Origin of the sequence: Neisseria sp. HMSC058F07 (assembly GCF_001810035.1) — a bacterium.
Taxonomy (GTDB): domain Bacteria; phylum Pseudomonadota; class Gammaproteobacteria; order Burkholderiales; family Neisseriaceae; genus Neisseria; species Neisseria perflava.
Genome location: NZ_KV799674.1, coordinates 62,627 through 120,297, shown reverse-complemented (window position 1 = coordinate 120,297; position 57,671 = coordinate 62,627). Strand labels below are relative to the sequence as shown.

The following is a 57,671-nucleotide window of genomic DNA, read 5'->3' as shown; positions in this document are numbered from 1 at the left end:
TTACGCCCCAACAGCCTTGTTTTCTAACCGATATTTAACATCAAACAAAATAAAGGCCGTCTGAAAATCTTTCAGACGACCTTTATTGTTTCAAGCAACTACATCAACTCGGCCTTTTGGCTTAATTTATTTACCAACTGACCCAAACTGAAATCTCCCTATCATTTTCAATCGAAATCTAATCTTAATAACTCAAAAGCTCACAGTTGTACTCTTGGTAATTAAAGTTAACTTGCCCTCGACATCTACCATCACTATCGGAAACCTTCTCTCTAAAGTAATGAAGTTCGCAAGGTAGATCCAATATAACAACCTGCCTTCCCATGCAAATTTTCACATTTAGTTTGCAAAATTTGTATAAAAACTGTATTACGTTATAATTGGTTTTATTCGAATACGTTATTTAATTCACCTGAAAACAAACAGATAAATGCAAATTAACTGGAGAATATCTATGAACAAATTACTCATCCTATGCTCAGCATTAGCGCTTTCTGCCTGTGTTGTACCACATCCCTATACTTCAACCGAATATCAAAAATATAAACAAAGTGATTTGAAAGTACCAAATCAACCTTATCCTATACGTTTAGAGGGAGAGTTCGAGCGTAATGGTAAATCTTTCCCTAAAGTAAATCCGGCTCTAACAAAAGCTGCCAAAATTGCACTAAACGGAACAAAGATTGTAACAGTAGACCCGCAAGCCCAAAACAGCCTGAAAATCCATGCCAACAATATCGCCAATATTGGTGGTGCAGTAGGTAACGGTATAAAAACAGGTCTGACTTTCGGATTAGCAGGCAGTACAGTTCAGGATTACTATCAATTCTACTGTAGCTACTCAGATGGCAAAAAAGAATTAAACCGTTCCGAATTTAATCACGCTATTGTGACTACTATTGGTTTAACCTCCACACCCAAAGAGCTGACTCCCCATAGTAATCTGGATCAGGCATTTATCTCTGTAACTAAAGATATTGTTGTTAATTGCTTAGGTGACTTGCAAAACAAAGGTTTCTTGTTACCAGAAACAGCCAATACCCATACCGGCAGTAACTGAAATTTCTGAAGATGTTGCCAAAGCTGCCATTATGAAACTGAATATGGCAACTCCAGGTCAATGTTCCAAAGCTCATCCCTAAAACAATCCTTACTTGATATAAAAAGGCCGTCTGAAAATCTTTCAGACGGCCTTTTCCTAATTCAAATCCTACTCTCTATTTCTCTCATTCCAAAAGTAACGCCATACAAAGCATGGGAAAGCAAAAATCAGGTAGAGGCAGACAACGGTCGCGTAAAACTCCCAATCTTGGGCATGTACGGCACCAGCTCGCGATTCGAGGATATAGGCGAGGATCGCGGTAAGAAGGAAACCTGCCAGCAATTCGATCAAGTGATGGCCGATATGTTTGCGTTTCAGGGCGACGATGCCGAAGAATTTGGTGGTAATAAATGGTGCGTTGGCAAAGATAAGTGCCAACAACAAAAGAATGTACATGGATGCGGTCATGATGGTCTTTCTGTTTTCAGACGGCCTGTGTGTGATTTTAACATGTTAAATGGGCATTCTTGCCCATTATTATCCGTGGAATATTCAATATCTTGATGATGCCCGCTTGATGATTGCTCAAAGGCTTGAGGCCGTCTGAACTTTGGGTATATTTCATCCGAATGCGAATCCTAACAAAAACGGCGGCTTTGGAACAGCCGCCGTTGGTTTTGTTTGAAGCTTACAGGGTATTTATCAATGCTTTGGCACACCAGTCGATAACGGTTTGCGGCATGATACCCCACAGGAGCAGTAGGAAGGCATTGACCGTCAGGACAAATTTGGCGGCATAGTTGCTGCCGACCGGCTGGTCATGATCAGGTGCATCGAAGTAGATGACTTTGACCACGCGCAGGTAGTAGAACGCACCAATCAGCGACATGATGACGGCAAATACGGACAACCAAACATGGCCTTGTTTCAAGAGAGCCATAATCACGCCGAATTTGGCGTAGAAGCCCATCAGCGGCGGAATACCCGCCATGGAGAACATAGACAGCAACATCAGGAAGGCAAACCATGCATGGCGTTGGTTAAGGCCTGCGAGGTCTTTGATGTTTTCACATTCAATGTCTTTGGTGGACAATACCATCAAAACACCGAAGCTGACTGCCGCCATCAAAGCATAGGTAATGGCGTAATACAAACCTGCAGTAAAGCCGACTGCGCCTGCCATAAACGCCAACAGGATAAAGCCCATGTGCGATACGGTAGAATAGGCAAGCATACGTTTGATATTGGTTTGCATGATGGCGGCAAGGTTACCGACCACCAAAGAAGCAACGGCAAGAATGGCCAACATCGGCGCCCAGTCTGAATGTATGGTACCCATACCGGTAACAAGGATACGGAACGCAAAGACAACGGCGGCGATTTTCGGAGCCGTACCCACAAAGGCGGTAACAGAGGTCGGCGCACCATCGTACACATCGGGTACCCACATATGGAATGGAACCGCACCCAATTTAAATGCAATGGCGACTACGATAAATACCATACCCAATTTCAACAACCATTCATTGGCCTGCTCATTGAAAGCAGAAGCCAAGACGGAAGCAAAATCAAGGGAACCGGTGGCGCCGTAAACCATAGAAATACCATAGAGCAGCAAACCGGAGGCCAACGCGCCCAATACGAAGTATTTCAGCGCGGCCTCGGCAGAGCGGCCGGAGTCGCGGCGCAGGGCAATCATGGCGTACAGCGACAAAGACAACAATTCCAAACCGATATACGCAGTCAAGAAATGTGCCGAGCTGACCATGACGCTCATACCCAACAGGGCAAACAATGACAGGGTGTAAAACTCGCCTTTAAAGATTTGGCGGTCTTGGTTGTACGGTTTACTGTAAATAAACAGACCAAACGTCAGCGCATACAGCACCAGTTTTGCCAAACGGGACATGCCATCTGCAATATACATACCGTGAAAGGCATCGACACTACCCTGCTCCCATACCGCCAATTGGGTGACGGCCACGATGATGACCGTTCCCAAACTCATCAGATGGGTCAGATAGCGGCTTTTATCGCAAATCCACAAGTCTGCCAGCAATACGACACCCAATAGCGCAAGCAGCACGATTTCGGGCATGGCGGGCATTAAATTCAAATCAGACCAGTTCATTTACACACCTCAAATCTTGCTTTGTGCCACATGGGCAATCAAATCGTTTGCCGCTTGATGCACCACTTCGATAAACGCTTGCGGATACAGACCCATGCCCAAAACAGCAACCGCCAAAATCGCCAAAATCGCAAATTCACGGCAATTGATGTCTTTCATTTCGGCAACGTGCGGATTGTGGATTGCACCAAAAATAACGCGTTTGTACATCCACAGGGTATAAGACGCACCGTAAATCAGGGTCATGGCAGCCAACGCACCTACCCAGAAATTCACTTTAACCGCGCCCATAATCACCATAAACTCGCCCACGAAGCCGGAAGTCGCAGGCAGACCGGCATTGGCCATACCGAACAACATCATAAACGCCGCAAACTTAGGCATCACATTGACCACGCCGCCATAATCGGCAATATTGCGGGTATGCAGGCGGTCGTACATCACGCCGATACACATAAACATCGCGGCGGACACAAAACCGTGGGAAATCATTTGAATGATTGCGCCTTTCAATGCCCAGTCATTCAATTGGCCGTTCACAAACAGGAACATGCCCAAAGTGACAAAACCCATATGGCTGATGGAAGAGTATGCCACCAGTTTTTTCATATCGGTTTGCACCAAAGCCACCATACCGATGTAAATCACGGCAATCAGGCTCAATACGATGATTACAGGGGCAAAATAGCGTGCCGCATCCGGCATAATCGGCAGGATAAAGCGCAAGAAACCATACGCACCCAGTTTCAGCGTAATTGCCGCCAACACCATCGAACCGCCGGTCGGCGCTTCAACGTGGGCATCCGGCAACCAAGTGTGCACAGGGAACATCGGCACTTTTACAGCAAATGACAGGAAGAACGCCACAAACAAAAGCTGTTGTACGCCCAACGGAATCTGTTTGATGTTTTGGAAATCGACAATAGAGAAGCTGCCTGTTTGATAGTGCAGGTAAACCATGGCAACCAGCATCAAAAGCGAACCCATCAGCGTATAGAGGAACAGCTTGACCGACGCATAGACGCGGCGCGGACCGCCCCATACACCGATAATCAGGTACAGCGGAATCAGCATACCCTCGAAGAACACATAAAACAGAATCGCATCCTGCGCGGCAAACGCGCCGTTAATCAAACCCGACATCATCAGGAATGCCGCCATATACTGCGCCGGACGTTTCTGAATGACTTCCCAACCGGCCAATACCACCAACAGCGTAATAAACGCATTCAAGATGATAAAGAGCACTGAAATACCATCCACGCCCAATGCGTAGTTGATTTTCAGAAGCGGAATCCACTCGTGGAACTCGGTAAACTGATAGCCGCCGCTCAAACGGTCGAAACCGGTAAACAGGGGCAGCGTTACCAAGAAACCGGCAAGCGCACCCATGAAGGCAAGCACACGCGCCAGCGGCGCACGGCTGTCTTTACCGGTCGCCAAAACCAGCACACCTGCGGCGATGGGTATCCATATTGCCAAGCTGAGTAGGTAGTTGGAAAACATAGTGGTTAACCTGTGGTTAAAATAAAAAATATAGTTGTATGGGTTGGTTTTCAGACACCATTTCAGGAGGCCGTCTGAAAAAGATTGTGTATTTTGTATATGGCAAAATCAAGAAAACGTATATCTACCGTCATTCTTTTATTCCATAACCGCCTAAAACCTTCTTTTCAGACGGCCTCTTCCATATTTTTCTTGCCAAAACCATTATCCGAAGATTTTGACTACGCTCCATCGGTACGGTTGGTGTCCATCTCAAGTTTAATGAACGCATCAATCATGCTGCGCCAAACTGCTTCTGCTACTTCGGGCGACAAACCGGCCTTTTCGGCATAAGCGCGGCACGAGGTAATCACTTGAGCCACCCGTTCAGGCGCGGAAACCGCCCGCACATCGTTTTTAGGTTTCAGACGACCAGCCTGCCGTACCAATTTCTGCCGGCGGGCGAGTAATTCGATTAATCCCTTGTCCAAACCATCAATGGCTTCGCGGACTTCGTCCAGGGTTTGCGGTAATTTGTCTTCAATCATTATTGTTGCTCAAATTTTCTTTTTTAGACGGCCCCTATACACACAAACTATAGACAGGCCGTCTGAAATCCCGCTTTTATCGGAACAATCCCCAGAAGGTCATGCCGAGCAGTACCAATACGCCGAATACCATAGCAGCGGCATAGGTATAGATGAAGCCGGTTTGGACTTTGCGTACCTGCGCGGCAATCGCGCCGACCAGTTTGGCAGAGCCGTTGACGATACCGTTGTCGATAATGGCGGTATCGCCGACTTTCCAGAAGAAAGTACCCAATGCGCGCGTGCCTTTGGCGAAAACATTGAAATACAGGGCGTCGAGGTAGTATTTGTTTTCAAACAAAACGTAAATCGGACGGAACACCTGTGCAATTTTCGCAGGCAGGTGCGGCAGTTTGACGTACAGGAGCCATGCGCTCAAGACACCTGCGATAGCGAGGTAGAGTACAGGCGAATGCAGGCTGTGCGACACCATTGCCAATGCGCCGTGGAACTCTTCCTTCATGATATGCATGGTCGGATGCGCGTCGGCATTAACAAAAATCACGTCTTTGAAGAAATCGCCGTAAAGCATAGGCTCGATGGCAACGTAGCCGATGATGACGGACGGAATGGCAAGCAAAATCAAAGGCAGGGTAACAACCAGCGGGCTTTCGTGCGGATTGTCGTTTTTGCCTAAGCCGTGATGTTCTTCTCCATGATGATCGTCATGATGTTCAGGCAGTCTGCGCCATTTCTCTTCGCCGTGGAACACCATAAAGTATTGGCGGAATGCGTAGAACGCAGTAACAAACACGCTGGCGAGGACGGCAAAATAGGCAAAGCCGCTGCCCGGCAGGGTGCTGTATTTCGCCGCTTCGATAATCGAATCTTTGGAATAGAAGCCGGAGAAGAACGGCGTACCAATCAGCGACAAGTTACCGATCAGCATGGTCAGCCAAGTAATCGGCATGTATTTTTTCAGGTTACCCATGTGGCGCATGTCTTGGTCATGGTGCATACCGATAATCGCGCTACCTGCGGCCAAGAACAATAAGGCTTTAAAGAAAGCGTGAGTCATCACATGGAACATCGCTACGGAATAGGCAGACGCGCCCAGAGCCACGGTCATGTAGCCCAGTTGCGACAGGGTGGAATACGCAACCACACGTTTGATGTCGTTTTGAATCACGCCCAAGAAACCCATAAACAGAGCAGTAATCGCACCGATTACCATGATGACAGACAGCGCAGTGCTGCTCATCTCATAAATAGGCGACATACGCGATACCATGAACAGACCGGCGGTAACCATGGTTGCGGCGTGAATCAATGCAGAAATCGGAGTCGGGCCTTCCATCGAATCAGGCAGCCAGACGTGCAGCGGGAATTGTGCCGATTTACCCATCGCACCGACAAACAACAGTAAACAGGTTACGGTAATCAAAGACCATTCCACACCGGGGAACAGTTGGATAGTGGCCGTCTGAACATTAGGCAGATAAGCGAATACATCTTGATAGCGCAGGCTGCCGCCGAAATAGGCAAGCACCAAGCCGATACCGAGCAAAAAGCCGAAGTCGCCGACACGGTTGATCAAAAAGGCTTTCAGGTTGGCAAATGTTGCGCTTGGACGTTTGAAATAGAAACCGATCAAGAGATACGACACCAAGCCCACAGACTCCCAGCCGAAGAAGAGCTGGATGAAGTTGTTGCTCATAATCAGCATCAACATGCTGAAAGTAAACAAAGAAATATAGCTGAAGAAGCGTTGGTAGCCGACTTTTTCGTCGTGCATATAACCGATGGTGTAGATATGCACCATCAACGACACGCCGGTTACTACGACCATCATCATCGCCGTCATCGTATCGACCAAGAAGCCGACGGAGAAATCCAAACCGCCCATTGTCAGCCAGGTATAGACGTTCTCGTCAAACTTGGCACGGCTACCATTGAGGAATCCCCACAGCACATAAGCCGACAGCACGGCAGACACCGCCACGCCGAGTATCGTAACCGTATGCGCGCCGGCACGTCCGATTTTGTTGCCGAACAAACCCGCAATCAGCGAGCCTGCCAACGGAACAAGGGCAATTATCAAATATAAAGTCATATCGTTCATGATTACCCTTTCAACTCATCCAAATCGGCAACGTTGATTGTTTGTCGGTTGCGGTACACCAATACCATAATCGCCAAACCGATGGCAGATTCGGCAGCGGCAACGGTCAGTACGAAGAATACGAAAATCTGTCCGGCAGTATCGCCCAAATATTGCGAGAAGGCGATAAAGTTGAAGTTCACCGCCAAAAGCATCAGCTCGATGGACATCAGCAATACCAGCACGTTTTTGCGGTTCATGAAGATACCCATTGCGCTGATACCGAACAGGAGCGCACCCAATACCAGATAATGCGTCAAGGTAATCATGCTTTGCCCTCCCCTTCCGGCTTAAGGCCGTCTGAAACTTCGCTTTCTTCGGCAGATTCGACTTGCGGTTTGACCGCTTCCATTTTCACCAGACGCATACGGCCTTGGTCGGCGCGTACTTTAACTTGGTCGGCAGGATCCATACGTTTCGGATTGGTGGTTTTACGGTGAACCAGCGCAATCGCGGCCACCATACCCAACAGCAGCAATACCGCCGCCAATTCAAACGGCAACAGGTAGTCAGTATAAATACGGCTGCCCAAATCACGGATATTGTTGTAATCGGCCGGAATGTCTTTCATTAGACCAAATGCGTCAAGGTCGGTTTTCGGGTTGACCAGAATCAGAATCAGCGCAACCGCCAACAATGTGCCGACCACACCGGCAACAGGCGCATGACGCCAGAAACCGGCGCGCATTTCTTCAATGTCGATGTTCAACATCATCACGACGAACAGGAACAACACCATCACGGCGCCGACGTAAACCACCACCAGCGTAACGCCCAAAAACTCAGCCTGCATCAGCATCCAAATCATCGCGCTCACGCAGAAGGTCAGCACCAGATGCAAAGCGGCGTGAACAGGGTTTTTAGCGGTAACGGTACGAACCGCACCGTACAAAACGATGGCGGCAAGAATATAGAACAGAATCGCGGAAAAAGTCATTCGTCTGCTCCTTAACGATACGGCGCGTCAGCGGCTTTGCGTTTGGCGATTTCAGCTTCGTATTTGTCGCCAATGGCCAAAAGAATCGGCTTGGTCATGTGCAAGTCGCCTTTTTTCTCGCCGTGGTATTCAAAAATATGGGTTTCCACAATCGCATCGGTCGGGCAAGCCTCTTCGCAGAAACCGCAGAAGATGCACTTGGTCAGGTCGATGTCGTAACGCTTGGTGCGGCGGGTGCCGTCTTCGCGTTCTTCCGATTCGATGTTAATCGCCATTGCCGGACAAACTGCCTCGCACAATTTACACGCAATACAGCGCTCTTCGCCGTTCGGATAACGGCGTTGCGCGTGCAGGCCGCGGAAACGCACGGATTGCGGCGTTTTCTCTTCTGGGAAATAAATTGTGTCTTTGCGGGCAAAAAAGTTTTTGAGCGTTACGCCCAAGCCTTTTACCAATTCGCCAAGCAGAAAGGTTTTTACTAAGTTAGCCATATTATGTTCCCTCAAAACAGGGATTTCGTTAGGTATTCAAAATCGCTTTGTTCAGACGGCCTCAAGATGCCGTCTGAAACTTATTTCCACAAATTCAGCGGTGAAATCATCCACACGCCCAAAATCACGATGTAGGCGAAGCCGATCGGAATCAGCACTTTCCAGCCCAAACGCATGATTTGGTCGTAACGGTAGCGTGGGAAAGTTGCACGGATCCACAGATACCAGTACAACACTGCCGCCATTTTCACGAACATCCAGAATGCGGAAGGCGTACCGATAAAGCCCCAGCTTTGTGGGAACGGAGACAACCAGCCGCCGAGGAACATCAGCGATGTCAACGCAGCAATCAGAATCATGAAAATGTATTCGGCAAGGAAGAACAGCGCGAATGCGAAGCCGGAATATTCGACGTGGTGACCGGCAACGATTTCAGACTCACCCTCTGCCACATCAAACGGCGCGCGGTTGGTTTCGGCAACGGCGGAAATCAGATAGACGATGAAGATGGGGAAGAGCGGCAGCCAGTTCCAAGAGAATACCGAACCGCCGGCAATACCTTTGGCTTGTGCGGCAACGATGTCGGAGAAGTTCATGCTGCCCGATACCATCACGACGCACACCAGCGCGGCACTCATGGCAATCTCGTAGGAAATGCTTTGCGCGGAAGCACGCATTGCGCCCAAGAACGAATATTTGGAGTTGGAAGCCCAGCCCGCGATGATCACGCCGTAAACCGACAGTGAGGTAATCATCAGGATGTACAAAAGGCCGATATTGATATTGGTCAGCACCCATTCTTCGTTGAACGGAATCACCGCCCATGCCGCGAAAGACGGGGCGAGCGACATAATCGGGCCGATATAGAACAGGGCCTTGTTTGACAGCTTCGGACGGGTAACTTCTTTAAACAAGAGTTTGAACACGTCGGCAAACGGCTGAATCAGACCCCACGGGCCGGTTACGTTCGGGCCGACGCGAAGCTGCATAAAGCCGATGACTTTACGTTCGAAATACGTCAGGTAGGCAACGGTCAGAATCAGCGGAATCAGGATAATCACAATTTTGACGATGACGGATACCACCAAGCCTACGGTAATACCCAAATCGCCCAGACCGAGCGTTGCGGCAAAGAGGTTTTGGAACCATTCTTGCATGATCAAGCTCCCGCCAGTTCAATAGTGTCCATCAACGCACCCAGCGCGGCATTTTCGGTATGCAGCGGCAGATGCACCACGTTTTCAGGCAAACCGGCATCGGCTTTGACGGCAACCGATACGCTTGCGCCGTTTTGTTTGGCGACAGCGGTTTGTCCGTCTTGCAGGCCCAAGCGCGCCAATGTGTTCGGATTCACACGCGCGGCAGGCACGGCGGCATGGCTGGTTTCTTGCAACGGTGCGGAACGGCGCACGATAGGATCAGTGTGATAAATACCGACGCCGCCGACACGGACGAGGCGGTCTGAGGCCGTCTGAACGCCCTCCCCTGCCCATGTGCTGCGGTTGTCCAGTTTGGACGGCAGGCTTTCTGCATCCAGCGCATCTTTCAGAATCGAAGCGGTATCGTGGTATTCAAAACCTTTCAGGTCAAACAGGTTGCCCAATACGCGCAACACTTTCCACAGAGGACGCGAATCACCGAAGCCTTGTACCACGCCGTGGAAAGATTGCAGACGGCCTTCCATATTGATGAAGCTGCCTGAGGTTTCGGTAAACGGTGCAATCGGCAACAACACGTCGCACACGTCCAGCAGCGTTTCGCTGACAAACGGTGTAAACGCCATCACGCTTTTCGCCTGTTTCAACGCGGCTACGGCTTTTGCGCCGTCAACCGTATCGATTTCAGGCTCAACGTTGAGCAGCAAGACTGCCTGTTTCGGCGCATTTGCCATTTCGGCAACGCTCTCGCCGGAGTTTACATTCAAGACATCCGCACCGACGCTGTTGGCGGCTTGCGGCAAAATACCCAGCACTGCGCCAGTCGCATCTGCCAGCTCTTGCGCGGCGGCATAAATAGCGGCGTAATCAGGATGGTTTTGCACTTCCGCGCCCAAAATCACCGCTGCTTTTTCAGCGTTTTTCAGGCTGGCGGTAACGGCGTGTTCCGCATTGGCAGACAGGTTTTTCAGACGGCCTGCCCACTCGTTGGGATGTGCAGCTTCTTGAGACAGAAGCGGCATAAACAATTCTTCTTTACTGCTGGCCAATACGCTCAAGGCCATACGGTCTTTGGCGGCGCGGCGCAGGCGGGCGGTCAGGAGCGGCTGTTCTTTGCGCAAGTTCGCACCGACTACCAATACAGCATCGTTGTCAGCCAAAGATTCGATGCTTTGTCCCAACCATTGCGCACCTTTAAGGCCGTCTGAAAGACGTTTGTCTTGTTGGCGCAAACGGGTGGCAAAGTTTTTAACGCCCAAGCCGTCGGCAAGTTTTTTGGCCAAATACAGCTCTTCAACCGTATTCATCGGATTGGCCCAAATGCCGACTTGGTTTTGGTTGCCGTCTTTGGCGATACATTCAATCGCGCTGCGGACATACTCCAACGCGGTTTTCCAATCCACGTCCATCCACTCGCCGCCCTGTTTGATTTTCGGTTTTTTCAGACGGCTTTCGTGATACAGGCCTTCATAGGCAAAACGGTCGCGGTCGGACAGCCAACATTCGTTAATCGCTTCATTTTCCAACGGCAACACGCGGCGGACGGTATGGTCTTTGGTTTGCACAATCAGGTTGCTGCCCAAAGCGTCATGGGCGGAAACGGATTTGCGGCGGTTCAATTCCCAAGTACGCGCGTTGAAGCGGAACGGTTTACTGGTCAATGCGCCGACAGGACACAAATCGATGACGTTGCCTGACAATTCGGTTTCCACTGCTTTGCCGATAAAAGGCATGATCTCGGAATGTTCGCCGCGATTGGCCATAGCGATTTCTTGCACGCCGGCAATTTCTTCAGTGAAACGCACGCAACGGGTACAGTGGATACAACGGCTCATTTCCTCGGCGGAAATCAAAGGACCCATGTCTTTGCCGACGACGGAACGTTTTTCTTCGGTATAACGGCTGGTATTTTTGCCGTAGCCCATCGCCAAATCCTGCAACTGGCATTCACCGCCTTGGTCGCAGGTCGGACAATCAAGCGGATGGTTGATGAGCAGAAACTCCATCACACCTTCTTGCGCCTCTCGGGCTTTTGCCGAATGTGTGCGCACAATCATGCCGTCTGTAACCGGCGTGGCACAGGCGGGCAGAGGTTTGGGGGCTTTTTCCACGTCCACCAGACACATACGGCAGTTGGCGGCGATAGAAAGTTTTTTGTGGTAACAGAAATGCGGGATATAAGTACCGAGCTTGTGCGCGGCTTCAATCACCGTCGCGCCCTGCTCCACAGATACCTGTTTGCCGTCGATTTCGATTTGTAACATGGTTCGTTCCTAGTTACGGGTATTTAATAAATAATTCTTTTAGAGGCCGTCTGAAAACTTAGCACCACTTATTCGGTTTCATCGGTCCGCCGTGTTCGATGTAATGCACAAACTCATCACGGAAATGCTTGGTAAAGCTGCGGACAGGGAAGACGGCGGCATCGGCGAGGGCGCAGATGGTGCGGCCTGCCATTTGGTTGCCGACAGAATCTAACAGATCCAAGTCTTCCATGCGGCCTTTGCCTTCTACGATGCGGTGGACGATGCGGTAGAGCCAGCCTGTACCTTCTCGGCAAGGCGTACACTGGCCGCAAGACTCGTCGTAGTAGAAGTAGCTCAGGCGCTCGAGGGCTTTGACCATGCACACGTCTTCGTCCATCACGATAATCGCGCCGGAACCCAGCATTGAGCCTGCTTTGGAAATCGAGTCATAGTCCATATTGGTCTGCATCATGATGTCGGCAGGCAACACGGGCGCGGACGAACCGCCGGGAATAACGGCTTTGAGTTTTTTACCGCCGCGCATACCGCCTGCCATTTTCAGGATTTCGGCAAACGGCGTACCCAATGGCACTTCATAGTTGCCCGGACGCTCGACGTGGCCGGAAATACAGAACAATTTGGTACCGCCTGCATTCGGAATACCTTTGTCGGCAAATGCCTGTCCGCCGTCACGAATAATGAAAGGGACGGAGGAGAACGTTTCGGTATTGTTGATGGTGGTCGGTTTGCCGTACAGGCCGAACGAAGCAGGGAACGGCGGTTTAAAGCGTGGCTGGCCTTTTTTGCCTTCCAACGATTCGAGCAATGCGGTTTCTTCACCGCAAATATATGCGCCGTAGCCGTGGTGGGCGAAGAGTTCAAATTCAAAATCCGAACCCAAAATATTTTTACCCAAAAAGCCTGCGGCACGCGCTTGGGCGAGTGCGTCCTCAAAGCGTTGATAACCTTCGAAGATCTCGCCGTGAATGTAGTTGTAGCCCGCTTTTGCGCCCATCGCGTAACCGGCAATAATCATGCCTTCAATCAGGGCATGAGGATTGAACATGATGATGTCGCGGTCTTTAAATGTACCCGGCTCGCCTTCGTCAGTGTTGCAGACGACGTATTTTTCGCCCGGGAAGGAACGGGGCATAAAGCTCCATTTCAAACCGGTCGGGAAGCCCGCACCGCCACGACCGCGCAAGCCGGAGGCTTTGACCTCGTCAATCACATCGCTTTGCGAGATGTTTTCGGACAGGATTTTACGCAGGGCGGTATAACCGCCACGTTTGACGTATTCGTCCAATGTCCAGCAATCGGGATTGGCGGTATCCACTTGGTCAAAAATCACGCCTGATTGGTAAATAGCCATTTTTGGTGTGCCTGTTCGTTTTCGTATCGGTTGCAGCCGTTGTTTTCAGACGGCCTTTTATTTCAGTTCGGCAAGTTTCTTGTCAATCGCTTCTGCGGTCATAAAGCTGCACATGCTGTGGTTGTTGACCAGCATGACCGGAGCGTCGCCACATGCGCCCATGCATTCGCCTTCGACAAGGGTAAATTTGCCGTCGGGCGTGGTTTCGCCGTAGCCGATACCGAGTTTTTGTTTGAGGTATTCGCCGGTTGCCATACCGCCGCGCAGGGCGCAGGGCAGGTTGGTACAAACGGTCAGTTTGTATTTGCCGACAGGCTCAAGGTCGTACATATTGTAGAAAGTAGCGACTTCGTAGGCTTGTGCAGGCGAGATGCCGATATAGTCTGCGACAAAAGCGATGGTCTCAGGAGCAAGCCAGCCTTTTTCGGTTTGGGCAATACGCAATGCGCCCATGATGGCGGAGCGACGTTGGTCGGCAGGATATTTTGCCAACTCGATGTCAATTTGTTTTAAAGATTCTGCGGATAACATTATCGGTCAACCTCCCCGAATACGATGTCCTGCGTACCGATGATGGCAACAACGTCGGCCAGCATGTGGCCTTTTGCCATTTCGTCCATGCCTTGCAGGTGGGCGAAGCCGGGTGCGCGGATTTTCAGGCGGTAGGGTTTGTTTGCGCCGTCTGAAATGATGTAAACGCCGAACTCGCCTTTCGGATGTTCGACAGCGGTGTAGGTCTCGCCCTCGGGAACGTGCATACCCTCGGTAAAGAGTTTGAAATGGTGAATCAGGTCTTCTATACCTGTTTTCATTTCGGTACGTTTGGGCGGAGCGAATTTGTGGTTTGTGGTAATGACCGGACCCGGATTGACACGCAACCACTCGGAACATTGTTTGATGATGCGTACGGATTGACGCATTTCTTCCATACGGCAGAGGTAACGGTCGTAGCAGTCGCCGTTGACGCCGACGGGGATGTCGAAATCCATTTTGTCGTACACTTCGTAAGGTTGTGTCTTACGCACGTCCCATTCCACGCCGGAACCGCGCAACATAACGCCGGTAAAGCCTTTTTGCATGGCGCGCTCAGGAGTGACAACACCGATGCCGACGGTACGCTGTTTCCAAATACGGTTGTCGGTCAGGAGGGTTTCGAGTGTGTCGATGTTTTTCGGGAAACGCTCGCAGAAGGCGTCGATAAAGTCGAGCATGGTACCTTCGCGGGATTCGTTGAGCTGCTTCAATACTTTGGCGTTGCGGAATTTGCTGCTCTCGTATTTAGGCATGAAGTCGGGCAGGTCGCGGTAAACGCCGCCGGGACGGAAGTAGGCCGCGTGCATACGCGCGCCGGAAACGGCTTCGTACAAGTCCATCAGCTCTTCGCGGTCGCGGAAGGCGTAAAGAATGGCGGTCATCGCGCCGATGTCGAAAGCGTGCGAACCGATGCCCATTAAGTGATTGAGGATGCGCGTTACTTCGGCAAACATCACGCGAATATACTGGGCGCGGATAGGTACATCGATACCGGCAAGTTTTTCTACCGCCAAGCAATACGCCTGCTCGTTGACCATCATGGAAACGTAGTCCAAACGGTCCATATAGGGCAGGGCTTGCAGATAGGTTTTGGTTTCAGCCAGTTTTTCAGTACCGCGGTGCAGGAGGCCGATGTGCGGATCGGCACGGACGATGGTTTCGCCCTCCAACTCCAAAATCATACGCAATACGCCGTGCGCCGCAGGGTGTTGCGGGCCGAAGTTGATGGTGTAGTTTCTTAATTTATTGGCCACCGTAGTTCTCCTCACGGACGATACGCGGCGTGATCTCGCGCGGCTCAATGGTAACAGGTTGGTAAATCACGCGTTTTTGCTCTTCATCGTAACGCATTTCCACATAGCCGGAAATCGGGAAGTCTTTGCGGAACGGATGTCCGACAAAACCGTAATCGGTCAGGATGCGGCGCAAGTCCGGGTGGTTGTTGAACATGATGCCGTACATATCGAAGGCTTCGCGTTCGTACCAATCCGCGCTGTTGTAAATATCGACGACGGATTCGACTACTGGGAAGTCGTCGTCTGAAACCCAGACGCGTACGCGGATGCGTTGATTGTTTTTAACGGAAAGCAGCTGACTGACGACGGCAAAGCGTTTGCCCTGCCATACTTCGTTTTTGTAAGTGCTGTAATCGACACCGCACAAGTCAACCAGAAGCTCGAAATGCAGCTCTTCATGGTCGCGCAATGCGGTCATGACTGAAATATAGTGTTCGGGCAGACACTCGACGGTAATCTCGCCCAAAGCTGAAATGACTTTGCTTGCCTGATCGCCAAGCACGCCGACGACGGTCTCGTATAAGTTTTGAATGCTTGCCATATCGTCCTCTCCTTACTCGTCACGCGCAATGGTGGAAGTGCGCTTGATTTTTTGTTGGAGCTGAATCAGGCCGTAAATCAGGGCTTCCGCAGTCGGCGGACAACCCGGCACATAAACGTCTACCGGCACGACGCGGTCGGCACCGCGCACAACGGAATAAGAATAGTGGTAATAGCCGCCGCCGTTGGCACACGAGCCCATAGACAATACCCAGCGCGGCTCGGCGAGCTGGTCATACACGCGGCGCAGTGCAGGTGCCATTTTGTTGGTCAACGTACCTGCCACAATCATCAGGTCGGCCTGACGTGGGGACGGACGGAAAATGATGCCGAAACGGTCAAGGTCATAACGCGCCATACCCGCATGCATCATTTCCACGGCGCAGCAGGCCAAGCCGAAAGTAACCGGCCACAATGAACCGGTACGCATATAGTTCAACACCGTATCCGCGCTGGTGGTGATGAAACCTTTTTTCAAAACGCCTTCTATTCCCATTCCAGCGCACCTTTTTTCCATTCGTAAATAAAGCCTACCGTCAGAACGACGATAAACACTAGCATAGACCAAAAGCCGTACGCGCCCAAATCTTTGAACACAACTGCCCATGGCAACATGAACGCGACCTCCAAATCAAACAGGATGAAGAGGATGGCGACGAGGTAATAGCGCACGTCGAACTTCATCCTTGCGTTCTCAAAGGCTTCAAAACCGCATTCGTAAGCCGCGTCTTTTTCGGCATAGTGACGTTTCGGGCCTAAAATTGTGCCGAGCAAAATAAACAGCACGCCGGCCGCAAGGCCGACGAGGATGAATACGAGGACGGGAAAGTAACTGGCCAACATGGTCGTACCTAACTGGTTGACAGACAAATCTTAAAAATAGATTACCATTTTATCGAATTTCAAAAGCCATTTAAAGGTAAATATCAGCAAATCAGCAAAAAAACCTCAATAAATTCAATAAAGTTATGAGAACAATTCTTATTTGTATTTAATATTTCCAAATTTTAATTTCGGTTTAATTATGTATCATTTAATTTAAATTTTCCGCCTATTCAATTTATGCCCCGAATCCTCCCTCTTTCCGATTCCCAATAAAACATGAGGCCGTCTGAAATAGATTATTTTCAGACGGCCTGCGTACATCACATCCATTTAAATGGAAAAATCAATCGACACCTTTGAGCATGCGGTTCAATACCGGGGCGAGTACCAACAGGATACCGCAGGTTACCGCGCCGATGGTGGCCAGCATCCAGTAGAAATCCAATGGCGACTGAGCATTGTAGTAGTCTTTAAACAACACTCCGCCCAAGGTAAAGCCGATGGACAATGCCAAGAAATTCAAAGCAACCATTTGTGTTTTGAACATGCTCGGTGCGATTTTGGTAGAAAACGACAGCGAAATCGGCGACAGCATCAGCTCGCCTATCGTAATCGCCAGCAACACCAGCATAAACACGATAATCGGCATCGGGGTTCCAGATGAAATATACGGAATAAAACTCAAATAAGAGACGCCGGTTACCAACATGGCCAGTGCAAACTTCAACGGCGTTTTAGGTTGGCGTTTGCCCATTTTCGTCCACACCGCCGCCATCACGCCGGAAAAGAGGACCACCCACATGGCCTGTATCGAATCTTTCCATGAAACAGGCACGGTAAAGCCGAAGAAAGTACGGTCCACCGTTTCGTCAAAATAGACCGTCGCAACGGTGTACACCTGAAACCAAACCGCCCAGAACATACAAATGGTCAAAAACAGCGGAATATAGGCCACAATATAGCGTTTATTGGCCGCTTCAACGTGACTGCTGCCCAACAGGCGCGCGAAATAAGCGACGACGGTAACGATAACCACGCCCAAGAGCCAGCGGGAGAAGTTTTCAAGGGTGAGCGCGCCGGAAGCAATCACGCTGCCCAACACCAAAACCAGCAACACGCCGACAGCCATGGCGGTCTGCACCTTTTCAGGGCGCAACGGATTGGGAACCGGCGTATGCGGCAGGTTTTTACGGCCACGCGAATACCACAGCAGGCCGAATGCCATGCCGACGGCCGCCGCGCCGAAACCGTAATGGAAACCCATCCTGTCTTGCAAAATACCGGTCAACAACGGGCCTAAGAAGCCGCCGATATTGATAGAAATATAGAAAATAGAGAAACCGGCATCACGCAATTCGCGCAGGTCGTCCCGTTCATACAAAGAGCCGACCATCGAACCGGCAGACGATTTCACGCCGCCGCTACCCAGCGCGATAAACACCAAACCCAGCAGCAATCCCATCAAACCCGGCACAATTGCCAATAAAATATGGCCGGTCATCACGACGATGCCGGCGATAAACAGGGTACGCTCCGCACCCCAAATGCGGTCGGCCAACCACGCACCGAGAATGGTGGACAGGTAAACGCTGCCGCTGTACGCGCCGACAATGCCGCCGGCCAAGGCTTTATCCATACCCAAACCGCCTTGACTCGCGGTGTAATACAGATAAATCAGCAGGATGCCCTGCATACCGTAGAAGGAAAAACGCTCCCACAGCTCAATATGGAATAGGGTGGATAATTGCAAAGGATGGCCGAAGAAAGTTTTCTCGGCAGAAGACAGCTTTTGACCGGACATTTAATAAGTTCTCCTAATATATCGGACAGGATCAGGCTTCAGACGGCCTATTGCACCTACCAATCATTTTTATAGAAACTATATATTACCGCCAATCTTTGCATTTGCAAAACATGTTTTAATATTTGCAAAATAATGTTTCTTTCAAACTGAAAAATGCCGTCTGAAATCTTTCAGACGGCATTTTATGTTTTACGGTTTATACGCCTTGTTTCAGACTGGCTTCGATGAAGCCGTCCAAGTCGCCATCCAATACGGCTTTGGTATTGCCGACTTCGTAGCCTGTGCGCAAATCTTTGATGCGTGAGGAGTCCAAAACGTACGAACGGATTTGGCTGCCCCAACCCACATCGGACTTGCCGTCTTCCAATGCCTGTTTCTCTTCGTTGCGTTTGCGCATTTCCAATTCGTACAGTTTGGATTTCAACATTTCCATCGCGGCGGCTTTGTTGGCGTGTTGCGAGCGGTCGTTTTGACACTGCACCACAATTCCCGTCGGCTCGTGGGTAATACGCACGGCGGAGTCGGTTTTGTTGATGTGCTGACCGCCGGCACCGGATGCGCGGTAAGTGTCGATGCGCAAGTCGGCCGGGTTGATTTCGATTTCGATGGAATCGTCGATTTCAGGGTAAACAAACACGGACGAGAACGACGTATGGCGTTTGTTGTTGGAGTCAAACGGCGAATAGCGCACCAAGCGGTGAACGCCGGTTTCGGTACGCAGCAGGCCATAGGCGTATTCGCCTTCCACGCGGATGGTGGCGCGGTTGATGCCCGCGATTTCGCCGTCGTCTTCTTCGAGGATTTCGATTTTGAAGCCTTTGCGCTCGGCGTAGCGGCTGTACATGCGGAACAGCATGCCCGCCCAGTCTTCGGCTTCGGTACCGCCCGCGCCTGCGGTGATGTCGATAAAGCAGTTGTTCGGGTCGGCAGGCTGGTTGAACATTCGTTTGAATTCGAGGTCGGCCATTTGTTTTTCCAAACCGGCCACATCTTCCTGCACGGCGGCGAAACCTTCTTCGTCGTTTTCTTCGACGGCCATTTCAATCAGCATGCGGTTGTCTTCGATGCCTGATGCGATGTTGTCGAGGGTTACCACAATGCCTTCGAGGATTTTGCGCTCTTTGCCGATTTCTTGGGCGCGTTTGGGGTCGTTCCAGAGTTCCGGGTCTTCGGAGAGGCCGATGACTTCTTCCAATCGGTCTTTCTTGCCCTGATAGTCCATATAGACGCGGATGTCTTCGCTGCGCTTCTCCAAGTCGTTTAGGGTGTTGTTAAGCTGGTTGATTACTTCGGCTTCCATGATTCTTGTGTTCTTTCAAAATTTTAGGGGCGTATTGTAAGGGATTTGGCTGTTTTTTTCCATGACCGGGCCGTCTGAAAATGTGCAGTTTGGATTTTCAGACGGCCTCGGTTTTGAATTTTTCCAACCAAATCCGCCAGTCGTTGTCTATCGGTGCTTGTACGGTCATCCGGCTGCCGTCTTCTATGCTTTGAAAACTGAGGCTCTGCGCGTGCAACATTAAGCGTTGCGTGCCGATATGTTCGGCAACGGCATGGTTTTGGCGCAAATCGCCGTAGTTGGTGTCGCCGACGATGGGGTGGAAAATGTGTTTCATATGGCGGCGGAGTTGGTGTTTGCGGCCGGTGTGCGGCGTGAGTTCGGCCCACGAATAACGCGAAGTCGGATAACGCAGGGCGGATTGGAACGGCAACTCGGTTTGTGCCAGACAACGGTAGGTGGTTTGCGCTTCCTGCAATGTGGCTTCGGTCTGCGCTTCGGCGATTTTGTCGGGCATATATTTGAGGGCGTAATCAATCAGGCCGTCTGAAGGTAGATGACCGCGAACAATCGCCCAATAGGTTTTTTCGATGGTTTTGTTTTCAAACTGCTGCGTCAGTAACCGTGCGGCTTCCGTATCGAGGGCAAACAGCAAGACGCCGGAAGTCGGGCGGTCGAGGCGGTGGACGGGATAGACGTGCTGCCCGATTTGGTCGCGCAGGGTTTGCACGGCAAAACGGGTTTCGTGTTTGTCTAACCAGCTTCGGTGCACCAGCATTCCGGCAGGTTTGTTGACGGCAACGGTGCGGCTGTCGCGGTGGATAATATCGAGCATGGCGGAGCAGTTGAATAAAAGCAGATATTGTAACGGGCTTTTGAAGATGTGGCAGGCACACTTGCCGCCGAAACCCAACTTTCAGACGGCCCGCCTCTTTCGGGTTACAATACTGCACATAAAAACACGAAGGAAAAGCTGTGAGCCTGCTCAAAAAACTGCCCAAACCCATGCTGCCCGACGAAACACGCCGCGATATTCAGGCGCGCGAGTCGTATCATGTATTGAAGATTATTTCCGAATTTGTCGAAGCCGGCGAAGAATTGCGCGCCATTCAGCCAGCCGTCAGCATTTACGGCAGCGCGCGCACGCCCGAAAACCATCCCGACTACGCGTTCACATTGCGCTTGGCGCGCAAACTGTCGGATGCCGGATTCTCCGTCATTTCCGGCGGCGGTCCGGGCATTATGGAAGCGGCCAACAAAGGCGCGTTTGCAGGCGCAAGTCCGGCGGTGGGGCTGAATATCGTGTTGCCGCACGAACAAAAAGCCAATCCGTATCAGGATTTGTCTATTAAATTCCAACACTTCTTCCCGCGCAAAGTCATGTTCGTCAAACACGCCGTGGCGTATGTCGTCATGCCCGGCGGTTTCGGCACATTGGACGAATTGTTTGAAAGCCTGACTTTGGTGCAAACCGGCAAAACGCCCGACCGCCCGATTATCTTAGTGGGCAAAGCATTTTGGGCAGGGCTGTTGGACTGGATACGCGAGCAGTTGCTGGGCAGAAACCTGATTTTGGAAGAGGATTTGAACTTGATCCGCACCATCGACGACGAAGACGAAATCATCGAAGAAATCTTCGCCCATTACGAAAACCGCTTGGAAGACTTGTTCGAACACCAAAATGCTTGGTCGCTGGGACTGTAAACAACTAAGGTTTCAACTGAAAAAAGGCGGTTATCCCACCTGCCCTTTGCTTCATTAATAAAGGCCGTCTGAAAATGTTTTCAGACGCCCTTTTATCTTCTTTCAAAGCGTTTAATTGTTTTCCCACTCGACATGCTCACTCAAGAAGCCGCCGCTTTGGTGCGCCCAAAGTTTGGCATACAGGCCTTGTTTCTCGAGCAACTCGGTGTGGCTGCCTTCTTCGATGATGCGGCCTTTGTCCAAGACGATGAGGCGGTCCATCGCGGCGATGGTGGAGAGGCGGTGGGCGATGGCAATCACGGTTTTGCCTTCCATCATTTTGTCGAGGCTTTCTTGGATGGCGGCTTCGACTTCGGAGTCAAGCGCGCTGGTGGCTTCGTCAAGCAATAGAATCGGCGCGTCTTTAAGCATAACGCGGGCGATGGCGATGCGTTGGCGTTGGCCGCCGGAAAGTTTCACGCCGCGTTCGCCAACGTGCGCATCATAGCCGCGTCGGCCTTTGGCATCGCTTAAGTTAGGAATAAAACCGGTGGCCTCGGCGCGTTCGGCGGCAGAAATCATTTCGGCTTCGGTCGCATCGGGACGACCGTAGATAATGTTGTCGCGCACGGAGCGGTGCAGCAGGGAGGTATCTTGCGTCACCAAACCGATTTGGGCGCGCAGACTTTCTTGGGTAACGCTGTCCACGTTTTGGCCGTCGATCGAAATCGTGCCGCTTTGCGGTTCGTAAAAGCGCAGGAGCAGGTTGACGATGGTGGATTTGCCCGCGCCGCTGCGGCCGATCAAGCCGACTTTTTCGCCGGGTTTGATGTTCAGATTAAAGCCGTTGAGGAGCGGTTTGCCTGCTTCGTAGGAGAAATCGACGTGATCAAACTTGATTTCGCCTCGGGTGACTTTAAGCGGCAGGGCTTGCGGTTTGTCGAGGATGGTGTGGGGTTTGGACAGGGTAGCCATGCCGTCGTTGACGGTACCGATGTTTTCAAACAATCGGGCGGATTCCCACATGATGTATTGCGACAAACCGTTCACACGCAATGCCATGGCCGTGGCGGTGGCTACCGCGCCTACGCCGACTTGGCCGTGATACCAAAGCCAAATACCCAAGGCGGTCGTACCGACGGTCAGCGAGCTGTTGACGATAAAACTGCAGGTATGCAGCAGCGTTGCCAAACGCATTTGGGCATGGACGGTTACCATAAACTCTTCCATCGACTGCTTGGCATAAGCGGCCTCGCGTGCGCCGTGGGAGAAGAGTTTGACAGTAGCGATATTGGAATAGGCGTCGGTAATGCGGCCGGTCATCAACGAGCGCGCATCAGCTTGGCGTGCAGCGGTTTTGCCGAGTTTGGGAATCAGGAAGCGCATAATCATCGCGAATCCAATCATCCAGCAGATAAACGGCACGATAAGCCAGGCATCGAATGAGGACAGAATCACGCCGGAAGTGATGAAGTACACCAGCACATACACAACCATATCGGCGACGGTCATCACGACATCGCGCAGCGCCAGCGCGGTTTGCATCACTTTGGCGGACACGCGTCCTGCAAATTCGTCCTGATAAAAGCCCAGGCTTTGACCCAGCATCAGGCGGTGGAAATTCCAGCGCAGGCGCATGGGGAACACGCCTTGCAGGGTTTGCAGGCGCACACTGGACGCGAAAAAGGTCCAAACGGCAAAAAATGCCACCATGGCCATCATGCCGATTAAAGCATGGCCTTTTTCAACAAAAAGCGTTTGCGGCGTATAAGTGCCGAGCCAGTCGACCACCTTGCCCATAAATTGGAACATCAAGGCTTCCATGATGCCGACACCGACCGTAAATACGGCCAACACGGCAATCCATTTGCGCACGCCTTCAATGTTGCTCCAAATAAACCGCCACAACCCTTTTTCTGGCGTTTTCGGCGCGGCTTCTGGATAAGGGTCGATGCGGGACTCGAACCATGAGAATATTTTTTTAATCATTGTTTTTACAAATGTGATAAGACGGTCAGGCCGTCTGAAAAGAGGTGTTCAAATACATTCAAGACTGTATTTTACGGGAAAAATCCGACTGATGACAGCGGATACCGTCAGTCCGATCAAACCAATCTATCGGCTTGACCATCTAAAAATCCATTTTCTTTGCATAAAACAAAGGCCGTCTGAAAGTTTTCAGACGGCCTTTGCTGAATTTAGGTTGCCCTTAAAAATCACTCTTTACGTTGACGGCCCAAATCGGCAGCGGCAGTAAACAAAACGTCGGTGGAAGAGTTCAACGCAGTTTCTGCAGAGTCTTGAATCACGCCGATGATGAAGCCGACGGCAACCACCTGCATGGCCACATCGTTATCGATACCGAACAGGCTGCACGCCAAAGGAATCAGCAGCAACGAGCCACCGGCCACACCGGATGCACCGCACGCGCTGACAGTTGCCACCAGGCTCAGCAGCAGGGCAGTGGCGAAGTCAACCGTAATGCCTTGCGTGTACGCCGCAGCCATCGCCAAAACGGTAATGGTGATTGCCGCACCGGCCATATTGATGGTCGCACCCAATGGAATGGAGATGGAGTAAGTGTCTTCGTGCAAACCCAGTTTTTTCGCCAATGCCATATTCACAGGGATATTGGCGGCGGAAGAACGGGTAAAGAAGGCATACACGCCACTTTCACGCAGGCAGGTAAACACCAGCGGGAAAGGGTTGCGGCGGATTTGCGTCCACACAATAATCGGGTTGACCACCAAAGCGATAAACAGCATACAGCCGAGCAATACGGCCAACAGCTGCATATAACCGGCAAGCGCTTCAAAACCGGTTTCCGCAATGGTAGAAGACACCAAGCCGAAAATACCCAGCGGCGCAAAACGGATAATCCATTTCACAACGGTCGAAACGGTATCGGCCAAATCGGCCGCCACTTGGCGGGTCGTATCCGAACCGTGATGGCGCAAAGCCGCGCCCAATACCAAAGCCCAAGCCAAAATGCCGATATAGTTGGCATTGGCCAGCGCGTTAATCGGGTTGGCCACCAAATTCATCAGCAGCGTTTTCAACACTTCGATAATGCCGGAAGGCGGCGCAACGGACACATCGCCGGCCGTACGCAGAATCAGCGTGGTCGGGAATGCCATGCTGGCGACAACCGCCACCACAGCGGCTGCAAACGTACCAAAAATATACAAAATCAAAATCGGTTTGATGTGGGCCTGATTGCCTTTTTGGTGTTGCGCAATGGCGGCAGTCACCAAAACGAATACCAAAATCGGCGCGATAGCCTTAAGCGCACCGACAAACAGGCTGCCCAGCAGTCCTGCGCTGATACCGACTTGCGGCGCAACTGCGCCCACAAGAATACCTAAAACCAAGCCGATGGCGATTTGTACCACCAGGCTGACGCTGTTGATCGCGTTTAAAAGCGGATTGCCACTTGCCATATCCGTTCCTTCAATTTAAAGATATGTTAAAAAAGTCTTACATTCTAAAATAAAAAATCATTTGTCGGCGAGGTTTTCATGCACACCTCACAAAAACAGCATTAAAGTTTAGCATTTATGACACAGTTGGCACTTTATGCCAAAAATATGGTCAAACCCGCTCAAACCCTACTTTCAAAGTATGCCCATACCGTTGCCTTATCCCTCTGTATCTTGATTTCAGACGGCCTGAAATCTGCGCCATAAGGCCGAATATAAAGGCAACTTCATCAGTCAAAACACAAAAACATAAATATTACAATCAGATAGAAACAAACCAAAATCCGCCCTTAAGCCGCATTTTGCAACGTTATCGCGCTAAATTTCCGTTTATATCCATAGCCTGAAAGCTTGCAGAAATAATGTTAAAATCCCCAAACTGAAGAATTGTCGCTGTCGAACACACATCATGACCAAACTGACCTACCCTGTTTTATTTGCATCATTGGCGCTCGCCTACGGACACGCGTTGGCAGTAGATACTTCCGTTCCCAAAGCGGAAGACTACGAGGCCGTTCCCGAATCCGAAATGCCCAAGCAGCCCAAAGACGACCAAACAGGCAAACTCAAGCCCAAATTCCCCGTCAAAATCGACACCCAAGACAGCGAAGTCAAAGAAATGCTTGAAGAATACCTGCCGCTGATTACCCAGCAGCAGGAAGAAGAGCTGGACAAAGAGCAGGTCGGCTTCCTCGCCGAAGAGGCACCCGACAACGTCAAAACCATGCTCCGAACCAAAGGCTACTTCAACAGCAATGTCAATATTCAAGACCACGGCGAGAGCTACACCGTCAACGTCACCCCCGGCCCGCGCACCAAAGTCGACAACGTCAGCGTGGCCATCCTCGGCGACGTATTGAATGACGACAACTTGGCCGAGTACTACCAAAATGCGATGGAAAACTGGCAGCAGCCCGTTGGTGAAAACTTCGACCAAGACGGCTGGAGTGCAAGTAAAACCTCCGTCCTCAGCGCTGTAACACGCAAGAAATACCCTTTGGCGAAACTCACCACCACCCAAGCCACCATCAATCCCAATACCCAAAAAGCCGACTTGAACGTCATCCTGGAGAGCAACCGCCCCATTTACTTTGGCGAGTTCCAAATCACCGGCACGCGCCGCTACCCTGAGAGCGTGGTTTCCGGCATGGCGCGCTTCCAACCCGGTTCGCCTTACGACTTGGACAAAATCCTCGACCTGCAACAGGCGCTCGAGCAAAACGGCCACTACTCCGGTGCGTCCGTACAGGCCGACTTCGACCAACTGCAAGGCGACCGCGTTCCCGTCAAAATCAACGTGACCGAAGTCAAACGCCACAAACTGGAAACCGGTATCCGCTACGACTCCGAATACGGAATCGGCGGCCGCATCGCCTACGACTATTACAACCTCTTTAACAAGGGCTACATCGGTTCCATCGTTTGGGACATGGACAAATACGAAACCACGCTGGCCGCCGGTATCAGCCAACCGCGCAACAACCGCGGCAACTACTGGACCAGCAACGTTTCCTACAACCGCTCGACCACGCAAAACCTTGAAAAACGCGCCCTGTCCAGCGGCATTTGGTATGTCCGCGACCGCAACAATATCGATGCCCGCTTCGGCCTCGAATTCATTACCGAAGACCGCAAAGTCCCCGACACCAGCTACGATTTGGGCCGAAGCCATGCCACCATGCTGACCGCCTCATGGAAACGGCAAAGCATCGAAACCGAGCTGCATCCTCAAAACGGCTATTACCTCGACGGCAAAATCGGCTTGACCTTGGGCAAATTCCTCTCCTCCACCCAAATGGCACGCGCTACGGCACGCGCAGGCTATTTCTTCACGCCTGAAAACAAAAAAATCGGTACATTCATCGTACGCGGACAGGCCGGCTACGTTTACGCCCGCGAAGGCGAAGAAGTGCCTTCCAGCCTGATGTTCCGCACCGGCGGCGCGACTTCCGTACGCGGTTACGAACTCGACAGCATCGGCTTGGCAGGCCCCAACGGCTCTGTCCTGCCGCAACGCGCCTTGGTGGTCGGCAGCCTCGAATATCAATTCCCGGTTACCAAAAGCTTCTCCGGCGCCATCTTCCACGATGTCGGCGACGCGGCAAGCAACTTCAAACACATGACCTTAAAACACGGTACCGGCTTGGGTGTGCGCTGGTTCAGCCCGGTTGCGCCGTTCTCCTTCGACATTGCCTACGGCCACCACGACAAAAAAATCCGCTGGCACATCAGCTTGGGCACAAGGTTTTAACAAACATACACCATCCATTCTTTCAGACGGCCTCAGCCATTCCAGGCCGTCTGAACAACAGACAAACAGAAAAATATCATGACCGATACTGCAAACACTTCCACGCCGTCTGAACAACAGCCCGCCCCGCCAAAGCGCAAAAAACGCCTGTTGCGCGGCTTTGTCCTGTCCGCCTTGGGCGTATTGACCGTTTCCGCCGGCACGATCGGCTGGCTGGTCGGTACGGAATCGGGTTTGCGTTTCGGTTTGTACAAAATCCCGTCATGGTTCGGCGTCAAAATCTCTTCGGATACACTGAAAGGCACGCTGATTGAAGGTTTTGAAGGCGATAAATGGTTGATTGAAACAGAAGGTGCGGACATCAAAATCAGCAACTTCCGCTTTGATTGGAAACCGTCCGAGCTGTTCCGTCCGTCTTTACATATTACCGAAGTCGTGGCCGGCGACATCGCCATCGTGACCAAGCGCACGCCGCCCAAAGAAGAAGAGCCTTCAAAAGGCCTGCCCGACAGTATAGACCTACCCGTTACCGCCTATCTCGACCGTTTGGAAACCGGCAAAATCAGCGTGGGCAAGCGTTTTGACAAGCAGACCGTCTATCTCGACCATCTGCACGCGGCCTATCATTACGACAAAAAAGAACACCGCCTCCACATCAAAACCGCCGACACGCCCTGGAGCAGCTCGACAGGCGCGGTGGTGCTCGGTTTGAACAAACCCTACGTCCTCAATACCGCCATCTACACCAAAGGCCAGCTTGAGGGCGAAACCATACACGGCACGGTGCGCCTGTGGGGCAGCCTGCAAGACGTGTACACCGACCTGCTGCTCGACAGCGACAACGTTCATTTGTCTGCCAAATCCACCATCCACCCATTCGCCGACAGCCTCAATGAAACCGTCGGCGAAATCCTGATTAAAGGTTCCAACATCAATCCGCAGGCCTTCCTGCCCAGCCTGCCCAAAGCGCGCCTGAATTTCGACGCCACCACCATTCCGTCCTTTACAGACGGCGTTGCGCTGGAAGGCTCGATAGACTTGGAAAACGACCAAGCCGGTTTTGCCGATGAAAACCATATCCCCGTCAAACGCATCCTCGGCGAATTCATCGTCGACGACAAAGGTACGGTCAAAATCGAAGACATCGGCGTCGGCCTGCTCAAAAACGGCAGCATCGACGTATCCGGCTCTATCGATACCGCCCAAGACCAGCTCAAACTCGCACTGGGCATCAACAATACCGGCGCAGACGACTTTGTGCGTCAAAACATTGCAGGCCGTCTGAACGGCAGTATCGACGTCAAAGGTGAAACCTCCTCCCCTGTCATCAACTGGAATCTCGACAGCGGATTTGCGCGTACAGACGGCATGCTGTTTTTCCAAACCGACAAACAGCTCGGCCAGCGCACGCTCAAGCTCGACAAAGTCCGCCTGGTTCCGCAAAACGGCGGCGAACTCAACGCCAAAGGCTCACTCGAACTCTTCAAAGACCGCAAACTGCAGCTGGACATCGTCAGCAAAGCCTTCAACCCTGCACGCATCGATCCGCAGCTTCCGCAAGGCAGCGTCAACGGCAACATCAACTTGACCGGCATACTGGCGCAAGAGAAATTCGCCGGCAAAATGCAGTTCGCACCGAGTACGCTCAACGGCGTTCCACTCAGCGGCAAAGCCGACGTCGCCTATGAAAACAAACACCTCTCGCGCGCCCTGACCGACCTGACCCTCGGCAGCAACATCGTCAAAACCAACGGCAGCTTCGGCAAAAAAGGCGACCGCCTTAACCTCAACATTACCGCCCCCGATTTGTCGCGTTTCGGCTTCGGCTTGGGTGGCCTGCTCAACGCGCGCGGCTACATCTCCGGCAGCTTTTCAGACGGCCTCAAAACCCTTGAAGCCGATTTGAACGGCGAAGCGCGCAACTTCAAAGTCGCCGATACCGTCAATATCCGCACCCTCGACTTCAAACTTAAAGGTTCGCCAGATACCAACCGTCCGTTGAGTGCCGATATTAAAGGCGAACACATCGCCGTCTCCGGCGGCGCGGCCATGATTGACAACGTCAACCTGCTCATCAGCGGCACAGGTTCGCACCACCACATCCGCGGCAACAGCAGCATGGCGGTGGACAACAAACGCTACAAGCTCGACCTCGACGCCACCGGCGGCCTCAACAAAGACCAAACCCAATGGAAAGGCACGGTTGACACGCTCGACATTAGCGGCGCGTTCAACCTTAAACTGCAAAACCGCCTCAACCTCGAGGCCGGCAGCGAACGCGTTTCCCTCAGCAGCGCGCGCTGGGCGGCCATGGGCGGCAGCCTCAACCTGCAAAATTTCGTTTGGGACAAAAAAGCCGGCATTACCAGTAAAGGCAGCGCGCAAAATCTGCACATTACCGAGTTGCACAACTTCTACACCCCGCCCATCGAACACAACCTCGTCTTGGGCGGCGACTGGGATTTGGCTTACAGTCAAAACGCGCGCGGCTTCCTCAACATCAGCCGTCAAAGCGGCGACATCATCCTGCCGGGCAAAGATCCGAAAAACAAACAGCCTTTGGGACTTTCCGCGCTCGCCCTGCGCACCCGTTTCCAAAACGGCCGCATCGACAGCACGCTGGAAGGCAACACCCGCTTCGGCAAAGTTGACGGCACGCTCGGCATCGCCCAACAGTTCGGCAACAACATCAACAACGCCCCCGTCAGCGGCAAAGTCAATATCAGCGTTCCCGATTTAGGCTCGCTCAAATCCTTTATGCCGGCGACAGCCCAAGGCATTGCAGGCCGTCTGAACGCGACCGCCACCATCGGCGGCCGACTCGGTTCGCCCACCGTCAACAGCAACCTCGACCTCCAAACCAATTACGGCCGTGCCGACGGTACCGTCAACATCGGCCAAGGCACCAGCTTCGACACTGCCCCTCTGAGCGGCAAACTCAACCTGAACGTCGCCAACCTCGAAGTCTTCCGCAACTTCCTACCCGTCGGCCAAACTCTCAAAGGCCGTCTGAACGCCGCCGTCAACTTGGCAGGCCGTCTGAACGATCCGCAACTAAGCGGCCTGATTAACGGCGACAACCTCTATTACCGCCATCAAACCCAAGGCCTGATTCTCGACAACGGCGTATTGCGTTCGCGCCTGCAGGGTCAAAAATGGGTGATCGACAGCCTCAAATTCCACCGTGGCGGCACGATTGAGCTCAAAGGTGCGGTCAACCTTGCCAACGCCAACCCCGATGTCGACGTGGACATCGTCTTCGACAAATACCGCACCCTCTCGCGTCCAAACCGCCAACTGCAGCTCTCCGGCGCGGCCAAAGTCCTCTACAATCCGGAAAAAGGCGTATCGCTCAACGGCACGCTCAACACCGACTACGGCAGGTTTGGTTCGCAAAAATCCTCCATGCCGACCCTCGACGACGACGTGGTCGTACTGGGCGAAACCAAAAAAGAAGCAACGGCCACCACGCCGATTAATATGAACCTTGTCTTGAACATCAACGACAATGTCCGTTTTGTCGGCTACGGCGCAGACGTTACCATCGGCGGCAAACTGTCCATCACATCACGTCCGGGCGAAGCCGTCCAAGGCGTCGGCACCGTGCGCGTTGTCAAAGGCCGCTACAAAGCCTACGGCCAAGACCTCGACATCACCAAAGGATCGGTTTCCTTTGTCGGCCCGCTGACCAATCCAAATCTTAACATCCGTGCCGAACGCCGCCTCTCCCCGGTCGGCGCTGGCGTCGAAGTCCTCGGCAGCCTCAACAATCCGCGCGTGACCTTGGTTGCCAAGGAAGCCATGAGCGAAAAAGACAAACTCTCCTGGCTCATCCTCAACCGTGCCAGCAGCGGCAGCGACGGCGATAACGCCACGCTCTCCGCGGCCGCCAGCGCACTGCTTGCCGGCCAAGTCAACGACCGCATCGGCCTTGTGGATGATTTGGGCTTTACCAGCAAACGCAGCCGCAACGCCCAAACAGGCGAGCTCAACCCTGCCGAACAAGTCCTGACCGTCGGCAAACAGCTCACCAACAACCTCTACGCAGGTTACGAATATGGCATTTCCAGCGCCGAACAATCCGTCAAACTCGTGTACCAACTGACCCGCGCCATCCAAGCCGTTGCCCGCATCGGCACGCGCTCCTCCGGCGGCGAGTTGAAATACACCATCCGCTTTGACAACTGGTTCGGCAAAGACGAACCCGAGCCGGAAGAACAACACTAAAAGCCGTGAAAAAGGCCGTCTGAAATTCATCTTTCAGACGGCCTTTATCTTGTTCTACCGTATTAGAATCTTCAGCCATGCCTCAAAAAACAAAGGCCAACGGCGCAAGTTTAAAAATAAATGCAGCTAAAAAAGTGAACGGCAAACCATGGCTTATTCCAAGTTAGCAATAAATAAAGCAGATGCAAAAAGGCCGTCTGAAACTGACAGGGGTAGGTTTCAGACGGCTTTTTTTGAATCATCGAAACAACTTATGCATGGCATTGCTAATTAATTCGAGCTGTTTCTTATATTCGCGGCAACGGGGGCAGAGCGACAGGTGGACGGCAAGGGCAATGCGGTTAAAAAGACTGAGATGCACTTGGTCTTGCTGTTTGGAAATCAGATCGGTTATTTTGCGGCATTTTTTCATGGCGTTTTCCTGTCAGGCATGGGAGAACCATTTGATTTGCAGGCACTGGCGCAAGGTTTCGCGCGCACGGTGCATGATGGTGTAATAGTTGGCATGGCTGATGCCGCATTGTTCGCGGATTTCATCGCTTGAAAAGCCGAGAATCTCTTTCATGGTAAACACGCGGGCGGTGTTTTCCGGCAGATGGTAGAGGCAGGTCTGCAAAACTTGGTAGAACTCTTTATTGTTCAAACTGGCTTCGGGCGAGTCCCAACCCTGAGGCTGTCCTTCGTCCGTCCAATGCCCGTCGGCGGCAAAATGTCCTTCAAAGGCTTCATCCAAGGCTTCCTCGTCGCGCGTGATGAAAACTTGGCGTTGCCGTCCGATTTGGCGCAGGCAGTCGGTAATTTTGTTTTTTAAGATTGCAAACAGCCAGCTGCTCACTTGGGCGTCGCCTTTGAAACCCTCGGCCGCACGGTAGGCAGAAAGCATGGTTTCCTGTACGAGGTCTTCCGCCAAATCGGGGCGGTCGGGCAGCTGGATATGGGCAAAGCGCAGCAGCAGTTTGCGGGATTCGGCAAGCTCGGCATCGGTCAGTTCGGGTAGGGCCATAATGTATCAGTATGAAATGAATGATCAATATACTTTTGATTTTACGCTGATACGGCAAGAGCATGCGATTGAATCTATAAACGATTTCAGTAGTATTTTTGTTTCGCCGAAACCGACTGCACCCGTTTCAGACGGCCTTGATTTATGCCGCAACCAAAATGCCCTGTTCCAACCATTCCGTCCATTTTTGCCTTAATGCGTCCTGCCAAGCGTTTTCAGACGGCATGAACTCTGCCAGCATGGTCTGCAGGCCGTTTAGGGAAGTGGGCGTTTCTGCCAGCGTTTCCAGCAATAAGGCATCGAAATCGTCGAGCGTTTGGTACATCACGTCATCTTCCTTATCGCGCCACACCAAAACAGCAGTTTCCGCCTCCTGCAATTCGTCCGTCACGTCATACTGATAACGGCGCACAAAGGCGGCGGGAGAAAGGGTGTAAGCCAAATCGTCTGAATCGGCATGGGTTGTTTGGCTATCGGTCTGAGCGGTTTCGGCGAGCAGCTGGGTGTGTTCAAAGTCCATCAATGCCAAGAGGTCATCTGAAAGCGGCAGGCTTTGGCAATATTGGAGGAACTCGCCGGGGATTTCTTGAAAATAGGGCGTTTGAGCGCGCGCGTTGCGGACGAAACCTTCTTTCAGACGGCCCCATTCTTCGCTGTCAAAGTATTGCAGCGTTTCGGTATAGCAGCGGTCGATAAAGCTGTGAATATTGTTGCGTATCAGGCGGATATAGACATTCAACCGCTCTTGCGGCAATCCGTCTGCGGCTTTGCCTTCGCGTATGGCTTGGGCAAAGCGGTGTTGGTATTGGGCGGAGGTTTCAGGCTGCATGACGGTATTCCTTTCCGGCACGCATTTGATAGTCGGCGATTTTAGCGACTTCGGCTTCGAGTTCGGCAAAAGGCGGAAAATTGAAATCGCGTTCCAACAGGGTGGGCGGAATCGTCGGCAGTTTGGCATAGGCCAGTTCGAGCAAATCCCAAACAGTCGGCAATACTGCGGCGCCGTGGGTATCAATCAACAATTCGGGCGTTTCCACGTCATGTCCGGCAATATGGATATAGCACACGCGCTCTGCGTCCACATTTTCTAAAAAGGCTTCAGGCGACAACAGGCCGTGATTGACGGCGTTAACGTAAATATTGTTCACGTCCAAATGAATGCCGCAGTCGGCTTCACGGGCAACCGCGTTGAGGAACTCGACTTCGTTCATCTCGGCAAGCGGAGAATGCAGGTAGTAGGAGGTGTTTTCCACGGCAATACGGCAGCCCAACCGATCCTGCACTTCGCGGATACGGCGCGCGGTATGTTGTACCATTTCTTCAGTGAAAGGCAGCGGCAACAAATCGTAAAGATGACCGCCGTCGTGGCAGTAGCTCAAATGGTCGGAGAAAAACGTGCAATCGTAACGGCGCATCATTTCTTTGATTCCGTCTATCAAATCGGTATCCAACGGGGCTTGTCCGCCCAACGACATGGATAATCCGTGCAACGCCAGCGGCAGCCGTTCCGCCACGCGGTCAAACTGTTTGCGCGCCCTGCCACCCATTTTCAGCCAGTTTTCGGGAGCGGCTTCGATAAAGCGTATCGGGCTGTCGTCTGAAAGCGAGAGGAAGTCTTCCGCCAAGTCGCGGCGGTAGCCCAAGCCTGCGTGTTGAATCATGGTGATGTCCTGTTATGGTGCCGTATGAACGACAAAGTCGCATTTTCGTTTATAAAATGCGACTTTGTTAAAGGTATATTGCAGGATTATTTAGAACCGCATTTACCTTCGCCGCATTTGCCTTCTACTACTTTGGCTGCTTTGGCTTTAGATGCTTTGCCTTTTTTGGCGTGTGCTTTTTTCATGGCTGCGCCGCAAGAACCTTCACCGGCTTTGGCAGCCGCGCCGCAAGTACCTTCGGCAGCTTTAACAGTTTTCTCAACGGCCACGTCGCTGGCGGCTTTATCAGCGGCAACAACACCGGCAGCCAAAGACAGGGACAGTGCACCGGCCAGAGCAGCAGCTACATTTTTTTTCATTTCAACTTCCTTTTTAAAATATGGGTTTAAAAACAAATCAAGGGATAATATCGGGCATTTAAAGTCGGCCCGCGACCATTAATCCTTAAAGATAATCCTTAAAGAAAATGCTTGATACGGCAACAGCGTTTCTTCAGCAGGGCATCCAAAGACAGACGGCCTGCGCCCTGCAATAGGACAGGAAATAAAACCACCAAATAAATCAGTGCCATTTTATAACCGTTGTCGCACACATTGTACCCTAAGCCGGCATGTACCGCAGACCATGCGACAGCCGTCACAACCATCAATCCCAACGCGGACAGCCGCGTTGCCAAGCCGACGATGAGCAGCACAGGCAAAACCAGTTCCGCCCACATGGCCAAATTCCAGTTGACCGTATCCGACAACAAATTGAACGGAAAGGGAAATTGACTGTTTATTTCTGCAAACCAGTTTTCCCAGTTCCATTTTTCCAGGCCGGATTCAAGAAATTCATACGCGGCAAAAAGCCTGAGTGCCAACAAGCCGAAAGCGGCCTGCCAAGAGGGATTGGATGGGGTGTTCATTTATTTTCCTAATCGATGTGTGTCGAATGGGATGGGACAGAAAATCCATCGGCACCATCCCATTTTTCATGCCTGTTTAGACGCGGCAGCTTTAAAAAACTGACAAAACAAATGAAGATATTTTCTTATTCATTGTTTTATAAAGATTAAAAATTCAAAAGGCCGTCTGAAACACCATGCTTGATTGGTTTCAGACGGCCTTTGATGATGATTGCAATCCATTAATCCGCTTGTTTGCACAATTCGACAATTTCCGTGCCGTATTTATCGGCTTTTTCCTCATTCATACCGTGGATTTCCGCCAACTCCGCCAAATCTTGCGGCCGTCGGGCGGCAATCGCGCACAGGGTAACTTTGCTGCATATCTGATAGGCTTCGAGGCCTTCATGGCGGGCAGTATCGATGTTCCACTGAAGCAGACGGCGCATCAAACGGCGTTTGCGTTTATCCTCTTCGCTCAGGCCGTCTGAAAACGGCCGGCAGATGTTTAAAATGCCCTCGCCGTATTGCTCGATACGTTTTTCGCCGAGTTTATACACGCCTAAAAGGTCGATGGGTTCGGCAGGCGTATTGGTTAGCAAATCGTCCATGCTTTCGTTGGAGAACACCGTTCCCAGCGTCACTTGATCGGCACTTGCCTGCTGCTCGCGCCAAGTTTCCAAAGCCTGTTTTAAGGCCTGTTCGCGCTCGCCCAAGCTGTGGATAACTTGTGCACTGTCTGTGGAAACCGTACCGGCTTCGGCCGTTTCGCAAACGTCGAGTATCTCCAAACCGAATTTATTGATTTTCGCCTCGCCCAAGCCGTAGATTTGATGTAAATCTTCCAAACTTCGGGGCATTTTTTCGACAATATCGCGCAGGGTTTTGTCGCCGCAAACCACATAGGCCGGCACTTCCTCTGCCCGGGCGCGTTGTTGCCGCCATTGGCGCAATGCCTGCCACAAACGCTCTTCGCGCTCGGTACGCAACCAATCGTCTTTCGGTTTTTGGGTGGCCGTTTTTTCTCGGCGCAGGGGGCGCAGCATGACTTCGGTTTCGCCCTTGAGGACTTTTTTTGCCGCTTCGGTCAGCTGCAGGGCTTGATGTTGCTCGACATTGACGGTGAGATAGCCCAGGCTGATGCACTGGCGGATGACGCTGCGCCATTCCTTGTCGGTCTGTTCGCTGCCGATGCCGAATGTGGATAACTTGTCATGGCCGTTGCGCTGTATCCAATCATCGCTTTTACCGCGTAAAAGGTTGGTGATGTAACCGGCGGCAAAACGTTGTCCGGCGCGGTACACGCAGCTGAGTAATTTTTGCACCAACACCGTGCCGTCAAACCGTACGGGTGGATGCAGACAGTTGTCGCAATGGCTGCAGGGTTCGGATTCTTCGCCGAAATGCTTGAGCAGCAACACGCGGCGGCAGGCTGCGGTTTCGCAGACGGAAAGCATGGCGTCGAGTTTTTGCATTTCGATTTGCTTTTGCACTTCGTCGCTGTTGCCTTCGGCAATCCGTTCGCGCAGCAACACCCAATCGTTCAAGCCGTAACACAGCCAGCTCACGGCAGGCAGCCCGTCCCGGCCGGCGCGCCCCGATTCCTGATAGAAATGTTCGATACTTTGGGGCATATCGAGATGGGCGACAAAGCGCACGTCGGGTTTGTCTATGCCCATGCCGAACGCCACGGTCGCCACCACAATAATATTGTCTTCATGCGTAAAGCGGCGTTGGTTTTCCTCGCGCACGTCCATGCTCAAACCGGCATGATACGGAATCGCCTCCAAGCCGTTTTCACACAAAAACTGCGCCACATCCTCGACTTTTTTGCGGCTTAAGCAATACACAATACCGCTTTGCCCATGCATCTGCTTGCGGATGAAATCCAGCAATTGTTTTTTGCCATTATTTTTTTCGATAACCTGATAATAAATATTCGGACGGTCAAAGCTGGAGATAAATTCGGGCGCATTGTCCAAGTGCAGATAATGCTTGATGTCGGCGCGTGTGGCCGCATCGGCGGTAGCGGTCAGGGCGATGCGCGGGATGTTCGGATAGCGTTCGGCAAGCATGCCGAGCTGTTGATATTCGGGGCGGAAATCGTGTCCCCATTGGCTGACGCAATGCGCCTCATCAATGGCAAACAGACTGACGGTTTGTTGGTCGAGAAAACGTAAAAAGCGGTCGGTAACCAAGCGTTCCGGAGCGACATAAAGCAGTTTCAGACGGCCTTGGGCAAGCTTGTCGGCAATCTCGCGCGCCTCATCTGCCGATGTGCTGCTGTTGACTGCCGCCGCTTCAATCCCGGCCACATGCAGGCTGGCTACTTGGTCGTTCATCAGCGCAATCAGCGGCGATACGACAACCGCCACGCCTTCGCGCATCAGCGCCGGAATCTGGTAACACAAAGACTTGCCCCCGCCCGTCGGCATCAGCACCATCAAACTCTCGCCGCCGGCCAAAGCATTGACGATAGCCTCCTGCTTGCCACGAAATTCGGGATAACCGAATACTTCGTGCAAAATCTGTTTGGAGGTCGGCTGAAGCATAATGGTTCCGTAGAATAGGGGAAAGCGTTATTTTAACGGTTTTACACCCGCGTATGTGCGGAACATTTTGCCGCCGCTTTTTCAGACGGCCTGAAATTCAACTCTATTAAAGTTATTTAATTTTAAATAAAGATTTATTTTGTTTTAAATGAAATGCACAAAGGCCGTCTGAATCCTAATCTTCGGATTTCAGACGGCCTTTCAAAAATAAAATCTTTAGGCTTTTTTGACGAACTCAGATTTCAAGTTCATCGCGCTGCCATCGATTTTGCAACCGATATTGTGGTCGCCCTCTTGCAGGCGGATGCCTTTGACTTTGGTGCCTTGCTTGATGACCATAGAGCTGCCTTTGACTTTCAGATCTTTAATCAAGACAACCGTATCACCATCTTGCAATACCGCGCCGTTGGCATCTTTGACTTCCAAGGCATCATCGCTTGCAGCCGCAGCATCGGCCTCGTTCCACTCATGGGCGCACTCAGGGCAAACGTATTGGGCACCGTCTTCGTAAGTGTATTCGGAGTGGCATTTCGGGCAGGAAGGTAGGGACATGAGGTTTCCTTATAAATATGATAAAAGAAGCGTAAAACGCAAATAATACAATGTCTAAATTATTGATTCGCCTTGCTGCCGCCTACGCCGTAAACGGCATTCCAAGCCGCGTCCAACATTTGGCCGGCTTGTTGCAGCTTGGCATTTTGCTGCTCTTTCTGAGCCAAAGCCGTCTGAATTTCGCCTTTCAAACGGTCAATATCGGATTGTGCGGCCTGCAAACGGCGCTGCGCGCTTTCCAAATCACTTTGCAGGGAAATGATTTTGCTGTCGTTGCTGTTTTGCTCATGCAAAGCGGCACGGTAAACCGATTGGACGGACAGCAAACGGTCTTCCGCCTCACCGGCATACGCGGCGGCGGCAGATAACATCATCAGGGCAAGTAAGGTTTTTTTCATGGGTTTTCCTTTAAAGTTGTTTGATTTGTAAAGTAAAGCGCAGAGCCGATTTTTCAGCCACCAAGTTTACATAATATGCTGGTTGGCCTTTGTTCTTGATGGTTTATTTTATCCAATCCGGACATTCAGGCTGCCGATAAAAGTTAATTCAATCAACTGTTGTGACAGGTAGGCGGCTATTATTTTCTCATATTCTCCGCCTTATTCCATTATTTTCTGGTTTTATTATAAAAGGCCGTCTGAAAAATTTTCAGACGGCCTTTTTGAGTTTCACAATGATAGCTCTGCCTCTCGTCAAAAAGCTTTCCTGTATTTTTAAATTACAGTCATATTTAAATATGTAAATATGATTTATTTATTGTAAAATTTATCCTTTAGTCATGCCGGAACATATGGTGTTGCGGCTGTCTGCATCTTTTTTAATTCTTCTTCCATGAGAACCCTATGATGAAAAGCAACCGTCTCGCCTATGCCGTTTTGGCAGCCCTACTATCTATCCAAACCCTGCCGGCTTCTGCAGCCAACGCTGATATCGCTTCTGCCGTCGAAGCATCCGGGCAAGAAGCGCAACAAGCCTCAGACTCTATCGCGAACTACGTTGACGACCAGATCATCCAAGGCCCGGCAACCGTTGATTTGGGCAATCAGGCCAAACTGAAACTGCCTGCAAAAATGGTCTTTGTGAAAAAAAAATCGCGCCAACGCCATGATGAGGGAAGCAGGTAATGCCACAGATCCCAACCGCTACGGCCTGATTCTCCCCGAATCGGAGAACGAGGACAGTGACACCAATTGGATAGTAGACCTGACCTTTACCGATTCCGGCTACATCAAAGACGATGATGCCAAAGAATGGGATGTTGAAGCCATGCTCGAGCAGCTGAAAGAAGGCACCGAGGAACAAAACAAAGAGCGAGCCTCCCGCAACATACCGGAAATAGAAACACGCGGCTGGGTAGAAAAACCGCAATATGATGCAAAGACCCATCGTCTGATTTGGTCGATTGACATTCTGAATAAAAACGAACCCGACCCCAATCCTACCATCAACTACAATACTTTCCAGCTTGGACGCGAAGGCTATATTGAATTGACTATGATCGCCGATTTGAAAAGCATAGATCAATACAAACCTATTGTGCAAGAATTGTTGGGCAATATCGAATTCAACGAAGGCAAGCGTTATAGCGATTTCAATGCGGCAACCGACAAAGTAGCCGAATACGGACTGGCTGCCTTGGTTGGCGGTATCGCTGCAAAAAAACTGGGATTATTAGCTTTGGCCGGCGCATTACTGGCTAAATTCGGCAAACTGATTATTTTTGGTGCTGTTGCAGCAGGTGCATTGTTTAAAGGCCTATGGCGCAAAAAAGATAAAAACAAACCGAACGAAGAAGAATAAATAAATCCTGTTCAAAATAAAAAGGCCGTCTGAAAACTTGGCATCCCTAGTTTTCAGACGGTCTTTTATCATTCATGCCTTACGAACGGATCCGTTTCAACACTTCTTCTTTGCCGATTAAAGCCAATACGGCATCGACGCTTGGGGTTTTTGCCGTACCGCAGACTGCGAGGCGTAGGGGCATACCGAGTTTGCCCATTTTGATGCCTTCTGCGTCGCAGAAGGGTTTGAAGAGGTCGTGGATGGCTTCGGCGTTCCAGTCTTCCAGCCCTTCGAGGCGTTCGGCAAAGCGCAGCATACGGGCGGCGGCTTCGTCGTCCCAGTGTTTCTGCACGTCCGCTTCGGCAGGGGTTTGTTTGACGTAGAAGTAGAGACACTCGTCAGCGAGGGTGTTCAGGTCTTGGGCGCGGTCTTTGACCAATGCCAACACATCTTCCAAAGCAGGCTTGCTTGTTTCATGGATATCGCGCAGGGCGAGGCGCGGTTTCACCATTTCGGCCAGTTTTTCGTTGGCGGTGATTTTGATGTGTTCGCCGTTAATCCAGTAGAGTTTCTTCAAGTCCATGCGGCTTGGAGACGGGGAAACATCTTTCAAATCAAACCATTCGATGAATTGTTCCATTGTGAAGAATTCGTCGTCGCCGTGCGCCCAGCCCAAGCGTGCCAGATAGTTGAGCATGGCTTCGGGCAGGATGCCCATTGCGCCGAAATCGGTAATGGCAACGGTATCGCCGCTGCGTTTGGAGATTTTTTTGCCTTGTTCGTTAAGAATCATCGGCAGATGGCCGTATTCGGGCAGATTTGCGCCGATGGCTTTTAAGATGTTGATTTGTTTCGGCGTGTTGTTCACATGGTCGTCGCCGCGGATAACGTGGGTAATGCCCATGTCGTAGTCGTCCACGACAACGCAGAAATTGTAGGTTGGTGTGCCGTCGGCGCGGGCGATAATCAGGTCGTCGAGCGCTTCGTTGGGGATGGAGATTTCGCCTTTGACCAAGTCTGTCCATTTGGTCACGCCGTCCAAAGGTGTTTTGAAACGGACAACAGGTTGCACGTCGGCAGGAATTTCTGGCAGGGTTTTGCCTTCTTCCGGACGCCAACGGCGGTCGTAAGTCGCCGTGCCTTCTTTTTCGGCTTTCTCGCGCATGGCTTCCAGCTCTTCTTTGCTGCAATAGCAGTAGTAGGCATGGCCTTTTTCTAAAAGTTCGGCAATGACTTCTTTATAGCGGTCGAAACGGCGGGTTTGGTAAACGACGTTGTCGGCGTTGTCGTAGTTCAGGCCGACCCATTTCATGCCGTCGAGGATGATGTTGACGGATTCGGCAGTAGAGCGCGCCAAGTCGGTATCTTCGATACGCAATAGGAACTCGCCTTTATGATGGCGGGCAAACGCCCATGAAAACAAGGCGGTGCGTACGCCGCCGATGTGCAGGTAGCCGGTGGGGCTGGGGGCGAAACGGGTTTTGACGGTCATGATGGCTCCAAAGTCTTTTAAAACAGGTATTTTACTTTTTCGGCAAAGTTTAAACAATGTACGGCCGTCTGAAAATAATGTCAGCGCAGAAGGACCGTCTGGGAACTTTTCTACTGAAAACAAGACAAATGATAATTATTTCTTTGAAAGTATCCGCTCATGAACAAACGCGCTTTATTTACCGCCCTCGCCCTCCTGCCCCTTTTTGCCCAAGCCGAAATCAAAACTATCAAAGACGTATTGGGACGCGAAGTCAAAGTCGATGTCCCTGTCAAACGCGCGGTTTTGGCGTTTTACTATCCCGACTATATCGCGGTAACGGGCGCGGACAAATTTAAAAACGTCATCGGCATTTCGCGTGAGTTTTGGGAGAAATTCAATCCTGGCAGCTGGGCGATGTTCAAACAGAAGCTGCCTACGCTGCAAAACATTGCGGACATCGGCAACATCAGTACCGGCACGTTTTCACTGGAGAAAACGCTCGCGCTCAAGCCGGACGTATTGATTCTGGCCGACTGGCAGTATAAGGCCATCGCCACCCATCTGCCGCGCATTAAAGCGGCAGGCATACCCGTCGTCGTGGTCGATTTCAACGCCGAAACCGTCGCGCGGCACACGCGCAGTGCGGAAATTTTCGGCGAACTCAACGGTACACAGGCGCGCGCCCAAAAAATTGCCGCCGAATACGCCCGAGGCATTGCCGACATCCAAAAACGCGTCGCGCGCGCCAAGCAGTCCAAACCGAAAATCTATATCGAGTTCGGCGACAAAGGCCCGTCTGAATACAGCTACACCTTCGGCAAAGATATGTGGGGCGCGATTGCCGACACAGCAGGCGGCAACAATATCGCCGCGCCTTACGTTAAAAACTGGGGACCGATAAACCCTGAAAAATTCCTGACGGCCAAACCCGACGTCATCGTCATTTCGGGGACGGAAAACGGCCATAAAGACAAACCTGGCATTATGGCGATGGGCATAGGCATCAGCCAGGCCGATGCGCAACGCCGCCTGGCCGGATTTGTCAAACGCAAAGGCTGGGCAGACATTCCTGCCGTCAAAAACAAACGCGTTTACGGCATCTACCACACCGCCTCCCGCTCGCTCACCGATTTGGCCAGCGCGCAATTTATCGCCAAAACCCTGTATCCGCAGCAGTTTGCCGACATAGACCCAAACAAGACCTATCTGGACTTCTACCGCAAATACCTGCCCGTCGTGCCGGACGGTACGTTTTACATCCGATTGAAATAGCGGCTGCAAAAATCATAGGCTCAGGCCGTCTGAAGATTCAGACGGCCTGAACATGTTATGCCGATAAAGATTTAATGAGTATAATTACTGTTCTTTCAACAAAATTACTGGGTACATATGAACGGACAAAACCAAATCGACCGGCCTCAGGATCCGGTCGTCAGCATCAGCGAATGGTTGGTTGGTAACCAGCTTGATTATGATGATTCCGCTGGTCAATCTGATCATGATGTTTGTGTGGGCATTCAGCTCAAACACCAATCCGAATAAAGCCAATTATTTCAAGGCTGCCTTGATTCTGTTTGCCATCGTAATGGCAATTTATCTGGTGCTGGCCGTAGTCTTTTTGGGCAGTATAGCTACAAATCAATATCAATAAGTAAGAATACATTTAGGCCGTCTGAAACCTAAAAGGCTTCAGACGGCCTTTTACATGGATTACCGAAAGCTCAAGCACCTATCCAATTCCAAACTGCATCGCTCCATTTGCCGATACGGTAGAGAAACAATGAATAGCTCTCCTGCATCAGGAACTTGGCTTTCTTGCTGCGCTCATCAAAGCGCGTGGTCGGTGTGGCGGAGAACTGTGCATCTGACAAGCCCAAATCAGTAGCCATTTCTTCGGCGCGCGCCAAATGATACGGGTCGCTGACAACGATAATGCTGCCGACTCCGTTGGCGTGCATGATGGGGACGATATTGCGCAGGTTTTCGTAAGTGTTGCGCGACGTGTTTTCAAACAGGATATTGTGCGCCGGTATGCCCTGCTTGAGCGCGTATCGGCGCCCCACTTCAGCTTCGGTCATGAATCCTTTTTTGGGCGTACCGCCGGTGAAAATGATTTTGCCGACCCGATGGCTTTGGTAGAGCGTGATGGCATGGTTGATGCGCTCACGGAATACCGGCGACGGGCGTTTGTCCCACGCCGCCGCACCTAACACCACCGCCGCATCGGCATGAACGTCCTTCGGCAAGGTTTGCAAACCTGTCCGGTAAATCTGCCATGTGCCGGTCAAAAAAATACCGCACACCAGCAAAACGCTCAAAGCAAGGCCGCGAAACAGGTAGTATCGCAAGCCATTGCGGCTTTTAAGCAGGGAAATCATCTTCAGACGGCCTTATCCAACCCCATCAGCCGAGTAGGGCGGCAATGTTTTCCAACGGACGGCCAATGGCTGCGCGCGTAGACGTTACCAAAACGGGACGCTCGAGCAGGGCAGGGTATTCGGCGATTGCCTGAAGCAGGGCGGCATTGTCCAAATCGGGGTTGTCCAAACCCAATTCTTTGTACAAATCGTCTTTCGTGCGCATCATGCCGCGTACCGATTCGATGCCGAGTTTGGCAAACATATCCTGCAAAGTCACCAAATCGGGGGAGGTATCCAGATATTTGACCACGTCGGCGGCAACGCCTTTTTCTTCGAGCAAAGCCAGCGCGGCACGCGATTTGCTGCAACGCGGATTGTGATAAAGTGTGAATTCAGACGGCATGAAAGTCTCCGTATTATTGCAAAATCATTCAATGATGGCGGTTATTATCGTCTGCAACTGATTTTTACTCAAACTTTTTACCTGATATCTTGATATGAATCGGTAGGCATACCCACCAAACCGTTTTACAATAAACACTATTTCGATTGGCAACCTCAAGGATACAACCATGAAAGCCTTAACCGCCCTTCTCTTGTCCGCTGCCGTTTTTACCGCTGCGCCGGCCTTTGCCGCCGACGAAACAGCAGGTTGGCAGGACAACAAACCGCAAAGCCTGGAGTCACTCAAAGCCCCCGTGCGCGTGGTTAACCTTTGGGCAACCTGGTGCGGCCCCTGCCGTAAAGAAATGCCCGCCATGTCGGCATGGTACAAAGCGCAGAAAAAAGGCAGCGTCGATATGGTCGGCATCGCGCTGGATACGACCGACAACATCGGCAAGTTCCTGAAACAAACGCCGGTCAGCTACCCGATTTGGCGTTACACCGGCGCCAACAGCCGCAACTTCATGAAAGCCCACGGCAACAATGTCGGCGTATTGCCCTTCACAGTCGTCGAAGCGCCGAAATGCGGCTACAAACAAACCATCACCGGCGAAGTCAACGAAAAAAGCCTGACCGCCGCCGTGAATTTGGCCAAAACCAAATGTAAATAAAACAGCGGATAGGGTGCTTAACCTACGCTGATACTGAGGCCGTCTGAAACCCAATCGTTCAGACGGCCTTTTTTCAAACCATACTTTGTGTTGCAAACCGGCAGTGTATCCACAGGCAGAACCGGGGTTTCACTATCAAAAAGCAGCCGAAATATTTATAATCTGTGAATAACCCCATTTTTTCAGACGGCATGTTGCCCTATCGATGACGCCGGCCGTCTGAATCCCTATTTTCAGGAAAACCCATGATCCGTTTCGAACAAGTTTCCAAAACCTATCCCGGCGGTTTCGAAGCCCTGAAAAATGTCAGTTTCCAGATTAACAAAGGTGAGATGATTTTTATCGCCGGCCATTCGGGTTCGGGCAAATCCACCATTTTGAAGCTGATTTCAGGCATTACCAAGCCCACCAAAGGCAAGGTTTGGTTTAACAATCAAGACCTCGGCACCTTGAGCGACAATCAGATCGGCTTTATGCGCCAACATATCGGCATTGTCTTCCAAGACCACAAAATCCTCTACGACCGCAATGTCTTGCAAAACGTTATCCTGCCTTTGCGGATTAGTGGCTATCAGCCGCGCAAAGCTGAAGAGCGCGCGCGTATTGCGATTGAGAAAGTCGGCTTGAAAGGCCGCGAAAACGATATGCCCATCACTTTGTCCGGCGGCGAACAACAACGTTTGTGCATCGCGCGTGCAGTGGTTCACCAACCCAGCCTGCTGATTGCCGACGAGCCGTCCGCCAGCCTCGACCGCGCCTATGCGCTGGATATTATGGAATTGTTCAAAACCTTCCATGAAGCAGGCACGACCGTGATTGTTGCGGCGCACGATGAAACGCTGATGGCGGATTACGGCCACCGCGTCTTGCGCCTGCAGAAAGGACGCCTCGCATGAGCATGATTCACTACATCTCGTTACACGTCGAATCGGCGCGCGCCGCGCTCAAAGAGCTTCTGCGCCAACCCATCGGCACACTGCTGACCCTGCTCATGCTTGCCGTTGCCATGACCTTGCCGCTGTTCATGTATTTGGGCATCCAAAGCGGACAAAGCGTGTTGGGCAAACTCAACGAGTCGCCGCAGATTACGGTTTATATGGACACCGATGCGGCAAGTTCTGATGCCGATACGGTGAAAAATCTGCTCCAACGCGACAGCCGTATCGATAAAGTCCGCTTTATCAGCAAGCAGGAAGGTTTGGAAGAATTGCAAACCAATCTCGACCAAAACCTCGTTTCCATGCTCGATGGCAACCCGTTGCCCGACGTCTTTATCGTTACGCCCGACCCTGCCACTTCTCCGGATCAGATGCAGGCCATCTATAAAGACATTACCAAACTGCCGCGTGTCGAATCGGCAACCATGGATACCGAATGGGTACAAACCCTTTATCGTATCAACGAATTTATCCGCAAGATTTTATGGTTCCTCTCGCTGACTTTGGGCATGGCCTTTGTCTTGGTGGCACACAACACAATCCGCCTGCAAATCCTCAGCCGCAAGGAAGAGTTGGAGATCACCAAGCTGTTGGGTGCGCCCGCTTCCTTCATCCGCCGCCCTTTCCTTTATCAGGCAATGTGGCAGAGTATTTTCTCCGCCGCCGTCAGCCTGGGCTTGTCGGCTTGGCTGCTGGCCGAAGTACGGCCGCTGGTGGACGCGATTTTCAAACCCTACGGTCTGAACATCGGCTGGCGTTTCTTCACATTTAGCGAAGTGTCGCTGGTATTCGGCTTCGTCATCGCGCTGGGCGTATTCGGCGCATGGCTGGCCACCACGCAACACCTCTTAGGCTTCAAAGCTAAAAAATAAGCCTTGGCAAACAGGCCGTCTGAACCATTCAGACGGCCTGAAATCTTATCCTTTCGCAACTTAAACAAACCTTGTGAAAATTTAATACTGCCAAATCTAACAGCAAGGGCATAATCCCTTATAATTGATGGTTTATTATCCATCTCATTTCATTTGTGCGGCATAAGCCGTGCAGACAAATAACGAAAGACATCCTGTGGACAAACTCAAAATCTCTGCCAACGGCCCCCTCAACGGCGAAATCATCGTATCCGGCGCGAAAAACGCCGCCCTGCCGCTGATGTGTGCCGGTCTGCTGACTTCCGGCACTTTACGCTTGAAAAACGTACCCATGCTCGCCGACGTCAAAACTACCCAAAAACTGCTGCAAGGCATGGGCGCACGCGTTTTGACCGACAACATCTCCGAATTTGAAATCAACGGCGGCACCGTCAACAACACCTGCGCACCTTACGAGCTGGTAAAAACCATGCGCGCATCCATCCTCGTGCTCGGCCCGACGCTGGCGCGTTTCGGCGAAGCCCAAGTCAGCCTGCCCGGCGGCTGCGCCATCGGTTCGCGCCCCGTTGACCAGCACCTCAAAGGCCTCGAAACCATGGGTGCGGAAATCACCATCGAACACGGTTACGTCAAAGCCAAAGGCCGTCTGAAAGGCACGCGCGTCACCATGGATGTCGTAACCGTAGGCGGTACTGAAAACCTGCTGATGGCGGCCACGCTCGCAGAAGGCACCACCATCCTCGAAAACTGCGCCATCGAGCCCGAAGTCGTCGATTTGGCCGAATGCCTCGTTAAAATGGGCGCGAAAATCAGCGGTATCGGTACAGCAACCATGACCATCGAAGGCGTAAAAGAGCTGCACGGCTGCGAACACAGCGTCGTTCCCGACCGTATCGAAGCCGGTACCTTCCTCTGCGCCGTCGCCATGACCGGCGGCAAAGTTGTCCTGCGCAATGCCGCACCGAAAACCATGGAAGTTGTGTTAAACAAACTGACAGAAGCCGGCGCCATCATCGAAGCAGGCGACAACTGGATTTCCATCGACATGCAACAACGCCCCAAAGCCGTGGACATCCGTACCGTCGTCCACCCAGGCTTCCCAACCGACATGCAGGCGCAGTTTATGGCCATGAACGCCATTGCCGAAGGCAGCAGCCGCGTGGTGGAAACCATTTTTGAAAACCGCTTCATGCACGTTCCTGAACTCAACCGCATGGGCGCAGACATCACCACCGAAGGCAACACCGCCTACATCAAAGGAGTAGAAAAACTCTCCGGCGCCGTCGTGATGGCAACCGACCTGCGCGCCTCTGCCAGCCTCGTCATGGCAGGCTTGGTCGCAGAAGGCGAAACCATCGTCGAACGCATCTACCACCTCGACCGCGGCTATGAATACATCGAGAAAAAACTTGGCGGCGTAGGCGCAAAAATCGAACGCGTACACGGTTGATCCCATACGCAGCCGATAAATAAAAGGCCGTCTGAAACACCGGCAATCGGGTTTCAGACGGCCTTTGCGTATTGTTTTGCGGTATAATTCCCGACATCTTTATCCATTGTTTTTAAAAGCACAAACCATGACACGCAAAATCCTTGTCACTTCCGCGCTGCCGTATGCCAACGGCAGCATCCACCTCGGCCACATGGTCGAACACATCCAAACCGACGTTTGGGTACGTTTCCAAAAACTGCGCGGCCACGAATGCTACTACTGCTGCGCCGACGACACCCACGGCACGCCCGTGATGCTTGCCGCGCAAAAACAAGGCATTGCGCCTGAAGATATGATCGCCAAAGTGCGCGAAGAGCACCTCGCCGACTTTACCGGCTTCAACATCGGCTACGACAATTATTACAGCACCCATTCCCCTGAAAACAAACAGTTTTCCCAAGACATTTACCGCGCGCTGAAAGCCAACGGCAAGATTGAGAGCCGCGTCATCGAGCAGCTTTTCGACCCCGAAAAACAAATGTTCCTGCCCGACCGCTTTGTCAAAGGCGAATGCCCGAAATGCCACGCCCAAGACCAATACGGCGACAACTGCGAAGTCTGCGGCACGACCTATTCCCCGACCGAACTGATCAACCCGTATTCCGCCGTATCCGGTGCCAAACCCGAATTGCGCGAATCCGAACACTTCTTCTTCAAACTGGGCGAATGCGCCGACTTCCTCAAAGCATGGACTTCCGGCAACAACCCGCACGACGGCAAGCCCCATCTGCAAGCCGAAGCCCTCAACAAAATGAAAGAATGGCTGGGCGAAGGCGAAGAAACCACCCTGTCCGACTGGGACATCTCCCGCGACGCGCCGTATTTCGGTTTCGAAATCCCCGACGCGCCGGGCAAATATTTCTACGTCTGGCTGGACGCGCCCGTCGGCTACATGGCGTCGTTTAAAAACCTGTGCGACCGCATCGGCGTCGATTTCGACGAATACTTCAAAGCCGACAGCCAAACCGAGATGTACCACTTCATCGGCAAAGACATCCTCTATTTCCACGCCCTGTTCTGGCCTGCCATGCTGCATTTCTCCGGCCACCGCGCCCCGACCGGAGTGTACGCACACGGCTTTTTGACTGTGGACGGACAAAAAATGTCCAAATCGCGCGGCACCTTCATCACCGCCAAATCCTATTTGGAACAAGGCCTGAACCCCGAGTGGATGCGCTACTACATCGCCGCCAAACTCAACAGTAAAATCGAAGACATCGATTTGAACCTGCAAGACTTTATCAGCCGCGTCAACAGCGACCTCGTCGGCAAATACGTCAACATCGCCGCCCGCGCGTCAGGTTTCATCGCCAAACGCTTTGAAGGCCGTCTGAAAGACGTTGCCGACAGCGCATTGCTGGCAAAATTGACTGCGCAAAGCGAAGCTATTGCCGAATGCTACGAAAGCCGCGAATACGCCAAAGCCCTGCGCGACATCATGGCATTGGCGGACATTGTCAACGAATACGTTGATGCCAACAAACCTTGGGAACTGGCGAAACAAGAAGGCCAAGACGCACGCCTGCACGAAGTATGCAGCGAGCTCATCAACGCCTTTACCATGTTGACCGCCTACCTCGCCCCCGTATTGCCGAAAGTGGCCGAAAATGCCGCCAAATTCCTGAATTTGGAAGCCATCACTTGGGCAAATACCCGCGAAACCTTGGGCGAACACGCCATCAACAAATACGAACACCTCATGCAACGAGTGGAGCAAAAACAAGTGGACGATTTAATCGAAGCCAACAAACAAAGCATCGCCGCCGCAGCCGCGCCTGCCGCCGAAGAGAGCAAATACGAAAAAGTCGCCGAACAGGCCAGCTTCGACGACTTTATGAAAATCGACATGCGCGTCGCCAAAGTATTGAACTGCGAAGCTGTCGAAGGCAGCACCAAACTCCTGAAATTCGACCTCGATTTCGGTTTTGAAAAACGCATCATCTTCTCCGGCATCGCCGCGTCTTACCCAAATCCTGCCGAATTGAACGGCCGCATGGTCATCGCCGTCGCCAACTTCGCCCCGCGCAAAATGGCAAAATTCGGCGTATCCGAAGGCATGATCCTCTCCGCCGCCACGGCAGAGGGCAAACTGAAGCTCCTCGACGTTGACGCAGGCGCACAGCCCGGGGATAAAGTGGGCTAAGGCTTATATCAAATCTTAAGGAGAAACCATGTTAAACCTTTCCGCTCCTGTACTTAAAGAAATCGAATTGCTTAATGATGCAGGTTTATCGGTTGGCGCTATTATTACAGTGTTGCGTCTGAAGTTTCCGGTAGAACTCCATGATCGGGAGGACAAACAAATTGAAGAAGCCGTGCTTCTCATGATCAATCCGCCACGAAAAGCACCTTCTCTTTCCCGCTAAGGTAGCGATACCGATTGAAAGGTAAATTTGGTTATGCTTCAACAAAAGGCCGTCTGAAACTTTCAGACGGCCTTTTTATTTATCCAAACGCTTATTTCCGTTAAAACTTTATTTCAATAATTCATCGGTAACGCGTTGCAGAAATTCAATACGCTCGGGTTTGGCTTTGCCTGATTCGGCAGCGGCTTTGACGGCGCAGCCGGGTTCGGCGCGGTGGGTGCAGTTATGGAAACGGCATTGGCCGATAAGGTGGCGCAGGTCGGGGAAGTATTGCAATAAATCGGCGGCTTGGAGATGGTGCAGGCCGAATTCTTGCAGGCCGGGGGAATCGATGAGTCGGGTTTCTGCGTTTAAATCGTATAGTTGGGCGTGGGTGGTGGTGTGTTTGCCGGAGTCGAGCGCAGTGGAAATGTCGCCGGTTCGGGCGGCTTGGTTGCCGAGTAGGGCGTTGGTCAGGGTGGACTTGCCCATGCCGCTTTGTCCGAGCAGGATGTTGGTTTGCCCTTCTAATATGGGACGCAGGATGTCGGCATTTTCCAATGCGTTGGTTTCGACCACGGAGTAGCCGAGGGTTTCGTAGAATTTGAGTTTCTCGCGCCATTGGGCGGTTTCGGGGAGGTCGGCTTTGTTGAGGACGATAACGGCGTCGATGCCGGCCGCTTCGGCTGCGAGGAGGGCGCGTTGCAACAGGGCTTCGCTGGGTGAGGGGCTGGCGGCGGTTACGATGAGCAGTTGGGTAACGTTGGCGGCAATCAGTTTGGTTTTCCACGCGTCTTGGCGGTAGAGCAGGCTTTCGCGCGGGAGGTAGTCTTCAATCACGACTTGGTCGCCGTTGATGGGGCTGATGCGGACTTGGTCGCCGCAGGCGAAATCGACGCGTTTTTTACGGGTGGTGGCGTCATATGTTTGGCCGTCGGGGGTGCGGACGATATAGCGGCGGCCATAGCTGGTAATGATTTGGGCGGTATCGGTCATGATGGGGTTTATTGTTTGGAATGGTGTGATTGTACCGAAAGTCGGCTATGGCCGTCTGAAAACTTGTTTGCACCTTTTAACTTTCTTTGGCTTGGTTTTTTGGTGTTTCTGCCCTATATTTGCAATGTATTTGTTTTCAGGAGATTTTTTTATGGATTTCAGTCAGTTGCTCAATCAGGTTTTGGGTGCGGCTCAAAAAGGCGGCAAAGCGGTGGCGGACAGCCCGCTCAATTCTTTCGGCGGCGGTGCGCTGACGGGTGCTTTGGCATCGATGCTGTTGAAAAAGAAAAACACGAAGAAGCTGGTAAAGGCCGGCTCGGTCGCTGCTTTGGGTTTTCTGGCTTATAAAGGCTATCAAAACTGGAAACAAAACCGCCAGCAGGACGAATTACCGCAAAGTGCGTTCCAACCTGCCGGTCTGATTGGTGAAAACCACAGCCGTGTGATTTTACAAACAATGATTGCGGCGGCGGCTTCAGACGGCCTGATTGACGATGCGGAACGCGCGGCCATCGAGCGTGAAAGCGGCAGTGATGCGGAAACGGCGGCATGGTTGCAGGCAGAATATGCGCAACCGGCCTCCATCGAGCAAATTGCCGCTTCGGTCGGCAGCGACGAGGCTTTGGCAACCGAAACTTATTTGGCGGCCCGATTGGTCTGCGCGGACTTGTCGCGCAAGGAAATCGTGTTCCTGAGCCGTTTGTCCCAAGCTTTGAATTTGGACGACCAACTGGTCGAAAGTTTGGAAAAACAGCTCGAATTGGCTTAAGCTTGATTTAAAAGGCCGTCTGAAACCTGATTTCAGACGGCCTTTCGACTTAATTTCAGAGTAGAATAACCCTTTCGACATATTAAAGGCTGTCTGAACATGAACAAACTTTTTTCCACATTCAAAACGTTTTTAGCCGCTTCGTCCGTCTTGGTATTGGCTGCCTGTCCGAGCGGCAACGCACCGCAATCCAAACCTTCTACGCAGGGTCAAAATACGGTTTCGCATACTGCACCCAAACCGAAAGCCACGGTTGCGCTGGCTTTGGGCGGCGGCGCGTCCAAAGGCTTTGCCCATATCGGGATTATTAAGGTTTTGAAAGAAAACAATATTCCGGTAAAAATCGTTACCGGTACATCCGCAGGCTCGATTGTCGGCAGTATGTACGCTTCGGGAATGTCGCCCGACCGCCTCGAATTGGAAGCAGAAATTTTGGGTAAAACCGATTTGGTAGATTTGACCTTGTCCACCAGCGGCTTCATCAAAGGCGAAAAACTGCAAAACTACATCAACCGCAAAGTCGGCAACCGTCCGATGCAGCAGTTCCCCATCAAATTTGCCGCCGTCGCGACCGATTTTGAAAGCGGCAAACCGGTGGTATTTAACGTAGGCAATGCCGGACAGGCCGTCCGCGCTTCTGCTTCGATTCCGAACGTGTTCCAGCCTGTCGTCATCGGCAACCGCAAATATGTAGACGGCGGCCTGTCGCAACCCGTACCGGTCAGCGCGGCGAAAAAAATGGGCGCAAACTTCATCATTGCCGTCGATATTTCCGCCCGTCCGGCCAAAAACGTCAGCCAAGGTATGTTCTCCTATCTTGACCAGACCTTCAACGTAATGAGTCAAACTGCGTTGCGCCAAGAATTGGGCCAAGCCAATGTGGTCATCAAACCGCAGGTTTTGGAGCTGGGTTCGGTTGGCGGTTTCGACCAAAAACAACGCGCCATCCAACTGGGCGAACAGGCCGCACGCGCCGCCCTGCCTGAAATCAAACGCAAACTGGCAACATATCAGTATTAAGTATCCGCCATTTGAACAGGCCGTCTGAAAGTATGTTTTTCAGACGGCCTTTCTTGTGCAAATCTGCTAAAATCACGCGTTTCCTACAAATCATAAAATCCTAAAAAAATGAATATCTTTTACGAAGAGTCCGGCCAATTCAAAGTTGCCTCCATCGTCCAAAAAAACGACGCCACCTACCAAGTCGATACCCAACACGGCAAACGCACCAAAGTGAAGGCAAACAATGTCTTTGCTGAGTTTGACGGCGATATGGCGGCATTTTTGGAGAACGCGCAGGCACAGGCGGCGGACATCGACACCGATTTATTGTGGGAAGTATGCGGCGAAGAGGAATTTACCGCCGAAGCCATCGCCGAAGAATATTATGGCCATGCGCCGACCAAAACCGAGCTGGCGGCGACTTTGATTGCACTCTACGCCGCGCCGATGTATTTCTACAAAAAAGCCAAAGGCGTGTTCAAAGCCGCGCCCGAAGAAACCTTAAAACAAGCGCTTGCCGCCATCGAACGCAAAAAACAGCAAGACGCACAAATCGACGCTTGGGCGGAAGCCTTGAAACGCGGCGAGATGCCGTCTGAAATCGCGGCGGATTTGAAAACCATCTTACACGCGCCCGACAAGCAGTCACTGACCTACAAAGCCTTTACCAAAGCCGCCGATGCATTGAAAACCTCGGCCTACGAACTGGCGAAAAAAACGGGCGGTATTACGTCCATTCCCCAATACCTGCAAGACGGGTTTGAAATCAAATATTTCCCAAAAGGAACAGGCTTCCCCGACCTTCCGCTTCCTGAAATGCCTGACTTGCCTAAGGCTGACGTTACCGCCTTTTCCATTGATGACGAATCGACCACCGAAGTCGATGACGCCTTGAGCCTGACCGACTTGGGCAATGGCATGAAACACGTCGGTATCCACATCGCTGCGCCGTCGCTTGCCATTAAACAAGGCGACAAAATGGAAAAAAACATCATGGAACGCTTAAGCACGGTTTATTTCCCCGGCGGCAAAATCACTATGTTGCCCGAAAACTGGATTGCCGCGTTCAGCCTTGATGCAGGCGCATACCGCCCTTCCATCAGCATTTATTTCGATGTAGATAGCGAGTTCAACGTCGGCGAGCCGACCTGCAAAATCGAAGCGGTCAACATCGCCGAAAACCTGCGCATTCAAACCATCGAGCCGCATTTCAACGCCGAAACTGGCTTGGACGAAGCAGGCGAAATGATGTTTGCCCACCATCAAGACCTGATTTGGTTCTATCAATTTGCCATCGCCTTACAAAAAGCGCGCGGCAAATACGAGCCCGACCGTGCGCCGCAATACGATTACAGCATCGAATTGGATGAGGAAGGCAACGTATCCGTTGTCCGCCGCGAACGCGGTTCGCCCATTGATACGCTGGTCAGCGAGATGATGATTCTTGCCAACAGCACTTGGGCACAAATGCTGGATGAAAACGAGCTGCCCGGCCTTTTCCGCGTCCAACCGGCAGGCAAAGTGCGCATGAGCACCAAATCCGAGCCGCACATCGGCATGGGCGTGCAGCATTACGGCTGGTTTACCTCGCCTCTGCGCCGCGCCGCCGACTACATCAACCAAAAGCAGCTGATCAGCCTGATCGACGACTCTGCCGAGCCACTGTATCAAAACAGCGATGCCGAGCTTTTCGCCGCGCTGCGCGACTTTGATGCCGCCTATACAGCCTACGCCGACTTCCAACGCCAAATGGAAGCCTACTGGAGCCTCGTCTATCTGCAGCAGCAAGGCACGAGCGAGCTGACGGCCACCATCCTCAAAGAAGACCTCGTCCGCATTGAAGGCCTGCCGCTGGTAACGCGCGCGACCGGTATTCCGTTTGACGCGCTGCCCAAATCGCAGGCATTGTTCAAAATCACTGAATTGGATGCCGAGAAGCAGTTTATCGCGCTCAACTATCAAAAAGCCGTTTTACCGGGTTGATAACGTTATTTCGTTTGAAAAAAGGCCGTCTGAACAAAGAAACAGAAATCTTTGATTTCGTTTTCATCCCTGTTCAGACGGCCTTCATCATCTAAAAATGCTACAATTCCCCCTTTCTGCCCATCATTTCAAACCATGAAAAAAAACGCCCCCCAATCCTTTGAAGAAGCCTTATCCCGCCTCGAAACCCTGACCCAGGCCATGCAAAGCAGCGAAATGCCGCTGGAAGACGCCCTGGCTGCCTATCAGGAAGGCAACGAATTGGTCAGATACTGCCAAACCAAATTGGCGGAAGTCGAGCAGAAACTGCAAGTCTTGGATGCCGGCGAACTGAAGGAGTTGAACCTTGAACCCGGCGAATGAACTCAAAACATGGCAACAAAAAGCCCAAGCGCAAACCGAATTGCTGCTGGCGCATTTCTTGCCGTCTGAAAGCCAAGTTCCGCACACGCTGCACGAAGCCATGCGTTACGTTACCCTCGGCGGCGGCAAACGGCTGCGTCCACTCTTGGTGCTTGCCGCGTCCGAATTGGGCGAAGCAAACCAAAATGCCGTCGAGCAGGCGATGGCGGCCATCGAAATGGTACACGTCTATTCGTTGGTTCACGACGATATGCCGGCGATGGACAACGACAGTCTGCGCCGCGGCAAACCGACCTGCCATGTGCAATACGATGAAGCAACCGCCCTTTTGGTCGGCGATGCGTTGCAAACCCAAGCCTTTGATGTACTGAGCCGTCCGACAGGCCTGCCTGCCGAACGTCAGCTTGCCATGTTGTCCACGCTGGCCCAGGCATCCGGCAGCCTCGGCATGGCGGGCGGACAAGCTATCGACCTTGCCAATGTCGGCAAAGCCATGAATCAGGCCGAATTGGAACAGATGCACAGCCTCAAAACCGGCGCACTCATCCGCGCGGCCGTGGCCTTAGGCGCACTTTCCTGCCCAGACTTAACACCGGCTCAAATCCAAACCTTAGACCGCTACGCCGCCAAATTAGGTTTGGCTTTCCAAGTGATCGACGATGTATTGGACTGCGAAGCCGATACCGCCACCTTGGGCAAAACCGCCGGCAAAGACTCGGACAACGACAAACCGACCTACGTCAAACTGATGGGCCTGCAGGCCGCGCGCACTTACGCAGAAACGCTGATTGCAGAAGCCGTTGCCCTGATCGAGCCATTCGGCGACAAAGCCCTGCGCCTGCGCCAACTGGCAAAGTTTGTTACCGCACGGAAAAACTAAACCCGTAAATAAATAAAGGCCGTCTGAAACCTGATTTTAGGTTTCAGACGGCCTTTTTAACAGCCTGTTTGGCTTTTGTACCAACCGAATGCGAAGCCTTTCAAAATACGGCTCAGAAATCCCCCGCAAACTGCGTTTACAAACCTCAACCTGTCTGTTTAATCCAATAGGGCATCCACGAACGCTTTGGCATTAAACGGACGCAAATCGTCGATGCCTTCGCCTACGCCGATGTAGCGGACAGGAACAGGGCGGTCGGAGGCAAGGGCGGCAAGGATACCGCCTTTGGCCGTACCGTCTAGCTTGGTGACGATAAGTCCGGTCAGACCCAGCGCTTCGTCGAAGGCTTTCACTTGGTTGACGGCGTTTTGACCGATGTTGGCATCCAAAACAACGATGATTTCATGTGGCGCATCCGGCATGGCTTTTTGCAACACGCGTTTCACTTTTTTGATTTCTTCCATCAAATGAAGCTGCGTAGGCAAACGGCCGGCAGTATCAGCCAGCACGATGTCGATCCCGCGCGCTTTCGCGGCTTGGACGGCATCGAAGCAAACGGCTGCGGAATCGCCTGTGGTTTGCGAAATCACGGTTACATTGTTGCGCTCGCCCCAAGCTTGAAGCTGCTCACGCGCAGCGGCACGGAAAGTATCGCCTGCCGCCAGCAACACAGATTTACCCTGCGCTTGGAAGTATTTGGCGAGTTTGCCGATAGACGTGGTTTTACCCGCGCCGTTGATACCGGCAAGCATAATCACGAAAGGCTCCCTGGTTTCCGGCAAGACCAAAGGTTTCTCCAGAGGCTTAATCAAGTCGTACAGCGCATCTTTCAGCGCACCGCGCAATTCGTTGCCGTCTTTGAGGCCTTTGAGGCTGACACGGTCGCGCACGTCTTTCATCAAGTATTCGGTGGCTTCCATGCCCATATCGCTGGTAATCAGCACGGTTTCCAGCTCTTCGTACAAGTCCTCGTCGATCTGTCCGCCGCCGAACACGCCGGCCAACGATTTTGCCATTTTGTCGCGTGATTTGGTCAAGCCTTGTTTCAAACGCGCAGCCCAACTGAGCTTGTGTTCTTCTGCCGGAGCAGGGGCTTCAACCGGTATTTCCACAACGGCTTCTTGAACTTGCTCGACAGTCTCGCTAACTGCCTCAACAGCTTCTTCTTTGACTGCTTCAGCTTGTTCCGCTACTTCTTCAGCAACCTCGGCCGCTTCAGACGGCATCTCGGCAACGGTTT

General features: G+C 51.9%; 52 protein-coding genes and 1 pseudogene. 18 read left to right on the top strand and 35 right to left on the bottom strand.

Annotated features, from left to right (window positions below):
- The first annotated feature begins 454 nt into the window (after positions 1–454).
- Positions 455–1,060, top strand: coding sequence for a hypothetical protein (locus HMPREF2696_RS03945; protein ID WP_224783379.1), 606 nt, complete (start codon positions 455–457; stop codon positions 1,058–1,060).
- A 150-nt stretch (positions 1,061–1,210) separates the two neighbouring features.
- On the opposite strand, the gene HMPREF2696_RS03940 is transcribed toward HMPREF2696_RS03945, so the two are convergent.
- From HMPREF2696_RS03940 to truC, 19 genes are all read right to left on the bottom strand, one after another.
- Positions 1,211–1,510, bottom strand: a complete 300-nt coding sequence (locus HMPREF2696_RS03940) for a DUF2818 family protein (RefSeq protein WP_039861891.1) — start codon at positions 1,508–1,510, stop codon at positions 1,211–1,213.
- Between the two features lie 220 nt (positions 1,511–1,730).
- Complete coding sequence (gene nuoN, locus HMPREF2696_RS03935) at positions 1,731–3,173, bottom strand: NADH-quinone oxidoreductase subunit NuoN (protein ID WP_004519130.1); 1,443 nt, start codon at positions 3,171–3,173, stop codon at positions 1,731–1,733.
- A 9-nt stretch (positions 3,174–3,182) separates the two neighbouring features.
- On the bottom strand, positions 3,183–4,679 hold the full coding sequence (locus HMPREF2696_RS03930) for an NADH-quinone oxidoreductase subunit M (protein ID WP_004519131.1): 1,497 nt from the start codon (positions 4,677–4,679) through the stop codon (positions 3,183–3,185).
- Positions 4,680–4,900: 221 nt separating this feature from the next.
- Entirely contained in the window at positions 4,901–5,206 is a 306-nt protein-coding gene (locus HMPREF2696_RS03925; protein WP_004519132.1) for a chorismate mutase, read from the bottom strand.
- A 76-nt stretch (positions 5,207–5,282) separates the two neighbouring features.
- Complete coding sequence (gene nuoL / locus HMPREF2696_RS03920) at positions 5,283–7,307, bottom strand: NADH-quinone oxidoreductase subunit L (protein ID WP_070504145.1); 2,025 nt, start codon at positions 7,305–7,307, stop codon at positions 5,283–5,285.
- A gap of 2 nt (positions 7,308–7,309) precedes the next feature.
- A complete protein-coding gene (gene nuoK, locus HMPREF2696_RS03915) occupies positions 7,310–7,615 on the bottom strand; it encodes an NADH-quinone oxidoreductase subunit NuoK (RefSeq protein WP_004519135.1) in 306 nt (101 codons plus the stop codon).
- Entirely contained in the window at positions 7,612–8,283 is a 672-nt protein-coding gene (locus HMPREF2696_RS03910) for an NADH-quinone oxidoreductase subunit J (RefSeq protein ID WP_004519136.1), read from the bottom strand. Before HMPREF2696_RS03910 ends, nuoK begins: the two co-directional genes overlap by 4 nt.
- Positions 8,284–8,294: 11 nt before the next feature.
- A complete protein-coding gene (gene nuoI, locus HMPREF2696_RS03905) occupies positions 8,295–8,774 on the bottom strand; it encodes an NADH-quinone oxidoreductase subunit NuoI (RefSeq protein WP_002218650.1) in 480 nt (159 codons plus the stop codon).
- 80 nt (positions 8,775–8,854) lie between these two features.
- On the bottom strand, positions 8,855–9,931 hold the full coding sequence (nuoH, locus tag HMPREF2696_RS03900) for an NADH-quinone oxidoreductase subunit NuoH (protein WP_002216340.1): 1,077 nt from the start codon (positions 9,929–9,931) through the stop codon (positions 8,855–8,857).
- 2 nt (positions 9,932–9,933) lie between these two features.
- Entirely contained in the window at positions 9,934–12,195 is a 2,262-nt protein-coding gene (gene nuoG, locus HMPREF2696_RS03895; RefSeq protein WP_070587895.1) for an NADH-quinone oxidoreductase subunit NuoG, read from the bottom strand.
- A 58-nt stretch (positions 12,196–12,253) separates the two neighbouring features.
- Entirely contained in the window at positions 12,254–13,549 is a 1,296-nt protein-coding gene (nuoF, locus tag HMPREF2696_RS03890; protein WP_070587893.1) for an NADH-quinone oxidoreductase subunit NuoF, read from the bottom strand.
- 57 nt (positions 13,550–13,606) lie between these two features.
- The gene (gene nuoE / locus HMPREF2696_RS03885) at positions 13,607–14,080 is read right to left on the bottom strand and encodes an NADH-quinone oxidoreductase subunit NuoE (protein ID WP_004519138.1); all 474 of its coding nucleotides are present in this window, start codon (positions 14,078–14,080) and stop codon (positions 13,607–13,609) included.
- Positions 14,080–15,336: an NADH dehydrogenase (quinone) subunit D gene (gene nuoD / locus HMPREF2696_RS03880; protein WP_004519139.1), complete on the bottom strand. Its 1,257-nt coding sequence runs from the start codon at positions 15,334–15,336 to the stop codon at positions 14,080–14,082. The genes nuoE and nuoD overlap by 1 nt, the downstream gene beginning before the upstream one ends.
- Positions 15,326–15,919 (bottom strand): NADH-quinone oxidoreductase subunit C, encoded by a 594-nt coding sequence (locus HMPREF2696_RS03875; protein WP_002216335.1) that lies wholly within the window; start codon positions 15,917–15,919, stop codon positions 15,326–15,328. The genes nuoD and HMPREF2696_RS03875 overlap by 11 nt, the downstream gene beginning before the upstream one ends.
- 12 nt (positions 15,920–15,931) lie before the next feature.
- Positions 15,932–16,414: a NuoB/complex I 20 kDa subunit family protein gene (locus HMPREF2696_RS03870; protein WP_002215610.1), complete on the bottom strand. Its 483-nt coding sequence runs from the start codon at positions 16,412–16,414 to the stop codon at positions 15,932–15,934.
- Positions 16,405–16,761, bottom strand: a complete 357-nt coding sequence (locus HMPREF2696_RS03865) for an NADH-quinone oxidoreductase subunit A (RefSeq protein WP_003686600.1) — start codon at positions 16,759–16,761, stop codon at positions 16,405–16,407. Before HMPREF2696_RS03865 ends, HMPREF2696_RS03870 begins: the two co-directional genes overlap by 10 nt.
- A 325-nt stretch (positions 16,762–17,086) precedes the next feature.
- Positions 17,087–18,544 (bottom strand): oligopeptide:H+ symporter, encoded by a 1,458-nt coding sequence (locus HMPREF2696_RS03860; protein ID WP_070587890.1) that lies wholly within the window; start codon positions 18,542–18,544, stop codon positions 17,087–17,089.
- Positions 18,545–18,743: 199 nt separating this feature from the next.
- On the bottom strand, positions 18,744–19,847 hold the full coding sequence (prfB, locus tag HMPREF2696_RS03855) for a peptide chain release factor 2 (protein WP_070587888.1): 1,104 nt from the start codon (positions 19,845–19,847) through the stop codon (positions 18,744–18,746).
- Positions 19,848–19,944: 97 nt separating this feature from the next.
- On the bottom strand, positions 19,945–20,661 hold the full coding sequence (gene truC, locus HMPREF2696_RS03850) for a tRNA pseudouridine(65) synthase TruC (RefSeq protein WP_070588047.1): 717 nt from the start codon (positions 20,659–20,661) through the stop codon (positions 19,945–19,947).
- A gap of 140 nt (positions 20,662–20,801) precedes the next feature.
- On the opposite strand from truC, the gene HMPREF2696_RS03845 reads away from it, so the two are divergent.
- Positions 20,802–21,530 (top strand): LOG family protein, encoded by a 729-nt coding sequence (locus HMPREF2696_RS03845; RefSeq protein WP_039861893.1) that lies wholly within the window; start codon positions 20,802–20,804, stop codon positions 21,528–21,530.
- 111 nt (positions 21,531–21,641) lie between these two features.
- On the opposite strand, the gene HMPREF2696_RS03840 is transcribed toward HMPREF2696_RS03845, so the two are convergent.
- A complete protein-coding gene (locus HMPREF2696_RS03840) occupies positions 21,642–23,498 on the bottom strand; it encodes an ABC transporter ATP-binding protein (RefSeq protein WP_004519144.1) in 1,857 nt (618 codons plus the stop codon).
- A gap of 227 nt (positions 23,499–23,725) precedes the next feature.
- Positions 23,726–24,949 (bottom strand): serine/threonine transporter SstT, encoded by a 1,224-nt coding sequence (gene sstT, locus HMPREF2696_RS03835; protein ID WP_004519145.1) that lies wholly within the window; start codon positions 24,947–24,949, stop codon positions 23,726–23,728.
- A 448-nt stretch (positions 24,950–25,397) separates the two neighbouring features.
- Between sstT and HMPREF2696_RS03830 the strand changes: the two genes are divergently transcribed.
- On the top strand, positions 25,398–27,239 hold the full coding sequence (locus tag HMPREF2696_RS03830; RefSeq protein WP_039861895.1) for an autotransporter assembly complex protein TamA: 1,842 nt from the start codon (positions 25,398–25,400) through the stop codon (positions 27,237–27,239).
- A gap of 78 nt (positions 27,240–27,317) precedes the next feature.
- The gene (locus HMPREF2696_RS03825; protein ID WP_004519149.1) at positions 27,318–31,466 is read left to right on the top strand and encodes a translocation/assembly module TamB domain-containing protein; all 4,149 of its coding nucleotides are present in this window, start codon (positions 27,318–27,320) and stop codon (positions 31,464–31,466) included.
- A 238-nt stretch (positions 31,467–31,704) separates the two neighbouring features.
- Here HMPREF2696_RS03825 and HMPREF2696_RS11470 read toward each other — a convergent pair whose 3' ends face one another.
- From HMPREF2696_RS11470 to HMPREF2696_RS03785, 9 genes are all read right to left on the bottom strand, one after another.
- Positions 31,705–31,878, bottom strand: coding sequence for an anti-sigma factor family protein (locus HMPREF2696_RS11470; protein ID WP_004519151.1), 174 nt, complete (start codon positions 31,876–31,878; stop codon positions 31,705–31,707).
- A 12-nt stretch (positions 31,879–31,890) separates the two neighbouring features.
- Positions 31,891–32,469 carry a sigma-70 family RNA polymerase sigma factor gene (locus tag HMPREF2696_RS03820; RefSeq protein ID WP_004519152.1) on the bottom strand — a complete coding sequence of 193 codons (579 nt, stop codon included), beginning with the start codon at positions 32,467–32,469 and terminating at the stop codon, positions 31,891–31,893.
- Positions 32,470–32,611: 142 nt separating this feature from the next.
- Positions 32,612–33,298 carry an HvfC family RiPP maturation protein gene (locus HMPREF2696_RS03815; protein WP_004519153.1) on the bottom strand — a complete coding sequence of 229 codons (687 nt, stop codon included), beginning with the start codon at positions 33,296–33,298 and terminating at the stop codon, positions 32,612–32,614.
- Positions 33,288–34,130 carry an HvfB family MNIO-type RiPP peptide maturase gene (locus HMPREF2696_RS03810; RefSeq protein ID WP_004519154.1) on the bottom strand — a complete coding sequence of 281 codons (843 nt, stop codon included), beginning with the start codon at positions 34,128–34,130 and terminating at the stop codon, positions 33,288–33,290. The genes HMPREF2696_RS03815 and HMPREF2696_RS03810 overlap by 11 nt, the downstream gene beginning before the upstream one ends.
- 86 nt (positions 34,131–34,216) lie before the next feature.
- Positions 34,217–34,489 (bottom strand): hypothetical protein, encoded by a 273-nt coding sequence (locus HMPREF2696_RS03805; RefSeq protein ID WP_049333024.1) that lies wholly within the window; start codon positions 34,487–34,489, stop codon positions 34,217–34,219.
- A 98-nt stretch (positions 34,490–34,587) separates the two neighbouring features.
- Entirely contained in the window at positions 34,588–35,037 is a 450-nt protein-coding gene (locus HMPREF2696_RS03800; protein ID WP_070587885.1) for an HvfX family Cu-binding RiPP maturation protein, read from the bottom strand.
- 221 nt (positions 35,038–35,258) lie between these two features.
- Positions 35,259–37,568, bottom strand: coding sequence for a DNA helicase RecQ (gene recQ, locus HMPREF2696_RS03795; RefSeq protein WP_070587882.1), 2,310 nt, complete (start codon positions 37,566–37,568; stop codon positions 35,259–35,261).
- A 216-nt stretch (positions 37,569–37,784) separates the two neighbouring features.
- On the bottom strand, positions 37,785–38,120 hold the full coding sequence (locus HMPREF2696_RS03790; protein WP_004519157.1) for a zinc ribbon domain-containing protein YjdM: 336 nt from the start codon (positions 38,118–38,120) through the stop codon (positions 37,785–37,787).
- A gap of 59 nt (positions 38,121–38,179) precedes the next feature.
- Positions 38,180–38,518 (bottom strand): hypothetical protein, encoded by a 339-nt coding sequence (locus tag HMPREF2696_RS03785; RefSeq protein WP_004519158.1) that lies wholly within the window; start codon positions 38,516–38,518, stop codon positions 38,180–38,182.
- A 444-nt stretch (positions 38,519–38,962) separates the two neighbouring features.
- Here HMPREF2696_RS03785 and HMPREF2696_RS03780 point away from each other — a divergent pair.
- A pseudogene (locus HMPREF2696_RS03780) lies at positions 38,963–39,920 on the top strand (DUF2167 domain-containing protein).
- Between the two features lie 79 nt (positions 39,921–39,999).
- On the opposite strand, the gene gltX reads toward HMPREF2696_RS03780, so the two are convergent.
- Positions 40,000–41,394 (bottom strand): glutamate--tRNA ligase, encoded by a 1,395-nt coding sequence (gltX, locus tag HMPREF2696_RS03775; protein WP_070587881.1) that lies wholly within the window; start codon positions 41,392–41,394, stop codon positions 40,000–40,002.
- 159 nt (positions 41,395–41,553) lie between these two features.
- Here gltX and HMPREF2696_RS03770 point away from each other — a divergent pair, with 159 nt between their 5' ends.
- Both HMPREF2696_RS03770 and HMPREF2696_RS03765 read left to right on the top strand, forming a co-directional pair.
- The gene (locus HMPREF2696_RS03770; protein WP_049344933.1) at positions 41,554–42,648 is read left to right on the top strand and encodes an ABC transporter substrate-binding protein; all 1,095 of its coding nucleotides are present in this window, start codon (positions 41,554–41,556) and stop codon (positions 42,646–42,648) included.
- Positions 42,649–42,847: 199 nt separating this feature from the next.
- Positions 42,848–43,027: a hypothetical protein gene (locus HMPREF2696_RS03765; protein WP_249967788.1), complete on the top strand. Its 180-nt coding sequence runs from the start codon at positions 42,848–42,850 to the stop codon at positions 43,025–43,027.
- A 70-nt stretch (positions 43,028–43,097) separates the two neighbouring features.
- Here the strand turns inward: HMPREF2696_RS03765 and HMPREF2696_RS03760 are convergent, their stop codons facing one another.
- On the bottom strand, positions 43,098–43,754 hold the full coding sequence (locus HMPREF2696_RS03760; RefSeq protein ID WP_070587876.1) for a YdcF family protein: 657 nt from the start codon (positions 43,752–43,754) through the stop codon (positions 43,098–43,100).
- A 25-nt stretch (positions 43,755–43,779) separates the two neighbouring features.
- The gene (gene arsC, locus HMPREF2696_RS03755; protein ID WP_070587874.1) at positions 43,780–44,139 is read right to left on the bottom strand and encodes an arsenate reductase (glutaredoxin); all 360 of its coding nucleotides are present in this window, start codon (positions 44,137–44,139) and stop codon (positions 43,780–43,782) included.
- Positions 44,140–44,308: 169 nt separating this feature from the next.
- On the opposite strand from arsC, the gene HMPREF2696_RS03750 reads away from it, so the two are divergent.
- From HMPREF2696_RS03750 to HMPREF2696_RS03725, 6 genes are all read left to right on the top strand, one after another.
- Complete coding sequence (locus tag HMPREF2696_RS03750) at positions 44,309–44,791, top strand: TlpA disulfide reductase family protein (RefSeq protein ID WP_003747814.1); 483 nt, start codon at positions 44,309–44,311, stop codon at positions 44,789–44,791.
- Between the two features lie 245 nt (positions 44,792–45,036).
- Entirely contained in the window at positions 45,037–45,687 is a 651-nt protein-coding gene (gene ftsE, locus HMPREF2696_RS03745; RefSeq protein ID WP_003681151.1) for a cell division ATP-binding protein FtsE, read from the top strand.
- Positions 45,684–46,601: a permease-like cell division protein FtsX gene (ftsX, locus tag HMPREF2696_RS03740; protein WP_003747810.1), complete on the top strand. Its 918-nt coding sequence runs from the start codon at positions 45,684–45,686 to the stop codon at positions 46,599–46,601. The genes ftsE and ftsX overlap by 4 nt, the downstream gene beginning before the upstream one ends.
- A gap of 196 nt (positions 46,602–46,797) precedes the next feature.
- Complete coding sequence (murA, locus tag HMPREF2696_RS03735; protein ID WP_049335701.1) at positions 46,798–48,051, top strand: UDP-N-acetylglucosamine 1-carboxyvinyltransferase; 1,254 nt, start codon at positions 46,798–46,800, stop codon at positions 48,049–48,051.
- A 127-nt stretch (positions 48,052–48,178) separates the two neighbouring features.
- On the top strand, positions 48,179–50,236 hold the full coding sequence (metG, locus tag HMPREF2696_RS03730; RefSeq protein WP_049335699.1) for a methionine--tRNA ligase: 2,058 nt from the start codon (positions 48,179–48,181) through the stop codon (positions 50,234–50,236).
- A 28-nt stretch (positions 50,237–50,264) separates the two neighbouring features.
- Entirely contained in the window at positions 50,265–50,459 is a 195-nt protein-coding gene (locus HMPREF2696_RS03725; protein ID WP_003747785.1) for a hypothetical protein, read from the top strand.
- A 108-nt stretch (positions 50,460–50,567) separates the two neighbouring features.
- Here the strand turns inward: HMPREF2696_RS03725 and rsgA are convergent, their stop codons facing one another.
- Positions 50,568–51,434, bottom strand: coding sequence for a ribosome small subunit-dependent GTPase A (gene rsgA / locus HMPREF2696_RS03720; protein ID WP_004519172.1), 867 nt, complete (start codon positions 51,432–51,434; stop codon positions 50,568–50,570).
- Between the two features lie 151 nt (positions 51,435–51,585).
- Between rsgA and HMPREF2696_RS03715 the strand changes: the two genes are divergently transcribed.
- From HMPREF2696_RS03715 to HMPREF2696_RS03695, 5 genes are all read left to right on the top strand, one after another.
- Positions 51,586–52,203: a tellurite resistance TerB family protein gene (locus tag HMPREF2696_RS03715; protein WP_049335840.1), complete on the top strand. Its 618-nt coding sequence runs from the start codon at positions 51,586–51,588 to the stop codon at positions 52,201–52,203.
- A 99-nt stretch (positions 52,204–52,302) separates the two neighbouring features.
- A complete protein-coding gene (locus HMPREF2696_RS03710) occupies positions 52,303–53,223 on the top strand; it encodes a patatin-like phospholipase family protein (protein WP_049335697.1) in 921 nt (306 codons plus the stop codon).
- A gap of 108 nt (positions 53,224–53,331) precedes the next feature.
- Entirely contained in the window at positions 53,332–55,188 is a 1,857-nt protein-coding gene (locus tag HMPREF2696_RS03705; protein ID WP_049335695.1) for a ribonuclease catalytic domain-containing protein, read from the top strand.
- Positions 55,189–55,323: 135 nt separating this feature from the next.
- Entirely contained in the window at positions 55,324–55,551 is a 228-nt protein-coding gene (locus tag HMPREF2696_RS03700; RefSeq protein WP_003681131.1) for an exodeoxyribonuclease VII small subunit, read from the top strand.
- A complete protein-coding gene (locus HMPREF2696_RS03695) occupies positions 55,535–56,431 on the top strand; it encodes a polyprenyl synthetase family protein (protein ID WP_004519176.1) in 897 nt (298 codons plus the stop codon). Before HMPREF2696_RS03700 ends, HMPREF2696_RS03695 begins: the two co-directional genes overlap by 17 nt.
- 158 nt (positions 56,432–56,589) lie before the next feature.
- Here the strand turns inward: HMPREF2696_RS03695 and ftsY are convergent.
- The coding region (ftsY, locus tag HMPREF2696_RS11190) for a signal recognition particle-docking protein FtsY (RefSeq protein WP_249967827.1) at positions 56,590–57,671 on the bottom strand (1,082 nt) is incomplete at its 5' end.

Coding starts and splice junctions, on each gene's coding strand:
- HMPREF2696_RS03945 (WP_224783379.1), top strand. CDS start 455: ATGAACAAATTACTCATCCTATGCTCAGCATTAGCGCTTTCTGCCTGT.
- HMPREF2696_RS03940 (WP_039861891.1), bottom strand. CDS start 1,510: ATGACCGCATCCATGTACATTCTTTTGTTGTTGGCACTTATCTTTGCC.
- nuoN (WP_004519130.1), bottom strand. CDS start 3,173: ATGAACTGGTCTGATTTGAATTTAATGCCCGCCATGCCCGAAATCGTG.
- HMPREF2696_RS03930 (WP_004519131.1), bottom strand. CDS start 4,679: ATGTTTTCCAACTACCTACTCAGCTTGGCAATATGGATACCCATCGCC.
- HMPREF2696_RS03925 (WP_004519132.1), bottom strand. CDS start 5,206: ATGATTGAAGACAAATTACCGCAAACCCTGGACGAAGTCCGCGAAGCC.
- nuoL (WP_070504145.1), bottom strand. CDS start 7,307: ATGAACGATATGACTTTATATTTGATAATTGCCCTTGTTCCGTTGGCA.
- nuoK (WP_004519135.1), bottom strand. CDS start 7,615: ATGATTACCTTGACGCATTATCTGGTATTGGGTGCGCTCCTGTTCGGT.
- HMPREF2696_RS03910 (WP_004519136.1), bottom strand. CDS start 8,283: ATGACTTTTTCCGCGATTCTGTTCTATATTCTTGCCGCCATCGTTTTG.
- nuoI (WP_002218650.1), bottom strand. CDS start 8,774: ATGGCTAACTTAGTAAAAACCTTTCTGCTTGGCGAATTGGTAAAAGGC.
- nuoH (WP_002216340.1), bottom strand. CDS start 9,931: ATGCAAGAATGGTTCCAAAACCTCTTTGCCGCAACGCTCGGTCTGGGC.
- nuoG (WP_070587895.1), bottom strand. CDS start 12,195: ATGTTACAAATCGAAATCGACGGCAAACAGGTATCTGTGGAGCAGGGC.
- nuoF (WP_070587893.1), bottom strand. CDS start 13,549: ATGGCTATTTACCAATCAGGCGTGATTTTTGACCAAGTGGATACCGCC.
- nuoE (WP_004519138.1), bottom strand. CDS start 14,080: ATGTTATCCGCAGAATCTTTAAAACAAATTGACATCGAGTTGGCAAAA.
- HMPREF2696_RS03875 (WP_002216335.1), bottom strand. CDS start 15,919: ATGGCAAGCATTCAAAACTTATACGAGACCGTCGTCGGCGTGCTTGGC.
- HMPREF2696_RS03870 (WP_002215610.1), bottom strand. CDS start 16,414: ATGGGAATAGAAGGCGTTTTGAAAAAAGGTTTCATCACCACCAGCGCG.
- HMPREF2696_RS03865 (WP_003686600.1), bottom strand. CDS start 16,761: ATGTTGGCCAGTTACTTTCCCGTCCTCGTATTCATCCTCGTCGGCCTT.
- HMPREF2696_RS03860 (WP_070587890.1), bottom strand. CDS start 18,544: ATGTCCGGTCAAAAGCTGTCTTCTGCCGAGAAAACTTTCTTCGGCCAT.
- prfB (WP_070587888.1), bottom strand. CDS start 19,847: ATGGAAGCCGAAGTAATCAACCAGCTTAACAACACCCTAAACGACTTG.
- truC (WP_070588047.1), bottom strand. CDS start 20,661: ATGCTCGATATTATCCACCGCGACAGCCGCACCGTTGCCGTCAACAAA.
- HMPREF2696_RS03840 (WP_004519144.1), bottom strand. CDS start 23,498: ATGATTAAAAAAATATTCTCATGGTTCGAGTCCCGCATCGACCCTTAT.
- sstT (WP_004519145.1), bottom strand. CDS start 24,949: ATGGCAAGTGGCAATCCGCTTTTAAACGCGATCAACAGCGTCAGCCTG.
- HMPREF2696_RS03830 (WP_039861895.1), top strand. CDS start 25,398: ATGACCAAACTGACCTACCCTGTTTTATTTGCATCATTGGCGCTCGCC.
- HMPREF2696_RS03825 (WP_004519149.1), top strand. CDS start 27,318: ATGACCGATACTGCAAACACTTCCACGCCGTCTGAACAACAGCCCGCC.
- HMPREF2696_RS11470 (WP_004519151.1), bottom strand. CDS start 31,878: ATGAAAAAATGCCGCAAAATAACCGATCTGATTTCCAAACAGCAAGAC.
- HMPREF2696_RS03820 (WP_004519152.1), bottom strand. CDS start 32,469: ATGGCCCTACCCGAACTGACCGATGCCGAGCTTGCCGAATCCCGCAAA.
- HMPREF2696_RS03815 (WP_004519153.1), bottom strand. CDS start 33,298: ATGCAGCCTGAAACCTCCGCCCAATACCAACACCGCTTTGCCCAAGCC.
- HMPREF2696_RS03810 (WP_004519154.1), bottom strand. CDS start 34,130: ATGATTCAACACGCAGGCTTGGGCTACCGCCGCGACTTGGCGGAAGAC.
- HMPREF2696_RS03805 (WP_049333024.1), bottom strand. CDS start 34,489: ATGAAAAAAAATGTAGCTGCTGCTCTGGCCGGTGCACTGTCCCTGTCT.
- HMPREF2696_RS03800 (WP_070587885.1), bottom strand. CDS start 35,037: ATGAACACCCCATCCAATCCCTCTTGGCAGGCCGCTTTCGGCTTGTTG.
- recQ (WP_070587882.1), bottom strand. CDS start 37,568: ATGCTTCAGCCGACCTCCAAACAGATTTTGCACGAAGTATTCGGTTAT.
- HMPREF2696_RS03790 (WP_004519157.1), bottom strand. CDS start 38,120: ATGTCCCTACCTTCCTGCCCGAAATGCCACTCCGAATACACTTACGAA.
- HMPREF2696_RS03785 (WP_004519158.1), bottom strand. CDS start 38,518: ATGAAAAAAACCTTACTTGCCCTGATGATGTTATCTGCCGCCGCCGCG.
- gltX (WP_070587881.1), bottom strand. CDS start 41,394: ATGACCGTCAAAACCCGTTTCGCCCCCAGCCCCACCGGCTACCTGCAC.
- HMPREF2696_RS03770 (WP_049344933.1), top strand. CDS start 41,554: ATGAACAAACGCGCTTTATTTACCGCCCTCGCCCTCCTGCCCCTTTTT.
- HMPREF2696_RS03765 (WP_249967788.1), top strand. CDS start 42,848: ATGATGATTCCGCTGGTCAATCTGATCATGATGTTTGTGTGGGCATTC.
- HMPREF2696_RS03760 (WP_070587876.1), bottom strand. CDS start 43,754: ATGATTTCCCTGCTTAAAAGCCGCAATGGCTTGCGATACTACCTGTTT.
- arsC (WP_070587874.1), bottom strand. CDS start 44,139: ATGCCGTCTGAATTCACACTTTATCACAATCCGCGTTGCAGCAAATCG.
- HMPREF2696_RS03750 (WP_003747814.1), top strand. CDS start 44,309: ATGAAAGCCTTAACCGCCCTTCTCTTGTCCGCTGCCGTTTTTACCGCT.
- ftsE (WP_003681151.1), top strand. CDS start 45,037: ATGATCCGTTTCGAACAAGTTTCCAAAACCTATCCCGGCGGTTTCGAA.
- ftsX (WP_003747810.1), top strand. CDS start 45,684: ATGAGCATGATTCACTACATCTCGTTACACGTCGAATCGGCGCGCGCC.
- metG (WP_049335699.1), top strand. CDS start 48,179: ATGACACGCAAAATCCTTGTCACTTCCGCGCTGCCGTATGCCAACGGC.
- HMPREF2696_RS03725 (WP_003747785.1), top strand. CDS start 50,265: ATGTTAAACCTTTCCGCTCCTGTACTTAAAGAAATCGAATTGCTTAAT.
- rsgA (WP_004519172.1), bottom strand. CDS start 51,434: ATGACCGATACCGCCCAAATCATTACCAGCTATGGCCGCCGCTATATC.
- HMPREF2696_RS03715 (WP_049335840.1), top strand. CDS start 51,586: ATGGATTTCAGTCAGTTGCTCAATCAGGTTTTGGGTGCGGCTCAAAAA.
- HMPREF2696_RS03710 (WP_049335697.1), top strand. CDS start 52,303: ATGAACAAACTTTTTTCCACATTCAAAACGTTTTTAGCCGCTTCGTCC.
- HMPREF2696_RS03705 (WP_049335695.1), top strand. CDS start 53,332: ATGAATATCTTTTACGAAGAGTCCGGCCAATTCAAAGTTGCCTCCATC.
- HMPREF2696_RS03700 (WP_003681131.1), top strand. CDS start 55,324: ATGAAAAAAAACGCCCCCCAATCCTTTGAAGAAGCCTTATCCCGCCTC.